This is a genomic window from Sulfuricaulis sp., from assembly GCF_040901545.1.
Taxonomy (GTDB): Bacteria; Pseudomonadota; Gammaproteobacteria; order Acidiferrobacterales; family Sulfurifustaceae; genus Sulfuricaulis.
The window spans coordinates 112-41,618 of record NZ_JBBDYL010000015.1; the positions used below are offsets into that span (position 1 = coordinate 112).

Genomic DNA, 41,507 nt, shown 5'->3' on the forward strand with positions numbered 1-41,507 from the left:
AGATTTTTTGTTGCTGGAGAGGAATGTGCTAATGCAAGACCTGACCCCGCACTTGCGCAGATTTTTTGTTGCTGGAGAGGAATGTGCTAATGCAAGACCTGACCCCGCACTTGTGCAGGTGGCACCGCTTAGTTACATCCCTAGAGTTCGCATGTGCCCGGAATACGATTGGTGCATGTTCATTGATGCGCGCATACAAGCTTTACGTCCAAAGTAAATTGGCAACGATTGCTAGGCTGAAGTTGCCACAAATGACGATCCATGGCCGCGCTACAACCTGCATCTTCCAAAAGACCCCTAGAAGCATCTTTCGTGCAAACCAATACTACTGCATGTTTGTCGGCCGTCGAAACTCTTAAGCTGTAGTTCTCGAAGGGGACCAACAGACCACGGTCATGCTTGGTTGCGAGGAACAACAGATCCTGTTCACTTATGTCCATCGACAACTGTTCATACCTCAGGGTTACCTCTACTACGTTACTCACCTTTGTTAAAGCAGCCGCTAGAGGTTGCATTACCTCTTCCTCCGACGTGGCGAAGCTGATTGTGCATCCAGTTAGAAGAACAGCAAAAATGACGATCCATTTTTTCATTGTTAGCTCCAAAAGACCGACCGACGATTCTCGTCGAGCCCAGTGTCGAGATTCCAATTGCCAATTTTGGTTTCGTACGCTGCATCCCCGGCAAGTACACCGCTCGCCACCCATGCCCACACCTGTCCAACGTTGGCTAAAGCCATATCGAAAACTTGATCGTAGCTATGTATTCGACCTCCTGGGCAACGCAGATTATCGATGTACTGGAGATCGATCGCGTTTTCGAGCGGATACATCATTCCTAAAACGCCCGTTGCGACATGGCGAGCAAAGGCGACTAGCCTATTACTTTCCTCGGCTATGTTATCCACGATAGTTGTGAACCGCCGGTGCCATTTATGAACATTGGGTGTGTTACCGGCGAATTCGGCGACGTGTACTTTTTCAAGCATATGTAGCCATAACTTCGAAACGTCGGGGTCCAACTTATTCGCATCCGCCGAGTCGGCACATCTATAAATCCCGGATTTTAAAAATTCCGAAAGACTCACTTTCAGATTTAGTCTCCTGAAGATATATACGTCCTGATTCATCTCGCAAATGCGATGGTGCCGCTCATTGCCAATATAAGGTCCGACTTTCAATTCGATTACAGGATGGAAGGTCACATCGGTAGTAACGTGCGCGCAGTAACCGAGTAGCCAGGCGAGACCTTTTTCCCGACTCTCTCCCGATTCTCTCTGTAAATAGGAAATACCCGCCTTGATCATTTCCCCTACACGAATCCAATGCATGAGATCAGCCCACTCCTTCGCTTGGCTGTCATCGAAGGCGAGATAAGGATAATCGGGGCTAACCGATCCTAGTTCGCAGAATTTCTGCCATCTGGAGAGGATCGGAATCGCGTTACGTGGAAAACCAGAGATCACCTCCAGTCGACGGGGCTCTCTTAGAATGTTCACTAATGTCATATGTGCATAAGCTGCTGGCATCACGTCCTCTCTATTTGCCGGCTTTAATTTCAAATGTCAGAGTTGAAGTGCTTAAGTATTCGAACCATTGGCAATCAAGAATTTCATCCGTCACCAACCGTACGGGTTACCGCGTCGCTATCTAGTGCTCTCTCTGCACCGAGATCAGTGGCCACTTCCCTAAACTGTTCCAACGCCGCCTCAAGGTCTTCGACTATTTCCTGTGCCAACACATCCGGATTCGGGAGGTTGTCGGAGTCCGACAGTGTTTCATCCCTAAGCCAGAAGATATCGAGACTGACTTTGTCACGGCTGGCGATTTCGTCGTAGGTGTAAGCGCGGAAGCGGCCGCCGGGTTTCTTGTCGGACCAGGTGGCTTTGCGCTGGTGGCGGTTCTCGGGGTTGTAGCACTTCACGAATTCATCGAGGTCTTCGCGCTTCAAGGGGTCGGTCTTGAGCGTGAAGTGGATGTTGGTGCGCAGGTCGTAGATCCAGAGCTTCTTAGTCCACGGTGTTTCGCTGGCGGGTTTCTTGTCGAAGAACAGCACGTTCGCCTTCACACCCTGGGCGTAGAATAGGCCGGTGGGCAAGCGCAGCAGGGTGTGGACGTCGCACTCGTGCAGGAGCTTACGGCGGATGGTTTCGCCGGCGCCGCCTTCAAAGAGCACGTTGTCGGGCACGACCACGGCGGCGCGTCCGTTTTGCTTGAGCAGTGTTTTAACGTGCTGGACGAAATTAAGCTGTTTGTTCGAAGTGGTTGTCCAGAAGTCGCCGCGCTCGACGATGTCGCGCTCTTTGCTGACTTTGCCTTCCTCTCCCACAATCGTCGTGCTGCTTTTTTTTCCGAACGGTGGATTTGTCAGCACAATATCAAAGCGGTCGCCTGGATCTGCTGCTAACGAATCCTTGGGCTCAATTGGCTCAAAGTCTTGGCTTCCAATTCCATGTAGCAACATATTCATTGCACATAAACGTGTTACTCCATGGACTAACTCTATACCCTTAAATGTCTTCTCCTTAAGAAACTGCTTTTCTGTTTTTGTGAGATTTGGATTTTGTTGCACAACATAATCGTGAGCCTTGAACAGAAAGCCACCTGTCCCACAAGCCGGATCACAAACGGTTTCGCCAGGTTTTGGCGAAATAACCTCAACTATTCCCTCGATAAGAGGACGCGGGGTGAAGTACTGGCCGGCGCCGGACTTGGTGTCCTGCGCGTTCTTTTCCAGCAGGCCTTCGTAGGCGTCGCCCTTCACGTCGGCGCTCATCGACACCCATTCTTCCTTGTCGATGAGATCGACCACCAGCCGCCGCAGTTTGGCCGGGTCCTGGAACTTGTTCTGCGACTTGCTGAAGATCAGCCCGAGCAAGCCCTTCTGGTTGCCCAGCGCCTCAAGGGTGTGGCGGTAGTGATCGAACAACTCGTCGCCGTCTTTCTTGATGAGGCTCGGCCAACTGTAATCTTTCGGCACCGGGCTCTTCTGCTTATACGGGTTTTTGGTACGCTCATCGGCCATTTTGAGGAAGAGCAAATACGTCAATTGCTCGACGTAGTCGCCATACGACATCCCGTCATCACGGAGCACATTGCAGTAGTTCCAGAGCTTTTGGACGATAGAAGAGGTATTCATGGTATTTCTGGTTTCATCGATTCCGACACTGCGTTATATTGACCACCGAGGCAAGTAAGTCCTGCTACGTGCCTGGGGCGCTCCCATCCACCTGCCTGTGCGTGTCCGCACGCAGACAGGTCGGTTGGCATGAGCCTCGGGGCAATCGGCGCAGCAGGGTTTGCCTCTCCGTCTGCTATAATTCGCTCATGAAACAAAAGCCGCTCATCGAGACCAACCCATACCTGCGCGATCCCGAGAAATTCCGGAAAGCGCTGATTATGAGCGTCGCCAGTTCCACGGCCATTGAAACAGGCGCCCCGATCGCCTCGATCGCGCGCATGCTGGAAGAAGGTGAAGAAACAAAGCCGTTCACGACGACCCAAGGCTCCGCTCGATAATCTCGGCGAATAGCCGTTCCATCGGGGCATAGTTCTTATCCAACCCCGCCTGTACCGCAGAAAAATATTCCTGTTTCTTCTCCTCAGCGATCGAGCTGAAATTCAGCGGCGGCAAGCCCGCCTGTAGCGCCATCAGGATCGAAAGAATGCGCGCCGCACGGCCATTTCCTTCGCGGAATGGATGAATCAACACCAGTTCTACATGTGTTTCCGCCAGCGCGCGGGTTACATCCACCCGATCCTTGAAATTGCACGGCGTATATCGGGCCAAGACATTCCGTTCGTATTCCGCCATCAGGTCTGGAACCCGGGCAGCCGCAGCAAACGGAAACTCACCCTTGCTCACGTTGACCTGCCGATATTCACCGGCCCACTCGTATATCTCACCAAGCCAGTGCCTGTGAATATCGCGGATATCGGCTGCGGTGAAGTTGTGCCTCTCGTCATACTTACGAACAAGCCCGGTCATCACTTTTCCCAGCGCGCGGGCCTCGGCGTCGTCCATTTCGTTCGGCGATTTGATGCCGAGCCGGTTCCTGAGCACCTGCTCGTTTGAACCAGGCTCGAACTGAGCCTCGGGCAAATCCGAGACATCATAGCGGCCGTCTTTCTTCACAAGTTACCCCCAAGCAAACGGCGGTAGTGATCGAACAGCTTGTCGCCGTCATAAGAATTCTCCCTCTCCCTCTGGGAGGTGAGGCGGAAACAGGAAAAGGTCCTGTGGACCTTTTCCCCGCCGAACGGGCGCATATGGTTCTTGTGCGCCCCGGCGGGAATAGCTGGTGTGAGGGCACTCGGCCAACTGTAATCTTTCGGCACCGGGCTCTTCTGGTTGCTTGCCTGCGCGCCGCGCGCAAGCAGGTACGGCGCCTGCGACCACCATGGATGACGGGAGGTACGACTGCATGGATGCAGGAGGTAGAGCCGCGTCGGGAACAGCGGCCGAGAGCAACGCAGGAGCAGTTGCCGAGTGCGCTCGTCGGCCATCTTGAGGAACAGCAAGTAGGTAGCTGTGCTGAACAGGGATGTTCGAATGCCGCGGGCGCATGGATGCGCAGGAGCGGCCTCGTTGTCAGCCTGCCCCGGACTTGATCCGGGGTAGTCGCAATAGAAAATGCTTGCGACGCGACGCGCAGAGCAGGGGCCCCACGAAGTGGGGATGCGACCGCGGAGCGGATGCTGGCGGGTCATGCGATATTGGTAATCGAAGCCTTGCCACCCGACAGATAACATCGGTCCACAACAAAATTCCGGACCCGCGTCACGCAGAACGTTGCAGTAGTTCCAGAGTTTTTGGACGATATCTATGGGGGTCATATGTCGGACACTTCGTTCTCTAATTCTTTCTTCGGAAATATCTGATTAATAATCTCTACCACCACTTGAAGTGTCCCCAGCACCTGATTGTGCAATGACTTGCTGCCATGGGCATAGTGGTTGCGCAAATAAGGAATCGTCTCCAGAAGAATCGTCAAATAGTCGTGATTACGATCCACGTCCTTGATTTCGACCTTACTCTCGTCAAGCTCCATCTGGTCCAAACCGAGTCGACTCATTTCTTCGATTTCTTCGTACATCGTCCGCATCTTTGCGTTGACCCGTGTCCGGTGGCGCCAGACTTCAAAGTTCTCGTTTTTCAAAAACCCTTTCGCTATCGCGTAAGTTAGAAGCCGCCTCAGCCCCGGTCCGTGCTCACGCTTCTGTTCTCCTGCTAACAGCATTTCCGCTTCGAAACGTTCGCGCAGTGCCAATTCAAGACAGGTATATGCGTGATGTTGGGCGACTGGATAAAAGCGGTATACGAACCAGGAATAAAGATAAAGATTCTTGGTCGTTTCGAATTGAATGCGAATTCCTTCGGGGACACCATCGTGCAGAATGAGCCGAACAACCGAACGATACTGGTCCTCAATAGTTATCGGACGAGGACCGTTCTCCGTCAGACGCACGAAACTTTTGCTTCGAGAATCTGGTTTGCACACGTTTCCTAGAAAACGGAGGAAGTCGGGATGGTCATTCATTTTACTGAGCCGCCTGATCTTTGACTCTTTCGGACCGCTTCTGACTCTTTGTGTGTTTGCTCAATTGCGTCGCGCTCGAAATTCTCGCACTTCAAACGGTTAAAGGCTTCTGGATTTCGCTCACAGTGATAAAAATAATGCCCCATCTTTTGGCCCTTTTCGGCCTTCTCTTTGTCTCGCTTAGTAGGTTTCAACCAGCCCATCGCCTTTCCTAGCTTGTAGGAGCCTACTGCGATACTGACAGCCGCCAATACGTGACCGAGCCAATTCACACCTAACGCAATAAGCTCGATCAGCACAGCGCCACCGACGTAAAAGAAAACAATAAACCGTATAACTCTTCCTCTAACGCGCGCTTCGCGTCGCACTTCTTCTCGCACTTTCCCTTGTAAGCGAAACGGCACGCCTTGATAAACACGCTCTAGGTATCCAACATCTTTCTGCTCAGATGGCGTTTCATCTTCTTCAAAAAGCCCCCACTTCTGAACCAATCCGCCAGTGTGAGGATCAATGTAACCCATGAGATGAGATTCGTATGGCCCTTCCGAAAAGTGAATAAGGCGGTCCGTCACATCGAAGGCGGTTACCATTACAGGAACAGAAAACCGATTCAGCCAGTGTTTCAGCTCCTGTTCCATGGCACGTCTGACTTCGGTTACTTCAACGCTGGTTTCGGGGAACACGAGACTGACTAAGGCCAGCGACGAGTTAACGTCTGCAGGTTTGTAGATTACGAAATAACTTCCGCGATGCTCTTTTATGCCATCCCGAAAAACCTTCTGATTGCTCGCGTCTTTTGGTATTTCCATCTTGGGCGGTTGCATCAGCGGTCTTCTTAATATTTCGTGCAACTCTAGAGTTTGTGCGTGAGCGCATAAAAACGCTCGGTATCAGCCGCTCCTTTTTCCCAAACCCGAATCTCCTTTAAATTATCGGAAACTATCATTAGGACTTCCTTCGAGTTGCCTGCGATTTCTAACAAGCTTCTCGTCCTGGCAGGCTTTCCAACTTCCTCTATAGATATGGAACCTTTTATGGTATAGCCGCCAACAATACCCTCGTATCGTACCGAGTACTTTGTGCCTTTAGGAGGTGTTGTTGTTCCTCCGCCGCCTAAGCCAAGCGCAAAAATGTTTGCCAACGTTTCCCGCTCATAACTTCCTTCGGCTACCAACTTACCGTCCTTGATTTCCAACTTGAGAGGACAGCGCTCACTATCCCAAGTCCCCGCGATATTAGGGACGTCGTTTTTTGATGCAGCCAGACCAAATTCTCTATAAAACTCACTAAGTGGAGCACCTTTCGCGACAGTTTCGTTTTCTTTCTTTTCCTCTTCTTCTGGAACATCCTTAATTCGGGAAATCGCATAGCCTATATTTTTATGATAATCCTTAATCTTCACCGCGTTATTGCAGATATTTTCTGCTTCCTCAAGGAAGCCTTCCTTTATAAATTTATGCGCCAAATTGCTCATTGCAAGGGTTTTGCCAAGCTCTTCCGCCTTGCGATATGCCTTTACCGATTTGCTATGAAGATCAAAGTGATCAAATTCCACGCCCAGATTATTCCAGGTAGCCGCTCCACGCTCTTGATATGGGATCTTCAGGTAATGAAGTAACGACACGTCGCGATAACCAACCTCTGAATACTTGTAGGCCAACGAAAACCGAGAGTTGGTATCCTCAGGATGAAGATGTATCAGTCTTTCCATTAGGCCAAGCAGAAGGTCCTTGTCATTCGCGTGCTCGGCGACGTTGCGCAAGGATTTAATAAAAACCGACTCTCCATCATCAACCTTGGGGACAAGATCTCTCATTTTTCCAAAAATAGCCTTAGTCTCTTGTTGTAAACCTGCCCGGAAATAAGCAACTGCAGCTTCACCATACCTGGTTAGTTGCGACTTTGCATCGACAGATTTTTCTGCAGCTACTTCGAAGTGATCTGCTGCTTTCTCAAAGTCTTGATATTCAAGATATGCTTTCGCAAGATATTTTTGTACCCCGCTGTTATCAGGATACGCCTTCACTAATCTCTGCAATTTTGCAAGGTCACCACCTTTTCCAAACGTGAGTCTCATATATTCACAAAACGCTTCCCAGCTTTCCCGATTCTTCGCCTTCTGACCATCTGGTGTCGCCATGTACACATCACTAATCGATTTTGCGCCTTGCTCATTTTCATCAGCTATCATGCTCATCAATGCAAATTCGTAGTTTCGCCGTTTCCACTCCGGTTTTGGCTTAAGCCATTCATCACCAACCTTTTTAGCTTCTTGCGTCTCAGATGGTGGGGCGGCAGTAGTCTGTGTCTCTTCCACCGTAAGTACTCTTGCTTTCGGCCTGAGCGCTTGAATCATTTCAAGGAGTTTTACGAATGACTTTTCTGGCGCACTTCGGTCAAATGTTATGTATTCGATATTACCTTGTAATCCTCCAGGCTGACGCACGCCTTCTTCTACTAAGAGAATGAGTTCCATCTTACAACCAATAGCGAGTCCGATTTCCTGAATGATCCAATCGGATGTCTTCGCTGAGAATTGCGCCTCATCGCCCTTCAGAATCTTATTATTGAAGAATCCTCTCTCAAGCTTGCTTGGCGCGACTGCCAGTTCCTTGTTAGTGCAGATGCCGATAAATAAATTCTTGTCCTCGATCAGATGCATCACTTTATCCGCTAACTCCTTTGGCTCGGCTGCCTCAGCGTGATCCCAACTAAAACCGATATTCATGGCTTTAACTTGATCAAGAAACTTTAGGAACGCTCGAACGACAGCATCTTCATCCGATGGGAAGCTATGACCAACAAACGCTTTAATCTGGCTCATGACCCTGCCCCTTCGAGTATTGCTATGGTCGTCCGGCCAATGTGTGGAACTGATGTCAGTTGGCCTAAAAAAGCACTGCTTAGAATGGACTGGCGGAGACGTTCGGCGCGCAAGAGGTTGGCGTCAACCTGAGACTCGACTTCACGGTCAAGGGAAAGGCGGCGGTCGACTTCGGCGGCTATGCGGTGTTGTTCAGTTTCAGGCGGGATCGGCAAAGCGATTGCACGTATCTCATCGAGAGAAAGGCGGGGCCTTCCAATTCCGTGAAGCACACTCTTCACTCTCTGGCGCGTAGGCTGGCAGTTCAAAGCCGCGTTCAGGTAAGCGACAGTTAACGCGGAATGGGATTTGAACCGTATACAGTCAGCTTTGACGATTGCAGGCCCAACGAACGGCGGGATGATGCAAGCACGAGGTGGGTTGTCGCCAAGGGAGGCAATGACCAGATCGCCAGCATGAATCTCGTGCTTGCGTAGCCGTTCAAAATGCGCGGGCGAAATATGGGCATACTCGTCCGCGAACTCTCCGTCTTTTATGTTCTGAAGTCGAATAACACGCGGGCCAGACTCTTGGTAGTGCTCAGTCTTGAGATTCGAGCCGAACGGGCCGTCGGTGATTGAGTTGGGTTTCGGCGCAGCTAACTGATCAACCGTTGCCCACACCCACCCCTCCGGCAATTCGGGCAGGTCGGTGGTGTCGGGCACGCCGGGTTCCCTGTACTTGCCCTTGCCTTTCCCGCCTGCCTGTTCGGCGCGGGCAAGCCACTGGCTGCTTGCCTGCGCGTTGCGCGCAAGCAGGCGGCGGGTCTCGAGGATGCGTTCTAGTAGTTGCTCGCCGGTTTCGTAGCCTACCTGCCGCGCCCTTCCTGCCTCAATCTCACGCTTGATCCACTTGCGGCCGTATCCGGTCTTCAGCCATTTCTCGCGGTCTGCTGCTTCTTGGCGGGACTGATATTCCGCGTAGTGCACGATTTGCATTGGCTTGTGTTGCTTCGTCCAGTCCGCTGCTTGTCCCGCCAAGTGCTCTTCCCAGCGGCGCGCGAGATTGTCTGTGTGCCCGACGTAGATGCTGTCGTCCACACACCGGATCGCGTAGGCGTAGAAGACACCCGGGCGCGGCGTAGGCAAGCTCCGTCCTTCTTTGCGGGCGAGTTCGGCTTCGGTTTCGACGAGGCGGCCTTCGACGGCGGCTTTGAGTACGGCGGCTTTGTAGCGCTTGAGGTTGGCCTTGACGCGCTTGAGGTTGGCGACGGCTTCGTCGAGGCGGGAGAATTGTTTTTCGATCTCCGCGACGATACGTTTTTGTTGGTCAAGGGGTGCGACCGCCACTTCGACTGCGTTGTAGTCATCACGACTCAGACCAGGTACTGCCGTAGACTTATCGAGCTTTGAGAGTCTTAGACCCTTTAATAGGTGCTCGAAGTATTTGAGGTCACAGTCGTCGCGTTCTTCAACGAAGTAGACGGTATCAATCGGCCAACACGGAACCGGCGAGCGATATACCTCGCCTACTGAACCCTTCCGACCAACTATAAGTGCCGGCTTCTTTGTGAGCGCATTAGAATGGACACCAACCTGCCCGCTTGATCCATACACTGGCACCATGCCAGATTCGTCGCGGGTTTCCTTCTTTAGCGCCTTTCCATATGTAAGAGGCAAAATCGCGCCCAGAGTGGTGACGGTCCACCTCTGCGGCAGTTCTTCGAAGGACTGAAGATCGTTGTGGTTTAGCTTCATGCCGCCAACGTCTCGTTCAATTCTTCAATAATCGTATTCAGCTTATCGCCGAATATCTGGTGCACTTTGCCGAGGCCGCCTTCTTGCGCAAACGGCGAGTATTCAAAATCGTCTGGTTCGATGCTGAGGTTCGCGGCGATGTGGTCGCGGATCATTTCGAGCCAGCGAATTTGTTCTGCGGTGAAAGGCTCTGTAACTCCTGGACCCCGGCCTTCGCCGGGGTGACGGCCTTGTTGTTGGGTTGCAAGCCACGCCTTGAAGTTGGCGTTGACGCGTTCGGGGAACGGGATGAGTTCGTTGTCCTGGTGGATGGCGAAGCGCACGAGCGACACAAGGTCGGTGAGGATGCGTTTGGCGCTGGCGCCTTTGACTTTGGATTTTTCCAGCGCGGCGTAGGCGTTCCAGAGTTGCGATTCGTTCCACAAGTACGGCGGCTTTTCGATGGCGTCGGCGAGTTCTTTCACGGCCTCGAAGGTGAGGCGGTGTTTATAGGGTTTGCTGTAGAGCACTTGCAGGGCGGTGATTTCGTCTTTGTGGTCTTTAATGAATTGCTCGAAGGATTGGACCAGGCCTTTGGCGCGGTCGAGGGCTTCGGGGGAGAAGGTCGCTTCGAGGACTTCGTCGGCGCTGACGTGGTCGATGGTGATTTCGGTTTTGGCTTTTAGGTCGATCAACAATTGGCGTAGGGTTGGGTCGTGCAGGGGTTTGACGGCATGGACGCGCGCGGGCGGCGCGGCCCCCTCACCCCCGCCCTCTCCTGCGAGGGGAGAGGGAGTAAAGGCCCCCTCACCCCCGCCCTCTCCTGCGAGGGGAGAGGGAGTAAAGGCACCCTCTCCCACGGCCCCTCCCCCGCTTGCGGGGGAGGGGAGAAAAACATCGGGGTCGAGGGATTGGACGATGCGGTGGGCTAGGTCTTTAAGTCCCAGGCCACCACTGGCAGCACGAATCTTTTTATCGTCGTCGGCGCTGATGCGGTGTTCCATTCTCGCGAGGCGGCCGGCAAGCGAGGTGAGCACGTCGTCTTCGGTGTTGCCGAAGGCGACGGCTTGCATGAGCTTTTCGAAGCTGACAGTGGGCTTTTGCTCCATGGGGCGGGAGTCGGTTTTGTCCTGCTCGCAAACACCCACCGCATCGATGATGACGAAGTGATCCTTGGCCTTGGCATCGGGCGTGACGCTTTGCAGGTCGTCGGCCTTCATGACGCGCACGCCGCGGCCTTTCATCTGCTCGAAGAAGGCGCGGGATTTGACGGCGCGCATGAACATGACGACTTCCACCGCCTTGATGTCGGTGCCGGTGGCGATCATGTCCACCGTCACGGCGATGCGCGGCATGGGGCTGGTGCGGAATTCGTTGATGAGGTCTTTCGGTTTCGCGCCGGTGGTGCGGTAGGTGATCTTCTGGGCGAAGTCGTTGCCCTTGCCGAATTCCTCGCGCACGATCTCGACGATGTTCTCGGCGTGGGCGTCGTCCTTGGCGAAGATAAGGGTCTTGGGCACCCAGGTGCGGCCGGGGAAGATTTCCGTGGGCAGCTTGTCGCGGAAGGTGCGGACGATGGTGCGGATCTGGTCCGGGGCGACCACGTCGCGGTCGAGCTGGTTGGGGTCGTAGCTGAAGTCGTCGTCGAGCTGTTCCCAGCGCTTCTTGCGGGTGTCGCGCTCCTGTATCTGCACCGAGTAGCCGGCCTCCACCTTGGAGCCGGCCTCGGAGATTTTGGTGCGGATGCGGTAGACGTCGTAGTTGACGTTGACGCCGTCGGCCACGGCCATTTCGTGGTTGTATTCCATCACCAGGTTCTGGTGGAAGAAGCCGAAGGTCTGCTTGCTGGGCGTGGCGGTGAGGCCGATGAGGTAGGCGTCGAAGTACTCCAGCACCTGCGCCCAGAGGTTGTAGATGGAGCGGTGGCATTCGTCGGTGACGATGATGTCGAAGGTTTCGATGGGGATATTCGGGTTGTACTCAATCGGCTCCGGTTTCTTGAAGAGCCGGCCGAGTTGATCGCCGGATTCCTCTTCCAGGTCCTCGGGTAGTTCCCTGCCCTTCAACATCGAATACAGGCGCTGGATGGTGCAGATGCAAACCCGCGCGGTGGTATCGAGGGTGTTGCTCGTCAGGCGCTGGACGATGTACTCCTCGGTGAACTTGAAGTTGTTGTAGGGCGAGGCGTATTGCTGGAATTCCTTTAGGGTCTGGTCGCCGAGGTTGCCGCGGTCGACGAGAAACAGGATACGGCGGGCACCCGCAAATTTCAGGAGACGATAGGCCATAACGATAGCAAGGAGCGTCTTGCCGGAACCGGTCGCCATTTGCACAAGGGCGCGAGGGCGATTCTCTCGCAGGGAACGCTCGATGTTTTCGATAGCTTTGGGTTTGGGAGGCCAGAGCTTATCCATGAGCGGTGGCATGTGTTGCATTCGTTCAAGGAAAGTCCGGCCGCGTTGTTCAGCAGCGACATCGGCGGCCAGTAGCATGCTAGGGGCCCCCGTTACTGGTGGCAAAGCGTCTTCGAATGTTCTCTTTTCGTCGAGCCAGCGAGCGAGGGTCACTGGTTTATGAAAGGCGAAAACTGAGCGAGAACGTGGTCTTGGATCAATATTGTTGGTGAAACGTGTTTCGACACCAGTTGATTCATAGGCAAATGGCAATGGGTTATGCCACGTTGGTAAACCGGCCGGGAGACCATTAGTGTATTTGTCCGACTGGATTTCGACGCCGGTAAGAGTGTGACCAATCTTTTTGGCTTCAATAACACCAGCGGCCTTGCCATCTAAATAAAGTAAATAATCCGCTTCACCAAATCCTGGTTTCAGTTGAAATTCACGAATAGCCACGCCGCGAGCGGCATGTATGTTTGCTTTATCAACATCGCAGACTTCCCAGCCAGCTTGAGCAAGCAGCTTATCTATCAGCTCTCTCGCTTCTTTTTCTGGTTCCGGGGCCAATTCTCCCTCCCCATTTTTTTCGCAGTTGGCCAGGAATCCTACACCTGGGTCCCAGCTTGCACCACGACTAGAAATGGCGGCTCTAGGGAATCCTAGTTTTTGCCCCTACTTCTCGGTGTCTGCGCTTGAAAAGCCGAGAGAGCGGGTCGAATTCAGTCTTGGCGTTTCTTCGTTGCGCGGCCGCGGCTGGGAAGCAGCTCGAACAACCACTCGGCGACGATGTTGGCGCGCATGACGCGGATGGCGAGCGCCGTGGGCGAGATCGGCCGCACCAGCCGGGTTTCGCGCAGGCGCGGCAGGAAGACCGACACCACCCCCGCGCGGTGTTTGAGCTTAACGACAAACCACCGAGTACGCTTATCCTTAATTATGTACCCACCGTTCCAACCAACATGTTCATCACCAGGCGGATGAGCACGTCTTTATCATTTGGATCGGATTCCGCCATTAGCAGTGCCAGCGCGGCAAGGCCGACGTCGTTGATGACCGACTCCCCGTTGCGGAACAGCCGGCCGTTGCGGTTCAAGAAATCCACGAACAGGAACGAGCCGATGCGCTTGTTGCCGTCCGAAAACGGATGGCTCTTGATGACGAAATATAGAAGGTGCGCAGCCTTGGATTCGATGCTCGGATAGGCCGGCTCCCCGAGCACACTTTGCTCCAGGTTTCCGAGAATGGATTCAAGCCCAGCCTCGCGTTCCTGGCCGAACAGCGCGCTCGCCTCACGGCGCACCATTAGATTCTGTTTGAGATCGGCGATGGCCGCGTGTGCCTCGGTCAGTGACGGCAGCGTGCCGCCCCGCGTGCCTTTCGGTTCGATAAGCAGGCCTTCGTCGTAACGCTGCAACAGCAGGAACGTCTGCGTGTAGCGTGCAATGACGTCAATCAATCCGCGGCCCTCGTCCGCGTTAAGCGTTTCGCGATTTGCGGTCTTGCGGATTAGCGTTAGTGCCGCTTCCAGTTCCTTGGCGTTTTGTTCAAGCCGCTGGCGATTGAGGGTATAGCCTTTGACGAGATGATCTTTGAGAGTGCGCGTGGCCCAAATGCGAAACTGGGTACCGCGTTTTGAATTGACGCGGTAACCAACTGACAGGATGGCGTCGAGGCTGAAATACTCGACCTGATAGGTTTTTCCGTCCGCGGCAGTTGTTGCATTTTCTGCAACAACTGAACCCCGTCTTAGCTCACCGGAACGGAAAATGTTGCTCAAATGACGGGAAATAACAGATTTATCGCGACCGAAAAGCCGTGCGATCTGAGCCAGGGATAACCAAACCGTTTCCCGATCGAGCACAACGTCTACCGCCGGCAAGCCATCTTCGGCGCGGTACAACAATACCTCCCCCTTCAAACTATCCTTGCTCTTCGACCGTACCAAGACTCCCCCTAAGATCCCTCATTTAATTGGGGGGATCTTAACAAGTCCTAGAACCTTTGGCATGGCTCTGGCTCGAACGCGAGACGCAATTTCTGAACCACACTCCTGAACAAATTCGCCGCAAAACCGACTGCAGCCGACAGAATCAGGTGTTAAGAAAAGACATCCGCTATTTATCCAGCATTAGTCGATCGTCTGCTCATTGACCAGCGCTCGATGCGAGCGTCGACATCTTTAGTTATCAGCGTTTCTTCGTTGCGCGGCCGCGGCTGGGAAGCAGCTCGAACAACCACTCGGCGACGATGTTGGCGCGGATGACGCGGATGGTGAGCGCCGTGGGCGAGATCGGCCGCACCAGCCGGGTTTCGCGCAGGTGCGGCAGGAAGATCAGCACCACCACCGCGCGCGCGAAGCTTGAGAGCAGCAGTGCCGCTGCCAGCGTTTCGGTGAGCTTGATCCCGGTCTTGCGATTCCGGCAAATGATCGTCAGTTCTGTCATATATCTCTCCCTTTTAACCCTGCACTTTCAGCTTCGCCCTGAGCTCTTCGAGCGCTTCAGTATGTTTGTCCTTGCTGAGTTTCTGAATATTTAGTAGCTTCCACCGAATAGCCGGCAGTTTCTCAATCCCTTCGAGTCCCAAGAGTTCCCATTTCGGATTCCCTGCTTTCAGGGATTTAAGAAACGCCTTCTCGGCATCCGTGAGCTGCTGCCTCAAGGTGGCAATCAACATTTCTCTGACCGCGATCAGATCTTCGTATTCGATTTCATTCACAGCCATCCCAGCGAAATCGCTTTCGTAGAGTCGCCGAATATCTTTTCTCACCGGATCGATCAACTCGTTCATCGGCCGGTCATGACTGGCGAGATAGACGATAAAGGCTTTGCGTATCTCATCGGTAATTCCTTCGTTCTCCAACAAAACCTTGACGTCGAAGAGGTCCCGCGGGTGCTGACGGTCCAGCGCCGCACAGAGTTTTCCGCCGTACAGATCGGCGACTGACAGCGTGCGCGCCGTCACCGCAAGCTCGAACAACTCTTCTGCCCGTGGCGTCAGCTCGCGCTCCTCGGCGGGGAATACGGCGCCGCGAATGACCTCATTGGGCTCAATTTTTATCCGCGTGCGGCCGGTGGCTACGACCAGCTTCGCGATTCGATCCGGTTCCCGGGCGCGGGTCTCTTGAACCTTCGTGCCCGGAATCGCCTTCTTGACCGCTGCGGCAATGCGAGCGAGCGCACTGCCCATTCTTTGCAACGCCGTTTCTCGCGGCTCATTCGCCGGCAGATACGTGAGATCGATATCCACGGACAGGCGTGGCATATCGCGCACGAAAAGATTGATCGCAGTCCCGCCTTTCAGCGCGAAACAGCTTTCCGCCGTCACATGCGGTATGACCCGGAGCATCAATACTGCCTGTTCGAAGTAGGGGCTGTTTTTCATGCCCGCCTTTCGGATGGGCTGCGAGCAGCGCCTGCCTCCGGCACAGAGATGTTGTACTTGGAATCGAAGCGCCCGCCCCGGACCAGCATGCGCTTGCCCTTGCCGAAATCCACTTTCGATAGATCGAGCTTCTTGACCCAGGCATGCCCGCCGCCCTCGGCCAACACCATGAAGAGGCGCTTGACCTTCACCGACGCGCAGTTTTCGAGCAAGGTCTGTACGAGCCGAGGACGCAAGGTTGTCAGCCCTTCCATCAGGAGCTTTGCTTCCTCATACGATTCTTCCTTGGGCACGAAATACAACACTTCCATCATGGCCCGCTCCGGAGTCGAAACCCGGACCGCGAAGGACCCCATTTCCTGTTTGGTCAGCCCCACGGCCGGGTCGCCGGCAAACAGACTTGTGGTGGTATAGCGGATCTTCGCCCCCCAGCGGTACTGCGTGAACCAGGCCGGCAGCTTGGTGTCGGGAAGGCCGAACAAGGAAACCGTAGCGCCCTTTCCCAGCGGGAGAAAATGGGCGTAGCCTTGCATTTGAAGGGCGGTTTTGGCGCCGGCATGCACGGGAAGCATTAATTGTTCTTGCAGCGCGTAGAGTCCGCCGGGCCATTCGACTTTGTCGGCCGATTTTGCGTACGCGCCTTGACCCACCCGGCGCAGCCAGGAGGCCTTCTCGTATTCATGAACGAGCTGCTGGTATGCCCCTTGTTTCTCCAGCCAACGCGGCACCGCCACGGTCCCGGAGGGCCACTTCTTGAGGAGCTGGTTTATTTTGCTGCCGTTTCCACTAGTCATGCTTGTTAAATTAGCGGAATTTTAAACCGGCTACAAGCGGAAGTTTACCGGCCCACCGGTTTCACAAGGAGAACTGGTTATTCAGGGGCCGGGATAAACTCGCCCGCGACCGTTTCCTCAGGCTACCCGCCAGCGGATGGTAAACAACTCCGCCCTATTCAGCCGCTGCTGAAGCCGTGCCTCGATGTCTGTAATCAAGGTTTCCTTGCGACTATCAATCTCATCCTGCAAAACACGGGGTCAGGTCTTGCATTGCAACTTGCAGGCACACCGCACTGCGGTGGACCTGCTGGCAAGAACCTGTTCGCAATCCCCAAAATATTCTTCCGGTTGCAGAACCAAGGCTCTTCCTGGAATCCCCTGTCCTTTCGGGGAAATCCTACCACACGGCGCAATCGAGGACGTACCCCGGTTTATCCTCCCGTTTATCTATCGAGAACCCCGTGCGCGTGGCGTGTCCTCATCGACATTTCCGAATTGCGTAATGTGCACCTCGCCTTCCGGAAAGCGCGCGACGATATCGAGCTTCCCGCCCATCGCGGCGACAAAGCGGCGTAGCGTGCTCAGGTACATATCTGTCTGCTTCTCCATCTTTGAGACCGCCGCCTGCTCGATCTTGAGCGTCTTGGCGACTTGCCGTTGCGTCAGATCGAGGGCCTGCCGCAGCTCTTGCAGCGGCATCTCTTCCAAAAGCCTCGCAGTCATGGCCTCGGACTTCGTCCGCGCCTTCGGGGATAACCGCGCCCTCAGCTCGCTAAACTTTTTTGCCATGGATCGAACCCTCTTTCGCTAACGTGGCCAGATGATCCTCGTACAGTTTATCCGCCCGCGGTACGAATTCCTCATACCAGCGATCATTACCGCCCTTGTTGCCGCCGATCAACAGAACCGCCGTACGGCGCGGATCGAAGGCATACAGGACGCGGTACGGTTCGCCCTTGTACTGAATTCGAAGCTCGCGCATCTGACCGAACCGCGAGCCCCGCGCATCGGAGCTATAGGGGAACGGGAGTTGCGGTCCCTTGGTTTCGAGCAACCGGACGGCGGCGTCGATCGCAATCTGGGTACCCTCGTCCAATCCTTCCCACCAAGCCCCGAATTCATCCGTGTACTCCACTTCCCACGTCACAAATATAGCTCCTATGTTATATAACTGCAAGGGTATACTGAATCATGGGTTTCAGCCCCACGGAGATTCGGGGCCAGGTCTTGAAATATCAGCAAAGGCGACAACCGCCGCGCTGCGGCGGCCCTGTCGGAAAGAACCTGGTTGCAACCCCCGAAATATTCTTCTGGTTGCGGAAACAAGACTCCTCCCGAAATCCCCCGTTCTTATGGGGAAATCCTACCACGCGCTGGGCATGCTTTACGCGGCCTTGCGCTTCCTTTTGTCATCCATCTCAACAGTCAGACGCTTACCCAGTACAAACGCCGCCCGGCCCAGCGACTGCAGGGTCACGGATGGGTTCTCGGGGTCAAGCAACCGATCAAGCTGGGCACGGCTGGTGCCCATGAGCTTGGCCAGTTCGGCTTTGGTGAGCTTTTTTTGTTTCATCGCCCCGGCGATTTGGTAGGCCAGTACCCGCTTGATCGCGACAGTTTCAGCCTGCACCAGCAGTCCTTGCTCGCGAAGAAATTCATCAAAATTCGATCCGACATGCCGCTTCTTCATAATTCACGCTCCTGTTCAATATCACAACACCCGTGGCGAGGAAATATAGTTGTTCGGCGGGTTACGGCGAAAATCGCCTAACATTCCGGCTCAGGGCGCAACAAAACCTGTTGCACCCCTTCGGCGGCGTGAACCTACGTCAAGTATGTTCACGACAATTTCGCCGGGAGCGAAATTGGACGCGCGTTAGCGTGCCCCGCTGGGGTGCGCGCCAGGGATGGCGCGCGTCAAAACCCCGCCTCACCCTGCATTAACCCCTCACGCCGCCAGCCTCAGCTCGGCGGCGATCACGTTCCAGGGAACGAATACCCGGTCGTCTTTGGCTTTTTCGATGAGACCAAGCTCCATTAGCCGGGAAACGTCGGTATGAATATTCTTGTAGTCGCGTCCGAGATGCTTGGCGAGCGCATAGATCGTCATCTTGCCTTCCGCGCGCAGCGCCTCGAGCAGGGCCCAGCGCGCCGGCGAGAGCTCCTTGAGCAACTGCGGCAGGCTCGAAAACGTTAGCCGATATTCCGGCGTGGCGCGAGCGCCGCGCTCGGCGCGCTTCCACACCGATTCAAAGCGGTCGAGCGATTCCTTGATTGTCCCGACACCTACGCTAAGTTTTTTCTTCCGACGCATCGTAACCTCCGAGTCTCATGACATCCTTCCAAAATTCCTCGCGCAACCGGCGCACGGACACGAAACGATAGGGTTGCTCTCGTCCGCCCACGTGCCGGTGATCGCCCTTTCCCGCTTCGTTGTCATAGCGCACCAGGCATTTTCCGCCACGCCCGTAATAGAGCCGATACTTGAGACCGTGCGGCCGGTCCGGTGTCGGGCGGGGCAGGCGCCAGACGGTAATCTCGACGATCGCGCCGTCCGGCATTTCCAGCTTCTCCTGCAACAGCAACGTCGCGCGCGCCGCCATATATGGCATTGTATGCCATAGGTGAGCTGCGGGCAAACCGGTTTCACAACGGGATGGCAACAGGCGCTTTGAAAGAATTTCCCATAAATTATAAAAGCTTCGGCGGCTCTGAAAGCCAACCTTCAAACCCCGATTAGCTGATTTTCCCCGGCACTGTTCGAAACATCTCTTCCCGTCCCCATTGGATTGGGACTATGGAAGACAGAACTTGAGCAGTCAGCGCGTTTTCTTCGACGCGCGGCCGCGGCTGGGAAGCAGTTCGAACAACCACTCGGCGACGATGTTGGCGCGGATGACGCGGATGGCGAGCGCCGTGGGCGAGATCGGCCGCACCAGCCGGGTCTCGCGCAGACGCGGCAGGAAGACCGACACCACCCCCGCGCGCGCGAGGCTTGAGAGCAACAGCGCCGCCCATAAGCCGCTGGTAAACACGATGATGTGACCGCCCCACGCTATTTGATGCGGCACGTGGGTGGCGAGGAAACCGCCGATCAAGGCGCCGGCGAAGATGGCGCCGTTCGACAGCGTCTGGTGCACGGCGCTGTAGGCGGCGCGCTTTTGCGGCGGCACGACATCATAGAGAAAATTCCCGGCGGCGAGGCTGAAACCGGCCCACACGAATCCGGCGATGATCTGGATCGCGAGAATCGCCCAGAACGTCGGAAACAGCACCCACAGTGCCGGCAGCGCCGGAAAGACGATGCACGTGATTTGCACGATGCGCAGATTGCCATAGATGTCGGAGAGCCGCCCCCACAGATTGAGCGCGAGGAACTGGATCAGCACGTAGAAGGCGCCGACGGCGGTGAACTCGAGATACGAGAACTTGAGATCGCGCAGCATGTAGAGCGTGAAGAACGGCGAGGCGATCGCGACCGCGAGATTCATCAAGGCCACGAACGTCGCGAAGCGCGCGAACTCCGAACCGCGCAGGCGGGAGAGCAAGCCGGCAAGCGGCGGCAGCGCGAGCGGTGCTAAGCGATGCAACGGCTCGTGCATGCGCATGAGCTGCTTGAGCGAATAGACCCGCGCCGCCAACGCCACCGCGAACACCAGCGCGAAGCCTATGGCGGCAACCGAACGCTGAGAGAAGAACTCAAGCGCAATGCCCGCGCAAGAAAGGCTGGCGAAGGTAAAGATACTCATGAGCCGGGTGCGCTTGCCGAAGAACCGGCCGCGACGGCGTTCGGGCACGAGATCGCTGATCAGGCTGCTCCACGGCGGTGAGGCGAACTGGCCGCCGATGTAATAGAGCGCCACCCACACGATGAGCAGCAGCACCGGGTGCTCGGTCGGCACGAACGCGAGCAGGATGATCGGCAACCACGTCAACGTCTGCAGCAGCACGCCACCGAAGATCAGCGATTTGCGCTGAATCGCGCGCCCCGCCACCCACGCCGAGGCGAGTTGCGACAATGAGCCCAAGAGCGAGGGCAGCGCGGCGAGCAGCGTCATCTGGGCGGTGGTCGCTTTGAGGAACACGGCGAAGGCTTGCAGATACGATTCCCCGGCACCGAACATCACCGACCAGGCGACGCCGTCGCGCACGGAATAGCGCAACGACCGCTCCACCTGCGGATCGCGTGAGTAGTGATGTTCCATCGACATCGCGGGGAAGGAATAACCGGTTACGTTAAGCAGAGTATAGAACCGGTTTCACGTCGCGGCGGAGTCGTGGCGTCCGCGGACGCGAAGCTGCTCGATGCCTAATCGCGCGTGGTGATTCGCGTGGTCGCGCGCGCGGGGCCGACGATCTTGGTACATGAACCTATTTCGCCGACTTACGCGGCATATCCTCGGTGAGCGGCCATCAAGCCGCTTTGCGCACGACGAATTCCGCCCGGATCTCGTCGAACGGTACACGAATACGCCGACCTGCTTTTTCGATCAGCCCGATTTCGACCAGCGCTTGAATGTCAGTGTGAACATTCTTGACGTCCCGGCCGAGCCCGCGCGCCAGAGCGCGGATCGACATCGGTTCCCGCCCTTGCAGCGTGCGCAGCACCTCCCAGCGCTTGCTGGTAAGGGTCTTGAGGAGCGTATCGAGGCTATCGAAACTGACAAATTCGCCCTGGGCGGCGCGTGTCTTCCACGCCCGCCGGAACCGGCCGAGTGATTTTCTGACGCTTGAGACTTCAATCGTGATCGTGCGCATGGTTCAACCTCCGAATCGCTTTACATCTCGCATGAAATCGGCCAGCAACTGATCGAGCGATACAAACCGGTAGGGTTCTTCCCGATCTCCGGCGTGCCGATGGTCGCCTTTGCCGCTTCGTTAGCTCCCTTTTTTGAGCCGTTCACGGAATGCGGCGGGCGTTTCGATGGCAAACCGGGTCTGGCCGGCGAGCACAAGCAGCGCCTGATCGCCCGTCACCAATACTTGCGCGCGGCCGATCTGGGCAAGGGTCAGGAATTTTTGATCCGCCGAATCGCGGCAGCGAGGCAGGCGACCTGGATTTGCCGACGAAGTATCCATACATAATCTCGGCATGCGGCAGATAACTGCCGAGCAGGGCCTCAATCTCATCCCGGGTCAATTTGAATTTTGGATAGCCCAGTACCCGTAACAACTCATCCGCGCAGGGTCGATCCACCAGCGGGGTGACAACCCCCTTCGTCCAGGCATCCCGGAGCCAAGCAACCCGCCCTTTTTCGAAAAAGGTGGCCGAAAGAACGATGTTGGTGTCGAGGACAACCCTCACCGCCTGCGCTTCCGGGCCCAGGCGATGGCATCGATTACGTCATCCTCGGCGATTCCGAGTTTCGCCAGTTTCTCGCGGGCGCGCGTGGCGCGATCGGGGCGCAACGGCTCCAGCACGATGTGGTCGTCTTCCGTGCGTACCTGAAAATACTCCACCCCCGGGAAAAGCTCGGCGATTTTCTTAGGGAGCGTGATCTGGTTTTTGACGGTCTTTTTGGCCAGCATGGCAAAGCGTTAAATAGTAAGGAAGTAAGGAAATATTATATCGAGGAATATCCGAGGGCAAGCCGCGTCTCTTTTCCCGCAGCGGGAGTTGTCGGGAGGACGCCTGATCCTTCGCCAGCGCCAGCGACTGCCGCAGCCCGTCACCGTTTGCGGCGGTACGAGTGTTCCCGCAGTAGCGACGCCAGCCCCGGGCGATCCAGCTTGCCGATCGCCACACGTAGCGTCCACTCAAAAAGCTGCTCGACCGTGAGCGTTGGCTCGATGCGGTTCAGCACCAGAAAAGTGAGCATGCAGTCCGCCGCCGTGCGCTTGTTGCCGTCCAGGAACGGATGGTTCCTGGCGAGCGAGAAACAGTATTGCGCCGCCGTTTCGTGGATATTCTTGGTATTGGCGTATGTTTGCCGCGCCTGGCCGAGCGCCGATTCGAGCAATTCCTGATTCCGCAGGCCGTGCGCGCCGCCGAAGGTGCTGATTTGGTCGTGGTGAATCGCGATGACCGCTTCCAGACCCAGGAATTTCGGCATCGATCAGGCGTCGGCCAGCTTCTGAAAGGCGGCGCGGTACTTCTGGAGCACCTTGTCGTGCGCCTTGATCACGGCTTCGAGCTCGGGCGTCACGGGCGTGAGCACGAGCCGGCCGTTCTCTTTCGTTACCTCGAATTTGTTGCCTGACTTGAGGTGGAGTTCCTGCACCAGCTCCGACGGAATCGTCGTTACGTAGCTGGAACCGACCTTGCGCAGCGAAACCTTGCTCATGGGACACCTGTATATATCTATATATATACAGCAGAATAAGCCCAATTATCCGATCTGTCAAAAGCACGGATTTTATGGATCGGCGAGGTCGTGGGGAACATATCCGTGGTGAGCCTCGATGGAAGTGCGCACCAGCTGACCCCGGTTGGCGTAGTTGCTATTGGAACGCAGCGCGTCGACACCGCCCATAAGCCGCTCGTAAACATAATCACGTGATCGTCCCACTGAAAAGGTAGACCCGTTGGCGCCGGTGCCCGTCTAGGCACCGTAGGTTTTTTCGATTTCTGCTCGATACAACGCGATTAAACTATCCCTATCCACTCCACCCCAGATCAGCCAATGAACCAGCTCATCGATGATCTCGAGCGCACCGTCGCTCAGCTTAAACTCGGATAGTTTGTACGAAGTGTCCTGCGCGCTGATCGGCTGAAGCTGATCCAGGCGCAGGATCGATTCATCCGGCCCGGCGGTAATCGGCAGGCGATCCCAAACGAATTGCGGATATTCACAATGCCGAACGCGCTCGACGAACTCGGGGCTGTAGCCCGCACGCCGACTATCTTTGTCCACGCCATAATAGGGCGCAACCAATACCGTGGGCGCGGTGGAATTCTTCGGCGTTCCCTCGGTCAGCGCTCGGTCGACCGCTGGATTATGGGAACCAATGACCAAACAGGGCCTCATCTTGGCCCGATAGGCTGCCCAAACCTCACCGCCTGACTGCGGCATGGCGGCGACGGGCAGATCTTTTTTCTTGAGTGGCTGATTGGCGCTGAGGGGGGCAACTCGAAGGGTTGCGCTGTCATGCCGGTTTGCGTCCGTTCGCCCTACCGGCTCAAAAGCATAGGGAACCTGATCCACGTGGGGCATGAAAGCGAAGATCAACGCCCCCCGACAAAGTTTTCGCTCTGGGTTCTTGGTCCACCAATTGGCGGATCCAATGATCGACTGTACGCAATCGTCAGGAAACATCGCCACCCTTCCTGGTAGCAGATTTCCATACTTCGTCCGAAAACTCGGCCGCTTTTTTGCCCGGTGTTAACGGCTGGCCAGCGAGATCGTCCAGCCAGGCGATACCTGCTTGGTAAATTTCGTCGTACCGGGGATGCTGTACCGGGTGGACCAGCCGAAGCTCTTTCGGTTTCCGGGTTTTATGCTGCTCTGTTAGTGCCCGCATGCGTTCATTTAATTTTTTCTTTTTCTTCTCGGAGAGGTTGTCCCTTCTCAAGGGTCGCGGTTCAGACTCGGCACTCGACGCCGCTTCTACGGCCAAGGAAAAGTCCAGGTGTTCATTCGGTGCGGCTGACAGCATCGGCTTGGTGCTGTAGACGTGATCCAGCAGACTGGGGGTATCCTTGCCAAACCGGTGAACATAACGCTTCAAGTGCATGGTGATATCGGTTGGAAGTTTCCATTCCCGTTCCTGTAATAATCGTTCGTCGCGCAAAGACCAGCGAATGCCATCGTCCTTATCCTCGTGGTTGCTGGGGACAGTTTTTTTGTCGGAGTTAATCGCCAGTAGCGCCGGTTCGATACGTTCGTGCACCGCCTGGGACCAAGGGCCGAAGCTCTGGAACTGCCAGTCGATGCCGGTGAAGGTTTTTCCTGCGTTGCTCCGTGCATAGGCAAGATCGGCCAAATAGACATACTTAATAAGGTGAATCGGGCCGAGTTCCCGGTCGATGTGCTTGTCTTCCTCCCCGGCGACCAGCAGGACGTACTGAAGGAGTAGATCGACGTGGTTGGGATCTAATGGCATCGCTGGGTACGGAGACTTCGAGTGGCCGACTTATTAGACAAGGCGTCAAAAGTATATCAGGCGACCTCCATGCCGCCTATTCGGTGCCGAAAGAATTGGGAATAAGACCGGGCGCTTTCGCCTGACGATGGGCGGGCGGTCCGTGATTCTCGCGGCGGTGCGCTGCGGCTGAGCGCGGCAATTTCGCATCGCTATTATAATAAACACCTATTTAAGACCCGTTCGATTTACCGCAACCGGTTTCAGACGGGAACTCACGACTCTGCGAACGCCGGGGTCGTGTATTCCGCTCCGTATCTGTACTTGAAAAGCCAATGATGCAGCTCGTAATATCGCTTCTCCTTCTCCCGACCCTGTGTCCATGACGATCGAGCACTGGAATCCGGTTAGGCCTCGGCTTTTTGCTACTCGAGCGGAATACGGCTTTTGTTCTTTGCCAGCCATGCCTCAAAGGTCAGCAGCGCGGGATTGAGATTGCGCGCAACGTCTAGGTTTCGCGCGCCGCAATAAACCTGCTCGAAGTCGCGCTTGAACTGGAACATGTTCCCGAGGTCCTCGGCGCCCGGGAAGCCGAAGCCGCGGTATGCCTCCGGGGAAACGTCGTGGTAGCGCACTTCCTTGCCGAGAGCTTGTGTAAGTGCGGCAGCCATTTGCGCGCCGGTCAGGTGCCCGCCGGCTACGCTGACAGTCTTGCCGATGAACTCGCGGCCCTTCTTGAATATGCCGTAAGCGCATCTGCCGATGTCTTCCGCGGCAATGCCCGGCAGCTTCTTGTCACCCATCGGAAATGTAATGGCGAGCTTGCCGTCGGGGCCTTTCTTGGGACCCATGCCAAAGTGGATCAGGTTGTCCCAGTAGAAGGACGTTTGCAGGAACGTCGTCGGGACACCAAGAGATGTGAACAGCTTGTTCGACTCACCCTTGGCATCGAAGTGCGGGACTTTGTACTTGCCCATCAAAGTTGGCATTCGGTTGTCGGAGAGCGGCACCCATTTGCGCGTATCCTCGAGCGTAGACCAGATGACGTGCTGGATGCCGGCTGCCTTGGCGGCCTTGGCCATGTTCTGGATCTGCGCAATCTCCTTCTCGGGCGAAAAGTGCTCCCAGAAGAATGTGACGCAGTAGGCACCGTGGGCGCCCGCAAACGCCTTACTGAGGCTTGCCTCGTCGTCCACGTTGGCGGCGACGAGCTCGGCGCCGAGGCGCGCCAGCTCTTTCGCTTTGTCAGACTTGATGTCCCGAGTGATTGCGCGAGCGGTGAAGCCGCCGCTGGGGTCGTTCAAGATCGCGCGGATCACGCCGCTGCCTTGGGCCCCGGTGGCACCGACCACCGCGATGATTTTCTTGTCAGCCATGACAACACTCCTTAATTTCGCTGGTTAAAGCGACATAAGCGCAGCCGGCGCTACACAAGCGGGTGAGTCCCCGCCTTCAAACACTGGGTTGCTAATGCCAGCTTGAAGGCGGGTAGATCCAAGTTATCGGTTAACCGTGCCGGCTAATCGTCGTCGTGGTCGTCCGATTCCGGAATCTTCATCCGGGAAACCGTGTAGCGGGTCACGTCCGCTTCGGGCTCGTCGCCGCCGGTCAAGGGCAGCGCCAGGTTGGTCACGAAAATCTCTTTTTTCACAATCACGAGGCTGGCCGGGAACAGCAGGCCCTTGGGCGATCCGTCTTGGCGGATTCCCTGAAAGTCGCCGAGCTTCACGATCACCCTGCCGGTACTGTTGAGCGCTACCACCTCATCGCCCTGGTTTGCCGCCACCCACAGCCGACCCTGCGAATCCATGGCCACGCCGTCGGCGCCGTTGATGCTTTCGGCAAACGGTATTTCCGAAACCATCAGGGTTACGAGATCGAGCGTCAAAATACGGTCATCGCCGGTATTGGCGATGAACAGCGTGCTTTCGTCGGCATTCAGGGCGAGGCCGTTGGCACCGAACGGCGGAAAACCCGCGGTCGCCAGCAGGCCGTCGTGCTTGACCGTCGTCATGGTGCAGGGTGTGGCACAGCCATTCACGTTATCAATCCGGAAGATGGCCCCTTGAAACGAATCGGAGACGTACAGGTTCCCGGAACTGTCGAGAACCATGGCGTTGGGAACGCGGGCGTTGTCGCCGAAGGTGATCGTATCAACGCTGCCGTCCGGATTGTTCACAATGCGCGCATCAGGTGCGTCGACTACCGAAATATTGGCTACGTTCACAATGGGCGTCGCGGCGTTGAAATTCGAGGCGATGCGCTGAACCCTGGAGCCAGTGCCGGAGAAGTCACCGACGTTGGCGATGTAGACCTGCCCGTTCGCACTGTCGAATGCCAGTCCGAGCAACGGATCGGTGCCAAAGTCGCGCGCGGCAACGAGATGACCTTGCCGGTTGAAGCGCAGCAGCTTGTTGTTCGGGTTAGGGTTCGTTGGTGATGGTGCATCGAAGGTGGCGACGTAAATATCACCGTTCGCTGGATTGGCGGTGATCCCTTCGGGGAAACGCGTGTCCAGCGGGAGCGTGGCGAAATTCACGGCCGCGTTCCGCTTGACAATCAGGTCCGGATCCGCCGTCGCGGCTCCCGCAAGCAACAGGGAGCATGTAAAGATGACGATTGCCTTTGCCAGATATTTCATTGTCTCCTCCTACCCTCCAGGTTATTGTTCGCCCGTTTTCCGCCCCGTCGCCGTAAAAACGACGCGGCGACAGGACCGGCGCAGTATAACCCCGCCCCGGGGAGGCAAGGTAGCAGGTCGTATCGCGCGATACGGAATTCGCCGGGCAAGAGGCGCCGCAGCCGGGCGCGGATACACCGCGGCGCTGTTATAATGACACCCTATGAAAACCCGATCGATTTACCGCATCCGGTTTCACAACCAGGGCGATGTCTACGAGCTCTACGCGCGCAAGGTCAGCCAGAGCGCGCTCTATGCCTTCGTCGAGGTGGAAGACATCCTGTTCGGCGAGCGCTCGCGCGTGGTGGTGGACCCCACCGAGGAGCGGTTAAAGACCGAGTTCGCCGGGGTCAAGCGCGTCTCCATCCCGGTGGGGTCGGTGGTGCGCATCGACGAGGTGGAGAAAGAAGGCGTCGCCAAAATACTGCCGGGCGACGGCGAGACCGCCAAGGTGAAACTCTTCCCGCTGCCCGCGACCCCGCCCGGGCGCAAGCCCTAGAGCCAGGTGCCGGTTGGGCCGGCGCTTCGTTTTGCGGGGAAGTGAATACGAAACAACGCGCGGCTACTCCTCGCCGCCTCCCAGCGACTTGTAGAGGCTCACGCGGGCGCTCTGCAACTGGCGGCGGGAACTCACCAAAGACTGTTCCGCGCTGAAGGTCTCCCGGCTCGCGTCCAGCACTTCCAGGTAATTGGCGATGCCGGCCTGCTCGCGGGCCTTAACCCGATCGAAGCGCGCCAATTGCGCGCGCAGGTTGGCCTCCAGCGCCGCCACTTGTTCGCCGATGGTGCTCCCGGCGGCCAGCGAATCCACCACTTCGCGAAAAGCCTGTTGCACGGTTTTTTCGTAGTTGGCCACGGCTTGGACTTTCCGCGCTTCGGCCACGTCCACGTTGGCACGGGTGCGGCCCGCATCGAACAGCGGCAGCGTCAGCACCGGATTGAACAGCCAGGCTTTGCTGCCGGATTCGAACAGGCCGGACAGTTCCCGGCTGGCGGTCCCGAAGTTGGCGGTGAGCGCGATGCGTGGAAAAAAGGCCGCGCGGGCCGCGCCCACGTTGGCGTTGGCGGCGAGCAGCTGCTGCTCGGCGGCGCGCACGTCCGGGCGGCGCAGCAGCACCTCGGACGGAAGGCCCGGCGCCAGCTCGGCCAGCAAAGGTTGGTTGGCAAGGTTCGTCGGAGCGGGCAAGGCCACCGCCATGCCCGTCAGCAGGCGCAGGGCGTTATCCGTCTGGAGTCGCTGGCGCTTCAAGTCGGCCCATTGGGCGCGCAGCGATTCCGCGAAACTCTCGGCGGCGAGCACGTCAAGATCGGTCGACAGCCCGGCTTCCTGCCGCTTGCGGGTAATGTCGAGACCCTCCACCCGCGTCTTTAAGGTTTGCGCCACGAGGCGCTCGCGCTCGGAAAGTTCCGTGAGCTGGAGCCAGGTGTTGGCGACATCGCTGATGAGACCGATGCGAAAACTTTTCGCCGCTTCGTCCGTCGCCAGATACTGCGCCCGGGCGGATGCGCTCAGCGCCGCCACCCGGCCCCAAAAATCCAACTCGAAAGCGGTGAGACCCAGGCCCACGTCATAGCGGTTGAAGACCAGCGTTTGGTTTGCCCCCGAGATGTTCGCGAGCGTGCGCGAGCGGTTGCCGGAGGCTTGCGCCTCCAGCGTGGGGAAGCGATCGGCCCGGGCGATGCCCGCCAGGGCGCGGGCTTCCTCGACCCGCGCGAGCGCGATCCTGAGGTCCCGGTTGTGATCGAGCGCCGCCTCGATCAGCACATGAAACGCGGGGTCCGGAAAATATTCACGCCAGGAAGCCAAGGGGCCCGCGGCGGTCGCGGTCACGCCGGCGAAATGTTCCGGCACCGGCGCCGCCGGACGCTCGTAGACGGGGATGAAAGAACAACCGGCCAGCAACGCCAGGACGGCGGCCCCGAGCGGTTGCCGCGTCATTTTTCCCGGCGCCAGGCTTAAAAAAATTTTTCGTTCAGTCATGTTTCGTTTCCTTCCGATGCTTGGCGGGAAAGAACTTGCGCACCACCACGAAAAACACCGGCACCAGAAAAATCGCGAGCAGCGTGGCCGCGATCATGCCACCGACCACGCCCGTGCCCACGGCGCGGCGGCTCGCCGCCCCCGCGCCGGTGGAAATGGCTAGCGGCGTCACGCCCATGATGAAGGCAAAACTGGTCATGAGGATGGGCCGTAACCGCAAGCGGCACGCCTCCAGCGTCGCGTCCACGAGCTCCATGCCTTCATTGTGCAGCTTGCGGGCGAATTCGATGATGAGAATCGCGTTCTTGGCGGAGAGTCCGATGATGGCAATGAGCCCGACCTTGAAGAACACGTCGTTGGGCAGCCCGCGAAGGTCCACCGCCAGCACCGCGCCGAGAACGCCGAGCGGCACCACCAGAATCACGGCGAACGGAATCGACCAGCTTTCATACAGCGCCGCGAGCGCCAGGAACACCACGAGCAGCGACAGCGCGAACAGGATCGGCGCCTGGGCGCCGGCGAGCCGCTCTTCGAAAGAAGTGCCGGACCATTCGAAGCCGAAACCGGGCGGCAGCTTCTGCGCGACTTCTTCCATGGCCTGCATCGCCTCGCCCGTGGAATAACCGGGCGCGGGAGTGCCGGCGATCTTCATGGAGGAGTTACCATCATAGCGATCGAGCTTGGGCAGTCCGACAATCCATTCCGGTTTCGCGATTTCGCCCAGGAGCACCATCTCGCCCAGGCGATTCCGCACCGGGAGTTTCAGCAGATCACTGGGCGTCCTGCGCAAATCCGATTCCGCCTGCATTTGCACCCGGAGGATGCGCCCGGCGCGGACAAAATCGTTCACGTACGCCACGCCGATGGCGGACGAAAGCGTGTCGTTGAGACTGGCGATGTCGACTTGCAGTGCCTGCGTCTTCTGCCGATCGATTTCCAGGAACACCTGCGGTCCGGGCTCCTGGCCTTCCGGCCGCACGCCGGCGAGCCGCCGGTCCTGCGAGGCCAGGCCGAGCACTAGATTGCGCACATTGATCAGCGCATCGCGGCCTTGGCCGGAACGGTCCAGCAACCGGAAATCGAATCCACCGACCGCGCCCAACTCGGGGATGGGCGGAGGATTCACCGCGAAGATGATCGCCTCCTTGATGAGCACGAAGGTTCCCATCGCCCGGCCGATCACGCCCTGCGCCGAGTGTTCATACCCCTTGCGCTCATTCCAGTCCTTGAGCCGGGTGAACGTAATCGCCGCATTCTGCCCCCGGCCGAAAAAAGAAAAGCCCACCACGCCGATGACCCTCTCCACTTCCGGCTGTTTCAGGTAGTACTGCTCAACCTGCGAGAGCACCTCCACCGTGCGCTCCTGGGTCGCGCCGGCGGGCAGTTGCACCAGCGTAATGAAATAGCCCTGGTCCTCGTCCGGCAGGAAGCTGCCGGGAATCAAAGTGAACAGCCAACCGGTGGCGGCGACGATGACGAGATAGATCGCCACCCAGCGGCCGGTGCGGGCCAGGATGCGCGCCGTGAGTCCGCGATAGCCGGAAACGACGCGACCGAAAAAAATATTGAACCGGCGCTTTTCGTCCTTTTCGGCTTCGCCCGGTTTGAGCAGCGTCGCGCACATGGCGGGCGTGAGCGACAACGCCAGCAACGCCGAGAACGCCATGGTGAAGATCAAGGTCGCGGCGAACTGGCGGTAGATCGCGCCCACGGAACCGCCGAAGAACAACATCGGCATGAACACGGCGGAGAGCACGATGGAAATGCCGAGGATCGCGCCGATGATCTGGTCCATCGCCTTGAGCGTGGCCGCCAGCGGCGGCAGACGCTCCTCGCGCATGATGCGCTCCACGTTTTCCACCACCACGATGGCATCGTCCACCAGGACGCCGATCGCCAGCACCATGGCGAACAGCGTCAGCACGTTGATGGAAAAGCCGAAGGCATAAAGTCCCGCGGAAGCGCCGGCCAGCGCCACCGGCACCACCACCGCGGGGATCAGCGTGGTGCGCCAATGCCCGAGGAACACATACATCACGACGAACACCAGCACCATGGCGATGCCCAGGGTAAGCAACACCTCGAAGATGGAGATCTCCACGAAGCGCGAGCTGTCGTAGGGCACGGCCCAGTCGATTCCCGGGGGGAAGAAGCGCGCGAGCTCGGTCATGCGCGCCTTCACTGACTTCGCCACCTCGAGCGCATTGGCGCCGGGCGCGACGCGAATGGCGACCGCGGCGATGGGGCTGCCGTCCATGCGGGCGTAGCGGTCATAACTTTCGCCACCGAGTTCCACGCGCGCCACGTCTTTCACCTTCACCGTGGCCCCGCTGGGAAGCTGCCGTATTACCACGTTGCCGAATTCTTCGGCCGTGGAAAGCCGGCCGCGCGTGACGATGACGGCGTTCACCTCGGCTCCGGGAGCGCTCGGTGCCTGGTTGAGCTCGCCGGTGGCGAGCTGCACGCTCTGGGCCTGCAGGGCGTTCTTCACGTCGGCAGTGGTCAGGCCATAGGCGATGAGTTGCTCCGTCTTGAGCCAGATGCGCATGGAATATTCGGTGCCGAACAGGATGGCCTCACCCACCCCGGGCACGCGGCGCAGCGGCTCAAGCACGTTGGCGGCCGTGAAGCTGCCGAGGTCGATGAAGCTGAGATTGTGATCCTTGGAGTGGATGGCGACGAACAAGAGATAGTTGCGCGTCGGCTTGGTCACCGGCACCCCGAGTCGCCGCACTTCCTCCGGGAGTCGTGCCTCGACGCGCTTGTACCGGTTCTGGGCTTCCACGGAGGCGATATCGATGTTGGTGCCCGGCTCGAAGGTGAGCGTCAGCGAACCCGTGCCCAGTTCGGAAGCCGCTTCCATGTAAAGCAGACGCTCGATGCCGTTCATCTCCTGCTCGATCAGCTTGATGACCGTGTCTTCGATCACCTGCGCGGCGGCGCCGGGATAGTTAACGTTGAAAGAGACCTGGGGCGGAGCCACCGAAGGATATTGCGACACCGGCAGATGCTTGATCGCGATACCGCCCACGAGCAGGATCAGGATGGCGATGACCCAGGCGAAGATCGGCCGGTGGATGAAGAAGCGGGCCATGTCAGCTGGTCGGTTTCAGCGGCACCGGTTTCACCACCGCGCCCGGCTGGACCTTCTGCACGCCGTTCACGATCAGGGTCTCGTCGCCCAGGAGGCCGTCTTCGATGACGAAGTCCGTGCCCGCCATGGCTCCGACTTTCACCGGGCGCGACACGACTTTGTTCTCCGGCCCCACCAGCAGGACGTATTGGCCCTCGGACCCGGAAAGCACCGCCCGCTGGGGCACGGCGATTACGCCTTCCGCCACGCCCTGCGGCAACTTCACGCGCACAAACGTCCCGGGAAACAACAACCGTTCGGGATTGGGAAACTCCGCTTTCAGCGTGACCGAGCCGGTGGTGGGGTCCACGCTCATGTCGCTGAAAATGAGCCGGCCTTTCCTGGGATAGGGCTGTCCGTCATCCATAATAAGTTCGACGACCCGGCTTCCCGCCGCTTTCAGCGACCCATCGGCGAGCGCGGTCTTGAGGCGCAACACTTCGGCATTGGGCTGGGTGAAGAGCACCTGCGCCGGGTCGAGCTGCTCGATAACCGCCAGCAGCGTCGCCTCTCCCCGGCCCACCAGGGCGCCTTCGGTCACGAGCGCGCGGCCGATACGGCCGGAGATGGACGCGGGCACGGTGGTGTTTTCCAGATCCTGCCGCGCGCGCGAAAGCTGGGCCTCGGCCTGTCTGAGCGCGGCGCGCGCCAGATCCACTTCCTGCTGGCTCACCGCCTTGATCGGCAGCAGCGACTCCACGCGCGAGAAATTGAGTTTTTTTACCTCGACGTCGGCTTCCGCCGCCTGCGCGGCGGTACGGTAGGTGCGGTCGTCCAGCTGGAACAACGGCTGGCCCTCGCGCACGTCGCTGCCTTCCTTGAACAGACGCTTTTCCACGATACCTTCGATGCGCGCCCGCACCTGCGCCGTGCGCACGGCGATCACTCTTCCCGGCAGTTCCCGGGTGAGTGTCGCGGCGCTGCGGCCCACCTGCATGACGTCGACTTCCGGCGGCGGCATGGCGCCGGGTCCGGGACCCGCGGGGCCGCTCTTGTCATTCGGACTGCAGGCGGCGAGCAGGGTTAGAAATAAAACCAGGGAGAGGCCGCCCGACCTTAAATAGTCGCGATTTGTGTCTCTGAACCGGGCGGTCTCTTCCCTCTTCCGGCCCTGCGGGCCACCTTCTCCCGCCAGCGGGAGAAGGAAAGTGGGTGCGGCCTTCGGCCGGTTCATGGGTAGGCGTTTCATGGCATGTCCTTTTCGGGAGCAAAGGCGCGCAGGAAGCAATCCACCACCTGCGCCGTTTTCGTGGGCTTGAGCAAATCCGTTTGCAGGTTCATGAGGCCCCGCAGGCGGTCGAAATCCGCCAGCATGGCCGTCAGCATCTCAGCGGCGAAATCGGGGTCATCCCGTTTCAGCCGCCCTTGTTCCATGGCCCGCGCGAGATACTCGGCGAGGCGCTTGCGCGTCGTCTGCGGCCCCTGGCGGAAGAATTGCTTCGCCAGCGCCGGAAAACGCGGCGCTTCCGCCGTCAGCGTGCGGAAGATCGCGATGCCCTCGGCGCTCAGAATCTTTGCCCGGTAGGCTTCGCTGAAAGCCAACAGCGTAGCGCGCGTAGCGCCGTCTCCATCCAGGGTTATCAGTACCGACTGGATGGCATGGCGCACCGCTTCGGCAAATAGGGCGTCCTTGCTGGGAAAGTGGTTGTACACCGTCTGCCGCGCCACGTGCGCACGGGCGGCGATGCGGTCGATGCTCACTTGATAACCTTCTTCGCGGAAGGCATCGCAAGCAGCTTCCAACAGACGCTGGCGAGTGTCTGGGGGTAACTCAACGACGGTGGACATAGCGGGCTAAGCGGAATTTCGCCTGGTTAGCTGGTTAGACTGTATAGTCTACTTGGCAGGCGCGCCACACACAAGATCAACATGGAACCGGATTGCCAATCCCGTATCCGGCTTGCGTGAATCGAGAATTTAGAGCTCCGCAGTCTCCGCAAGTTTATACCGCGTGGCCATCGTCTTGCTGCGGTACCAACAGTCGCTTGTCCGCCGCTTCGTGGAAATCTTTTGAGCCTGGAACCGGATCAGGATCGGAAGTTCATCCCGGCATCACGGCCGCGGGTGGCGCTGAAAAAATTCCCAGATCACATCCGTGGCGTCAATCGCATCGGAGGGTTTTCCGATGATGCGCTCCGGCAGATGGCTCATGCCGCCCGGCCAGAAATGCCCCATTCCGGCGACGGTATAAACAACCACTTCGGCATTTTCTTTTCCGGCGGCGTAGGCGATGCCACGGACGCCGTCTCGATCGTAAATCACTTTGGGCTCCGCCGTGCAACCAAGCAGCTGCACCCACTTGTCGATGGACGCTTGCACCGGCGGTTTCCGGCCGGCGGGGGTATCGCCGAATTTGATCTCGCCGCCGTCGATGGGGTTGAGCGGGTCCTGCGTGCCGGTGATATAAAGGAGTGACACCGGACGGGCGAGCACGGGATCATCGAGCCAGTCGCTGCCCGCAACGGGCGCGATGGCGGCGAGACGTGTGGCCAGTTCGCGCCCGGCGCGAAACGTCATCGAGGCGCCGTTGGAAAATCCGGTGGCGTAGATGCGGCGCGGGTCCACGCGCAGCCGGGTGCCCAAGTCATCCAGCAGGGCATGAATGAAACCGCTGTCGTCGATGTGCTTTTGCGCAGCGGGCACGATTGAACGCCGCGCGCCTTCGTCCCAGCGTTGGGGATTCGTCGCGAAGCTCGCGCGGCGCGCGGGATCGCGCGGCAAACCTTCCGGGTACGCCACAAGGAAGTTTTCCTTGTCGGCCTTGGCGGACCAGCCGGTCTCTTGCATCGCGCCGCGCGCCTTGCCGCCACCGCCGTGCAACATGATGACGACCGGCAGCGGGATTTCGCCATCGTAGCCCGGCGGCACGTGCACGATGTAATGACGCGTGAAGCCGTTATGGGTCAGGTCAAACTTGTGGTCGCCGAGGTGCATGGTCGAGGGTGAGGTGGACATCGCCTGGGCGATGATACCGATCAGGCGCCCGTACAGGAAAGCCGCACCGGAGAAGAACGCCCGTCAGATATTAATAATAAGCAGGATCAGCATGACCGCGGGCCCCAGCGACACTTCCCCGGTTTATTTCTTTCCTGCCTTGCTGGCTTGCGCCGCCGCCCGGAAGCGCTCGATGCCGCCCCGGTGCTCCAGATACTCGGCTCTCCCCGTTGCGATCTCGGCGTCGTAGGCGGCCAGGAAAGACTTGTAGGAGCGCGCGGCACCGTCTTTGTTCCCGCTGTGTTCGGCGATTTGGTGCTCCAGCATGCTACCCAAGAGATGCTTTGGGACGGACTGGCGCAGCTGATCGAGTTGCAAGCGAGCGCTTTTGATATCGCCCGCCGTCAAATGAATCAACGCCACATGATAGCGGGCGTCGTTGTCCAAGGTTCCCAGACTGGCATAGGCTTGAAGGGCCATCGGCGCGAACCGTCGTGCTTCCTCGGAATCCCCGTTCTCGGTGGCGGCCATGATCCGGTTGAACAACCGATCCGCCGCCTCTCGCGGTGACATGCCGGCAAGGTCCAGCGGCTGGCCTGGCGCGGGAACATTAGAAGACATGGGTGGTGAAAACCTTGCCGTTGCCGTCGCACCATCGCCCCGATCGAACAAGGTCACTACCGCAACGACCAGGGCGACCGCCGCGAGGACGAGCGCGGCCCACGGCACGATCGCTCGCGCGTTCCCTTGTTCGGATTCCATCCGGGCCGCGAGGGATGCGCCGCACTCGGGGCACGCGCGCGCGCCGGGTTTAACCTTGGCGCCGCAGGACGGGCAGGTCGAGGCGATGGCCGTTCCGCAGTGACTGCAGAACCTGCCCGCGGCGGGCTTGCCGCAGCCGGGACATGGGACGGGCTTGGCATTCATCGCCACACCTTATCACGGGATGACGAGCGGTGACGACACGCGACGGGATAGATGCACGCGAACCCGATTATCTTCATGAAGGCCGCGAGCAGCAAGTAGCACCCGGGGTTCGTGTCGCGGTTCGCCGTCCGGCCGCGCATACCGCGCGTACGTCGATTGCACCGCGTTACCAACAGTCGCTCGATTCCCTCCGCGCTTCCCACTTGTCGGTCTGCCGCTTACATGCATCCAGCAACAATGGAAGTACCTCGAATGTCCGCCATGCTTAAGCGTGCGGGAGGGTGCGACTGCTAAGGACTGGCTGCCAGCACAGTCGCTTCGAGGGAAGTAACCATGGATTGGAAGTCGAAGGCCTCACCGCTTCACGCCGTGTCCTTACGGTGTGACTCCTGGTCTTTATCGCCGGCGGTACGCACCGCGCAAATCGAACCGCGTTCCCCGCGGCGGCAATCCGTAAACCGAATCGCTTGCGGCTCGCTGGTCATCACCATGGCGCTGCTCGTCGGCTGCAGCGAAAGCATGATCCGTGGCGGGAGTTTATTCGCCGGGAGCAATTTGAGCGGCGGCAGTAGTATTAGCGTGCCACCGCAGGATCCGATCGCGCCGCCTCAGGAACCCAGCCCGCCGCCGCAGGAACCCGTCGTTACGCCTGAGGATCCTGTTGTCCCACCGCAGGAACCTATCGTCCTGCCTCAAGACCCGATCGCTACGCCTGAGGAACCTACCGCGCCATCTCCGGAACCTACCTCGCCGTCTCCGGAACCTACAGTCATTGAGTGCGGCAGCGGACTGGCCGCGCAAGACTTGGCGGGCCAGTGCCGCGCCGTACCACCCACGCCGGGCGCACTCGAAGCGGTCGCTGGAACCAGCGCGGCGGGGATATCGGTCGCCTCGCTCACCGTATCGCAGACGGCCTCGCACGTGCTGCAGGTCGGCTGGCAACCGTTCGGCGATAACGCTTCGGGTTACCTGGTGTACTACGGCACAACCGCCGATACCGCCAACGCCTTGGTCTCCGACTTGCCGACGAACTCCGGTCTCATTAATCCTGCCGCCCCGAGCGTGACCTACGATTCGGTGCGCGATCTCGGTCTGTACGTCGGCGATACCGTCTGCTTCCGCATCCACGCTTACAATTCCGCGCGCACGGTTATCGCCGAAGCTTTCCTCGGCTGTTCAGCGATTTAGGTTATTTAGGGTCTGCTTTCCCCGCGCGAGAACCCTCGCATTTCGCCCATCTCACCGTGTCCGGATAAAAACATTGTAATATGGCGCTTCATCGATCGGGAGGCGTCATGGACTACAAGTGGCTGGGCAGAACGGGAGTGAAGGTGTCATCGCTGTGTTTCGGCACCATGTCTTTCGGCGGCGATGCCGACGAAGCGGAGAGCACGAAAATGTACCGCGCCGTCCGGGAACTGGGCATCAACTTTTTCGACTGCGCCGACGCCTACAGCAAAGGCCGCGCCGAGGAAATCCTGGGACGGCTGATGAAAAACGAACGCGACGCGCTGGTGATCGCCTCCAAGTGCTTTTTGCCCATGGTTGAGGACATCAACGCCCGGGGCGCGAACCGGCGCTATATCGCCCGCGCCGTGGAGGCCAGCCTCAAGCGGCTGGGCACCGACCGCCTGGACGTGTATTTCCTGCACCGCTGGGACCCGATGACGCCGCTCGAGGAAACATTGCGCGCGCTGGAGAAACTCGTCAGTGACGGGAAGGTGCTGTACCTGGGGGCCAGCAACTACGCCGCCTGGCAGATTGCCAAGGGCCTCGGCATCGCCGCGAAAAACGGTTGGCCGCGTTTCGACGTGATCGAACCCATGTACAACCTGGTGAAACGCCAGGCGGAGGCCGAGATTCTGCCGCTCGCGCGCGCGGAAGAACTCGGCGTCATCACCTACAGCCCGGTGGGCGGCGGCCTGTTAAGCGGCAAATACGGTTCCAACCGCAAGCCCGACAAAGGCAGGATTATCAGCAATCCCGAGTACGCATCCCGCTACCGTGAAGCGTGGATGATCGAAACCGCCGCCGCGTTCACCGAGCTGGCGCAGGCCAAAGGCGTGCACCCCGTGAGCCTGGCGGTCGCCTGGGTGGCGGCGCACCCGGACGTCACCTGCCCCATCGTCGGAGCGCGCAGTCTGGAGCAGTTGCAACCATCGCTGGATTCCCTGCAGGTGAACATGACACCGGAACTGCGCGCGGAGATCAGCGCGCTGTCGCGCACCCCGCCGCCGGCCACCGACCGGCTTGAGGAACAGCAATAAGCGGAATATCGCTTTAACACGGCATGCGCACCGGTTGATTTCAATCGCTGCGCATTACCCTCCACAAGGGCTGAAGACTTTAAAGCCTCAACCACCCTCGCTTGACGAGGTAACAACCCGCGATACCAACGAGGAAGGCCACGCCGATATTCCACATCGCGAACGCGGCCGTCACGAGCGTTACGAACCGCTCCCCCTTGTCCTTGCTGAACTCGCAAGACCCCAGCGCCAGCTGGGCACCGGTGAGAAAAAGAATAACCCCTAAGATCGCGGCGGGGAAAAGGCGAAAGAGTGCGTCAATGGAACCGCTGAAGAATACTGCGAGCACAAGCAGCAATGTGCCGACAATGATCAGCGCGCCGCCGGTTCTCGCGCCGAATGCGACATGCCCGGCCATGCCGCCCGCGCCGTGGCACATCGGCACCCCGCCCACGGCGGCGCCCGCGATGTTCATGAGACCCGTAGAGGTGGCCACGCCCTTGTCCGTCACCGGGCGATCGGGAAATAGCCGATTGTTCTCATCGCGTATTGCAATGACGGCGTTGCCCAGCGTGAGCGGAAGCTGGGGTAATGCAAGAAATACCAGGCCGATGAGCAGGTCGTTCCATGTCAGTTCCAGCAGGACGAACCGGGGGGCGCGCACTTCAACCGACGCTGCCGTCAGCGCTTGGACCGCATCGGGATTCAAGATCATGCCGCAGATTGCGCCGAACAGAAGCAGCAGGAACATGGCCGGGACACGGCGATTGATAAGAAGCAGCAGCGTACCGGCAAGACCCACTGCAGCAATCACCCAGTGCGTTGCCATCATTTTCACGCCTTCGAGCATGAAACTCATGCCAAGGCCGAGGATAATGCCGACAATGACAGGCCGGGAAACAAGCTTCGCGATTCGGCTTGCAGCGCCTGTGAGTCCCAGGACGAGCCAAAGCAGCCCGGTGGCGAGGCTGGCGCCGTACACCGCTGCCGGAGTGATGACAGCGGTCTGAGCTGCCTGAGTGATGGCAACGGCACCGATGGCCTTCATCGGCTGTACGGGAAACGGTGTCTTGTAGTACGCCCCGCAAACCACCATGGCGATTCCAAAAGCGAGCAGAACCCCATAGGGATCCATTTTCAAAACACCGATATAGCCGACAACGAATGGAATCAGCGTCCCGAAATCACCGAACGCCCCGGCCCATTCCATGCGGTCAAAACGATTGCGTGGCGCCAGGTCGCTTTGTCGTATCAGTGGTTTTTCCGGTACCGGACTCTCCAAGGTCTGCTCTGCCCGTTTGGGATGCATGGCACGTCGTTAGCAGCAATTATATCGATGCAGGTCAGCGGCGTCGCATATCGCCGTCCGCTGCCATGGGATCGGGTCTGTTGCCCGTCGGATCCTCACGCGCAGGCCCAGAAAGATCGCGGTCCCCAGCGCCGCCAATCCGTCACTTCCGTTATGTTGGCATGCAGCAGATAAGTCAGATATTTTTTGATGTTGTCGTAGATCCAGCGGCCGCGTTCGATCGCCCGCACGATCGTCGCGAAATTGTCATCCCCGAGCACCATGTCAGCGGCTTCCTTCGCGACTTCGGTTCCGCTGATCCCCACGGCGGTGCCATGGATTTGCCCGGCTGGAAACCAAGGGGTTCGTGACGAAAGGCATCGCGCATAGCCGACGATGAGCCAGCGGGAGACGGCATCCGGCCACGGTCAGGCGCCGGAACGTACTTACAATGATGAGATTCCTCCCCCAAATCGCATCGGAGCAACCACTGGGCAGGTAAATCTGGCAGCAGTCTTGCCGTAAAGGACTTATCGGCTAGGCTAAGGTAGAACGCCATGGAGGTTATATGCGCCTGATGCCATTGGTCTTTATCGCGGTCTTCATGGTAACCGGGGCCTACGCCGCCGAGCCGCCAGCCAACAATGGGCCGGGTACAGCACCGGCGCAGCACCTGCGCCCGCGTGCGGTGGCGTGCACGACATCGGTCCATGTCTGGGTCGAGGTGGACGAGCGCAGCCTGCCGGTGCGGGAACATTCCATCGCCGAATCGAAAAAACGCGTGCAATTGAATCTTATCGGTTCCAGCCCAGCACGCGGCGACTCGGTGGTGTGCAGTTATGCCACGCGCAGCCGCGACATGACGACTTCCTATGTCGTGCGCTGCGTCCAGCCGCGCCAGGAGCGGGGCCGCCGGCATTCCTATATATGCATGTGATGGCGTTACCTCGCTTAATATACCCACTACTATAAAACTCCCTATAAGCTTTGTTTTTTGCCGGGAAATAGAGTCGCCGCGGTACATCGGCATGTCCTCGATCATGCACCATTCTGGGCTTTCTTGATCTGCGTTGCACCACGGTTGGGCGGCCCCGCAGGCCATGCATTGCAAACTTGGCGCTCTCAGCGTATTTTCTGCGCTGGTACATAATTTGCTTCGTTCGACAAGTTCGCGTCAGGCCGCAGCCGGGCGTATTTTAATAATTCCACCACACAGAGGAGAAACTTGATCATGATCAATGCCCGCAGAAAATTTCTTAAAACAGGACTCGCCACCGGCGCCGCCGTTGGCGCGCTTGGCGTGCCCTACGTCGCCCGTTCCGCAGAGACGTTCACCTGGAAGATGACGAGCGCTTATCCCAAGGGCGCGCCGTTCTACATGGACGGCCCCGGGAGCGCCACTGACCTCGCCAAGCGCATCGAGGCAATGTCGAACGGGCGGCTGAAGATCACCGTGTACGGCGCGGGCGAGCTGATTCCGGCGTTCGAGGGCTTCGATGCCGTGCGCGCCGGCACGGTCGAGATGAACCACGCCAACAGCTACTTCTGGACCGGCAAGACCTTCGCGGCCCAGTACTTCACCGCCGTGCCCTTTGGCCTCAACTTCCAGGGCATGAACGGCTGGCTCTACGACGGCGGCGGCATCCCGCTGTGGCACGAGGT

General features: G+C 58.3%; 45 protein-coding genes and 2 pseudogenes. 6 read left to right on the forward strand and 41 right to left on the reverse strand.

All coding sequences use genetic code 11. The annotated features are described in order from the left end of the window. Positions 1 to 179: 179 nt before the first annotated feature. The 3 genes from WD823_RS02905 to WD823_RS02915 form a co-directional block, all read right to left on the reverse strand. Positions 180 to 593 carry a hypothetical protein gene (locus WD823_RS02905; RefSeq protein WP_368427988.1) on the reverse strand — a complete coding sequence of 138 codons (414 nt, stop codon included), beginning with the start codon at positions 591 to 593 and terminating at the stop codon, positions 180 to 182. 2 nt (positions 594 to 595) lie between these two features. Continuing rightward, positions 596 to 1,528: a zinc dependent phospholipase C family protein gene (locus WD823_RS02910; RefSeq protein ID WP_368427989.1), complete on the reverse strand. Its 933-nt coding sequence runs from the start codon at positions 1,526 to 1,528 to the stop codon at positions 596 to 598. A gap of 83 nt (positions 1,529 to 1,611) precedes the next feature. Further along, on the reverse strand, positions 1,612 to 3,138 hold the full coding sequence (locus WD823_RS02915; protein WP_368427990.1) for an N-6 DNA methylase: 1,527 nt from the start codon (positions 3,136 to 3,138) through the stop codon (positions 1,612 to 1,614). A gap of 188 nt (positions 3,139 to 3,326) precedes the next feature. Here WD823_RS02915 and WD823_RS02920 point away from each other — a divergent pair, with 188 nt between their 5' ends. Then, positions 3,327 to 3,518 carry a hypothetical protein gene (locus WD823_RS02920; RefSeq protein WP_368427991.1) on the forward strand — a complete coding sequence of 64 codons (192 nt, stop codon included), beginning with the start codon at positions 3,327 to 3,329 and terminating at the stop codon, positions 3,516 to 3,518. Here WD823_RS02920 and WD823_RS02925 read toward each other — a convergent pair. The 30 genes and pseudogenes from WD823_RS02925 to WD823_RS03070 all read right to left on the reverse strand — a co-directional run bounded on the left by WD823_RS02925 (position 3,490) and on the right by WD823_RS03070 (position 27,297). Further along, positions 3,490 to 4,134, reverse strand: a complete 645-nt coding sequence (locus WD823_RS02925; RefSeq protein ID WP_368427992.1) for a Fic/DOC family protein — start codon at positions 4,132 to 4,134, stop codon at positions 3,490 to 3,492. The two genes, WD823_RS02920 and WD823_RS02925, sit on opposite strands and share 29 nt — an antisense overlap. Next, positions 4,131 to 4,835: a hypothetical protein gene (locus tag WD823_RS02930; RefSeq protein WP_368427993.1), complete on the reverse strand. Its 705-nt coding sequence runs from the start codon at positions 4,833 to 4,835 to the stop codon at positions 4,131 to 4,133. The genes WD823_RS02925 and WD823_RS02930 overlap by 4 nt, the downstream gene beginning before the upstream one ends. Further along, positions 4,832 to 5,539, reverse strand: a complete 708-nt coding sequence (locus WD823_RS02935; protein ID WP_368427994.1) for a hypothetical protein — start codon at positions 5,537 to 5,539, stop codon at positions 4,832 to 4,834. Before WD823_RS02935 ends, WD823_RS02930 begins: the two co-directional genes overlap by 4 nt. Then, positions 5,536 to 6,363 carry a hypothetical protein gene (locus WD823_RS02940; RefSeq protein ID WP_368427995.1) on the reverse strand — a complete coding sequence of 276 codons (828 nt, stop codon included), beginning with the start codon at positions 6,361 to 6,363 and terminating at the stop codon, positions 5,536 to 5,538. The genes WD823_RS02935 and WD823_RS02940 overlap by 4 nt, the downstream gene beginning before the upstream one ends. 29 nt (positions 6,364 to 6,392) lie before the next feature. Continuing rightward, on the reverse strand, positions 6,393 to 8,363 hold the full coding sequence (locus tag WD823_RS02945; RefSeq protein WP_368427996.1) for a tetratricopeptide repeat protein: 1,971 nt from the start codon (positions 8,361 to 8,363) through the stop codon (positions 6,393 to 6,395). Beyond that, complete coding sequence (locus WD823_RS02950; RefSeq protein WP_368427997.1) at positions 8,360 to 10,099, reverse strand: restriction endonuclease subunit S; 1,740 nt, start codon at positions 10,097 to 10,099, stop codon at positions 8,360 to 8,362. The genes WD823_RS02945 and WD823_RS02950 overlap by 4 nt, the downstream gene beginning before the upstream one ends. Then, a complete protein-coding gene (locus WD823_RS02955) occupies positions 10,096 to 13,041 on the reverse strand; it encodes a type I restriction-modification enzyme R subunit C-terminal domain-containing protein (RefSeq protein ID WP_368427998.1) in 2,946 nt (981 codons plus the stop codon). The genes WD823_RS02950 and WD823_RS02955 overlap by 4 nt, the downstream gene beginning before the upstream one ends. A gap of 152 nt (positions 13,042 to 13,193) precedes the next feature. After that, positions 13,194 to 13,352 carry a hypothetical protein gene (locus WD823_RS02960; protein ID WP_368427999.1) on the reverse strand — a complete coding sequence of 53 codons (159 nt, stop codon included), beginning with the start codon at positions 13,350 to 13,352 and terminating at the stop codon, positions 13,194 to 13,196. A gap of 56 nt (positions 13,353 to 13,408) precedes the next feature. Next, entirely contained in the window at positions 13,409 to 14,374 is a 966-nt protein-coding gene (rhuM, locus tag WD823_RS02965) for a RhuM family protein (protein ID WP_368428000.1), read from the reverse strand. 286 nt (positions 14,375 to 14,660) lie between these two features. Next, entirely contained in the window at positions 14,661 to 14,918 is a 258-nt protein-coding gene (locus WD823_RS02970) for a hypothetical protein (protein WP_368428001.1), read from the reverse strand. A gap of 13 nt (positions 14,919 to 14,931) precedes the next feature. After that, on the reverse strand, positions 14,932 to 15,858 hold the full coding sequence (locus tag WD823_RS02975; protein ID WP_368428002.1) for a nucleotidyl transferase AbiEii/AbiGii toxin family protein: 927 nt from the start codon (positions 15,856 to 15,858) through the stop codon (positions 14,932 to 14,934). Beyond that, a complete protein-coding gene (locus tag WD823_RS02980; protein WP_368428003.1) occupies positions 15,855 to 16,652 on the reverse strand; it encodes a type IV toxin-antitoxin system AbiEi family antitoxin domain-containing protein in 798 nt (265 codons plus the stop codon). The genes WD823_RS02975 and WD823_RS02980 overlap by 4 nt, the downstream gene beginning before the upstream one ends. Before the next feature lie 429 nt (positions 16,653 to 17,081). Next, positions 17,082 to 17,423: an XRE family transcriptional regulator gene (locus tag WD823_RS02985; RefSeq protein WP_368428004.1), complete on the reverse strand. Its 342-nt coding sequence runs from the start codon at positions 17,421 to 17,423 to the stop codon at positions 17,082 to 17,084. Continuing rightward, the gene (locus WD823_RS02990; protein ID WP_368428005.1) at positions 17,407 to 17,781 is read right to left on the reverse strand and encodes a type II toxin-antitoxin system RelE/ParE family toxin; all 375 of its coding nucleotides are present in this window, start codon (positions 17,779 to 17,781) and stop codon (positions 17,407 to 17,409) included. The genes WD823_RS02985 and WD823_RS02990 overlap by 17 nt, the downstream gene beginning before the upstream one ends. 237 nt (positions 17,782 to 18,018) lie before the next feature. Next, positions 18,019 to 18,324, reverse strand: coding sequence for a helix-turn-helix domain-containing protein (locus WD823_RS02995; RefSeq protein ID WP_368428006.1), 306 nt, complete (start codon positions 18,322 to 18,324; stop codon positions 18,019 to 18,021). Positions 18,325 to 18,582: 258 nt separating this feature from the next. Then, positions 18,583 to 18,948, reverse strand: a complete 366-nt coding sequence (locus tag WD823_RS03000) for a MarR family transcriptional regulator (protein WP_368428007.1) — start codon at positions 18,946 to 18,948, stop codon at positions 18,583 to 18,585. Then, positions 18,926 to 19,246: a DUF6516 family protein gene (locus WD823_RS03005; protein ID WP_368428008.1), complete on the reverse strand. Its 321-nt coding sequence runs from the start codon at positions 19,244 to 19,246 to the stop codon at positions 18,926 to 18,928. The genes WD823_RS03000 and WD823_RS03005 overlap by 23 nt, the downstream gene beginning before the upstream one ends. Before the next feature lie 207 nt (positions 19,247 to 19,453). Beyond that, positions 19,454 to 20,839: an MFS transporter gene (locus WD823_RS03010; protein WP_368428009.1), complete on the reverse strand. Its 1,386-nt coding sequence runs from the start codon at positions 20,837 to 20,839 to the stop codon at positions 19,454 to 19,456. 208 nt (positions 20,840 to 21,047) lie between these two features. Then, complete coding sequence (locus WD823_RS03015) at positions 21,048 to 21,392, reverse strand: helix-turn-helix domain-containing protein (protein WP_368428010.1); 345 nt, start codon at positions 21,390 to 21,392, stop codon at positions 21,048 to 21,050. Between the two features lie 3 nt (positions 21,393 to 21,395). Then, a pseudogene (locus WD823_RS03020) lies at positions 21,396 to 21,506 on the reverse strand (hypothetical protein); the annotation flags it as partial. A gap of 6 nt (positions 21,507 to 21,512) precedes the next feature. Continuing rightward, positions 21,513 to 21,713 carry a putative toxin-antitoxin system toxin component, PIN family gene (locus WD823_RS03025; protein WP_368428032.1) on the reverse strand — a complete coding sequence of 67 codons (201 nt, stop codon included), beginning with the start codon at positions 21,711 to 21,713 and terminating at the stop codon, positions 21,513 to 21,515. Between the two features lie 94 nt (positions 21,714 to 21,807). After that, positions 21,808 to 21,939, reverse strand: a pseudogene (locus WD823_RS03030) (PIN domain nuclease); the annotation flags it as partial. After that, a complete protein-coding gene (locus tag WD823_RS03035) occupies positions 21,936 to 22,163 on the reverse strand; it encodes an AbrB/MazE/SpoVT family DNA-binding domain-containing protein (protein ID WP_368428011.1) in 228 nt (75 codons plus the stop codon). The pseudogene WD823_RS03030 and the gene WD823_RS03035, both read right to left, overlap by 4 nt. A 140-nt stretch (positions 22,164 to 22,303) precedes the next feature. After that, positions 22,304 to 22,687 (reverse strand): type II toxin-antitoxin system death-on-curing family toxin, encoded by a 384-nt coding sequence (locus WD823_RS03040; RefSeq protein ID WP_368428012.1) that lies wholly within the window; start codon positions 22,685 to 22,687, stop codon positions 22,304 to 22,306. Between the two features lie 3 nt (positions 22,688 to 22,690). Further along, positions 22,691 to 22,918, reverse strand: coding sequence for an AbrB/MazE/SpoVT family DNA-binding domain-containing protein (locus WD823_RS03045; protein ID WP_368428013.1), 228 nt, complete (start codon positions 22,916 to 22,918; stop codon positions 22,691 to 22,693). Between the two features lie 72 nt (positions 22,919 to 22,990). Further along, a complete protein-coding gene (locus WD823_RS03050; RefSeq protein ID WP_368428014.1) occupies positions 22,991 to 23,143 on the reverse strand; it encodes a hypothetical protein in 153 nt (50 codons plus the stop codon). Positions 23,144 to 23,176: 33 nt separating this feature from the next. Further along, a complete protein-coding gene (locus WD823_RS03055) occupies positions 23,177 to 23,788 on the reverse strand; it encodes a hypothetical protein (RefSeq protein ID WP_368428031.1) in 612 nt (203 codons plus the stop codon). Positions 23,789 to 23,879: 91 nt separating this feature from the next. Continuing rightward, positions 23,880 to 24,677, reverse strand: coding sequence for a hypothetical protein (locus tag WD823_RS03060; RefSeq protein ID WP_368428015.1), 798 nt, complete (start codon positions 24,675 to 24,677; stop codon positions 23,880 to 23,882). Between the two features lie 404 nt (positions 24,678 to 25,081). Then, positions 25,082 to 26,032: an NmrA/HSCARG family protein gene (locus tag WD823_RS03065; protein ID WP_368428016.1), complete on the reverse strand. Its 951-nt coding sequence runs from the start codon at positions 26,030 to 26,032 to the stop codon at positions 25,082 to 25,084. 143 nt (positions 26,033 to 26,175) lie between these two features. Further along, positions 26,176 to 27,297 carry an SMP-30/gluconolactonase/LRE family protein gene (locus tag WD823_RS03070; RefSeq protein ID WP_368428017.1) on the reverse strand — a complete coding sequence of 374 codons (1,122 nt, stop codon included), beginning with the start codon at positions 27,295 to 27,297 and terminating at the stop codon, positions 26,176 to 26,178. Between the two features lie 202 nt (positions 27,298 to 27,499). On the opposite strand from WD823_RS03070, the gene WD823_RS03075 reads away from it, so the two are divergent. After that, entirely contained in the window at positions 27,500 to 27,835 is a 336-nt protein-coding gene (locus tag WD823_RS03075; RefSeq protein WP_368428018.1) for a DUF1820 family protein, read from the forward strand. Between the two features lie 63 nt (positions 27,836 to 27,898). Here WD823_RS03075 and WD823_RS03080 read toward each other — a convergent pair whose 3' ends face one another. The 6 genes from WD823_RS03080 to WD823_RS03105 all read right to left on the reverse strand — a co-directional run bounded on the left by WD823_RS03080 (position 27,899) and on the right by WD823_RS03105 (position 36,311). Next, a complete protein-coding gene (locus WD823_RS03080) occupies positions 27,899 to 29,317 on the reverse strand; it encodes an efflux transporter outer membrane subunit (protein WP_368428019.1) in 1,419 nt (472 codons plus the stop codon). Next, positions 29,310 to 32,411: an efflux RND transporter permease subunit gene (locus WD823_RS03085; RefSeq protein ID WP_368428020.1), complete on the reverse strand. Its 3,102-nt coding sequence runs from the start codon at positions 32,409 to 32,411 to the stop codon at positions 29,310 to 29,312. The genes WD823_RS03080 and WD823_RS03085 overlap by 8 nt, the downstream gene beginning before the upstream one ends. A 1-nt stretch (position 32,412) precedes the next feature. Continuing rightward, positions 32,413 to 33,639, reverse strand: coding sequence for an efflux RND transporter periplasmic adaptor subunit (locus WD823_RS03090; RefSeq protein ID WP_368428021.1), 1,227 nt, complete (start codon positions 33,637 to 33,639; stop codon positions 32,413 to 32,415). Then, positions 33,636 to 34,238: a TetR/AcrR family transcriptional regulator gene (locus tag WD823_RS03095; RefSeq protein WP_368428022.1), complete on the reverse strand. Its 603-nt coding sequence runs from the start codon at positions 34,236 to 34,238 to the stop codon at positions 33,636 to 33,638. Before WD823_RS03095 ends, WD823_RS03090 begins: the two co-directional genes overlap by 4 nt. A 264-nt stretch (positions 34,239 to 34,502) precedes the next feature. Next, positions 34,503 to 35,405 (reverse strand): PHB depolymerase family esterase, encoded by a 903-nt coding sequence (locus WD823_RS03100; RefSeq protein ID WP_368428023.1) that lies wholly within the window; start codon positions 35,403 to 35,405, stop codon positions 34,503 to 34,505. 123 nt (positions 35,406 to 35,528) lie between these two features. Beyond that, complete coding sequence (locus WD823_RS03105) at positions 35,529 to 36,311, reverse strand: zinc ribbon domain-containing protein (protein WP_368428024.1); 783 nt, start codon at positions 36,309 to 36,311, stop codon at positions 35,529 to 35,531. 333 nt (positions 36,312 to 36,644) lie between these two features. On the opposite strand from WD823_RS03105, the gene WD823_RS03110 reads away from it, so the two are divergent. After that, a complete protein-coding gene (locus WD823_RS03110; RefSeq protein WP_368428025.1) occupies positions 36,645 to 37,499 on the forward strand; it encodes a hypothetical protein in 855 nt (284 codons plus the stop codon). A 107-nt stretch (positions 37,500 to 37,606) separates the two neighbouring features. After that, positions 37,607 to 38,578 carry an aldo/keto reductase gene (locus WD823_RS03115; RefSeq protein WP_368428026.1) on the forward strand — a complete coding sequence of 324 codons (972 nt, stop codon included), beginning with the start codon at positions 37,607 to 37,609 and terminating at the stop codon, positions 38,576 to 38,578. A 79-nt stretch (positions 38,579 to 38,657) separates the two neighbouring features. On the opposite strand, the gene WD823_RS03120 is transcribed toward WD823_RS03115, so the two are convergent. Both WD823_RS03120 and WD823_RS03125 read right to left on the reverse strand, forming a co-directional pair. Then, on the reverse strand, positions 38,658 to 39,866 hold the full coding sequence (locus WD823_RS03120; RefSeq protein ID WP_368428027.1) for a putative sulfate/molybdate transporter: 1,209 nt from the start codon (positions 39,864 to 39,866) through the stop codon (positions 38,658 to 38,660). Between the two features lie 95 nt (positions 39,867 to 39,961). After that, on the reverse strand, positions 39,962 to 40,171 hold the full coding sequence (locus WD823_RS03125; protein WP_368428028.1) for a hypothetical protein: 210 nt from the start codon (positions 40,169 to 40,171) through the stop codon (positions 39,962 to 39,964). A gap of 251 nt (positions 40,172 to 40,422) precedes the next feature. Between WD823_RS03125 and WD823_RS03130 the strand changes: the two genes are divergently transcribed. Both WD823_RS03130 and WD823_RS03135 read left to right on the forward strand, forming a co-directional pair. Then, the gene (locus tag WD823_RS03130) at positions 40,423 to 40,782 is read left to right on the forward strand and encodes a hypothetical protein (protein ID WP_368428029.1); all 360 of its coding nucleotides are present in this window, start codon (positions 40,423 to 40,425) and stop codon (positions 40,780 to 40,782) included. Between the two features lie 294 nt (positions 40,783 to 41,076). Continuing rightward, the coding region (locus tag WD823_RS03135) for a twin-arginine translocation signal domain-containing protein (RefSeq protein ID WP_368428030.1) at positions 41,077 to 41,507 on the forward strand (431 nt) is incomplete at its 3' end.

What these genes read in the sequence shown, in the direction of transcription:
- WD823_RS02915 (WP_368427990.1), bottom strand. Translation starts at nt 3,138, where the DNA reads ATGAATACCTCTTCTATCGTCCAAAAGCTCTGGAACTACTGCAATGTG.
- WD823_RS03105 (WP_368428024.1), bottom strand. Translation starts at nt 36,311, where the DNA reads ATGAATGCCAAGCCCGTCCCATGTCCCGGCTGCGGCAAGCCCGCCGCG.
- WD823_RS02970 (WP_368428001.1), bottom strand. Translation starts at nt 14,918, where the DNA reads ATGACAGAACTGACGATCATTTGCCGGAATCGCAAGACCGGGATCAAG.
- WD823_RS02940 (WP_368427995.1), bottom strand. Translation starts at nt 6,363, where the DNA reads ATGCAACCGCCCAAGATGGAAATACCAAAAGACGCGAGCAATCAGAAG.
- WD823_RS02905 (WP_368427988.1), bottom strand. Translation starts at nt 593, where the DNA reads ATGAAAAAATGGATCGTCATTTTTGCTGTTCTTCTAACTGGATGCACA.
- WD823_RS03070 (WP_368428017.1), bottom strand. Translation starts at nt 27,297, where the DNA reads ATGAAATATCTGGCAAAGGCAATCGTCATCTTTACATGCTCCCTGTTG.
- WD823_RS03060 (WP_368428015.1), bottom strand. Translation starts at nt 24,677, where the DNA reads ATGCCATTAGATCCCAACCACGTCGATCTACTCCTTCAGTACGTCCTG.
- WD823_RS03130 (WP_368428029.1), top strand. Translation starts at nt 40,423, where the DNA reads ATGCCATTGGTCTTTATCGCGGTCTTCATGGTAACCGGGGCCTACGCC.
- WD823_RS03065 (WP_368428016.1), bottom strand. Translation starts at nt 26,032, where the DNA reads ATGGCTGACAAGAAAATCATCGCGGTGGTCGGTGCCACCGGGGCCCAA.
- WD823_RS02930 (WP_368427993.1), bottom strand. Translation starts at nt 4,835, where the DNA reads ATGACCCCCATAGATATCGTCCAAAAACTCTGGAACTACTGCAACGTT.
- WD823_RS03040 (WP_368428012.1), bottom strand. Translation starts at nt 22,687, where the DNA reads ATGCCGAAATTCCTGGGTCTGGAAGCGGTCATCGCGATTCACCACGAC.
- WD823_RS02950 (WP_368427997.1), bottom strand. Translation starts at nt 10,099, where the DNA reads ATGAAGCTAAACCACAACGATCTTCAGTCCTTCGAAGAACTGCCGCAG.
- WD823_RS02995 (WP_368428006.1), bottom strand. Translation starts at nt 18,324, where the DNA reads ATGAAGAAGCGGCATGTCGGATCGAATTTTGATGAATTTCTTCGCGAG.
- WD823_RS03095 (WP_368428022.1), bottom strand. Translation starts at nt 34,238, where the DNA reads ATGTCCACCGTCGTTGAGTTACCCCCAGACACTCGCCAGCGTCTGTTG.
- WD823_RS03000 (WP_368428007.1), bottom strand. Translation starts at nt 18,948, where the DNA reads ATGCGTCGGAAGAAAAAACTTAGCGTAGGTGTCGGGACAATCAAGGAA.
- WD823_RS02945 (WP_368427996.1), bottom strand. Translation starts at nt 8,363, where the DNA reads ATGAGCCAGATTAAAGCGTTTGTTGGTCATAGCTTCCCATCGGATGAA.
- WD823_RS02980 (WP_368428003.1), bottom strand. Translation starts at nt 16,652, where the DNA reads ATGACTAGTGGAAACGGCAGCAAAATAAACCAGCTCCTCAAGAAGTGG.
- WD823_RS02920 (WP_368427991.1), top strand. Translation starts at nt 3,327, where the DNA reads ATGAAACAAAAGCCGCTCATCGAGACCAACCCATACCTGCGCGATCCC.
- WD823_RS03085 (WP_368428020.1), bottom strand. Translation starts at nt 32,411, where the DNA reads ATGGCCCGCTTCTTCATCCACCGGCCGATCTTCGCCTGGGTCATCGCC.
- WD823_RS03010 (WP_368428009.1), bottom strand. Translation starts at nt 20,839, where the DNA reads ATGGAACATCACTACTCACGCGATCCGCAGGTGGAGCGGTCGTTGCGC.
- WD823_RS03075 (WP_368428018.1), top strand. Translation starts at nt 27,500, where the DNA reads ATGAAAACCCGATCGATTTACCGCATCCGGTTTCACAACCAGGGCGAT.
- WD823_RS03100 (WP_368428023.1), bottom strand. Translation starts at nt 35,405, where the DNA reads ATGTCCACCTCACCCTCGACCATGCACCTCGGCGACCACAAGTTTGAC.
- WD823_RS03090 (WP_368428021.1), bottom strand. Translation starts at nt 33,639, where the DNA reads ATGAAACGCCTACCCATGAACCGGCCGAAGGCCGCACCCACTTTCCTT.
- WD823_RS03025 (WP_368428032.1), bottom strand. Translation starts at nt 21,713, where the DNA reads ATGGATACTTCGTCGGCAAATCCAGGTCGCCTGCCTCGCTGCCGCGAT.
- WD823_RS03080 (WP_368428019.1), bottom strand. Translation starts at nt 29,317, where the DNA reads ATGACTGAACGAAAAATTTTTTTAAGCCTGGCGCCGGGAAAAATGACG.
- WD823_RS02975 (WP_368428002.1), bottom strand. Translation starts at nt 15,858, where the DNA reads ATGAAAAACAGCCCCTACTTCGAACAGGCAGTATTGATGCTCCGGGTC.
- WD823_RS03045 (WP_368428013.1), bottom strand. Translation starts at nt 22,918, where the DNA reads ATGAGCAAGGTTTCGCTGCGCAAGGTCGGTTCCAGCTACGTAACGACG.
- WD823_RS03115 (WP_368428026.1), top strand. Translation starts at nt 37,607, where the DNA reads ATGGACTACAAGTGGCTGGGCAGAACGGGAGTGAAGGTGTCATCGCTG.
- WD823_RS02910 (WP_368427989.1), bottom strand. Translation starts at nt 1,528, where the DNA reads ATGCCAGCAGCTTATGCACATATGACATTAGTGAACATTCTAAGAGAG.
- WD823_RS02935 (WP_368427994.1), bottom strand. Translation starts at nt 5,539, where the DNA reads ATGAATGACCATCCCGACTTCCTCCGTTTTCTAGGAAACGTGTGCAAA.
- WD823_RS03110 (WP_368428025.1), top strand. Translation starts at nt 36,645, where the DNA reads ATGGATTGGAAGTCGAAGGCCTCACCGCTTCACGCCGTGTCCTTACGG.
- WD823_RS03005 (WP_368428008.1), bottom strand. Translation starts at nt 19,246, where the DNA reads ATGCCATATATGGCGGCGCGCGCGACGTTGCTGTTGCAGGAGAAGCTG.
- WD823_RS03035 (WP_368428011.1), bottom strand. Translation starts at nt 22,163, where the DNA reads ATGCTGGCCAAAAAGACCGTCAAAAACCAGATCACGCTCCCTAAGAAA.
- WD823_RS03015 (WP_368428010.1), bottom strand. Translation starts at nt 21,392, where the DNA reads ATGCGCACGATCACGATTGAAGTCTCAAGCGTCAGAAAATCACTCGGC.
- WD823_RS03055 (WP_368428031.1), bottom strand. Translation starts at nt 23,788, where the DNA reads ATGCCCCACGTGGATCAGGTTCCCTATGCTTTTGAGCCGGTAGGGCGA.
- WD823_RS02985 (WP_368428004.1), bottom strand. Translation starts at nt 17,423, where the DNA reads ATGGCAAAAAAGTTTAGCGAGCTGAGGGCGCGGTTATCCCCGAAGGCG.
- WD823_RS03120 (WP_368428027.1), bottom strand. Translation starts at nt 39,866, where the DNA reads ATGCATCCCAAACGGGCAGAGCAGACCTTGGAGAGTCCGGTACCGGAA.